Origin of the sequence: Klebsiella quasipneumoniae subsp. quasipneumoniae (genome assembly GCF_020525925.1) — a bacterium.
In the GTDB taxonomy this organism is placed as follows: Bacteria; Pseudomonadota; Gammaproteobacteria; order Enterobacterales; family Enterobacteriaceae; genus Klebsiella; species Klebsiella quasipneumoniae.
The window spans coordinates 1,813,049-1,868,878 of sequence record NZ_CP084876.1; the positions used below are offsets into that span (position 1 = coordinate 1,813,049).

Sequence of the window (55,830 nt, forward strand, 5' to 3'; positions counted from 1 at the left end):
TCGGCCCCGAGCTGGCGAAGGTAGTCGTGCGTCGACTCGCGGCCCGATACGGCCGTCACCCGGTAGCCGAGCGCTTTCAGCAGTACCACGGCGGTGCTGCCGACCCCGCCGCTGGCGCCGGTGACCAGGATATCACCGCTTTCCGGGGTGATGCCCGCGCTGACGAGGGCATCGACGCACAGCATCGCGGTGAAGCCGGCGGTGCCGATGATCATCGCCTGGCGCGCGCTGAGCGCCTCCGGCAGGGCAACCAGCCAGTCGCCTTTGACACAGGCCTCGGTGGCCAGACCGCCCCAGTGGTTTTCGCCCACGCCCCAGCCGGTGAGGATCACGGCCTGGCCGGGAACAAAGCGCGGATCGCGGCTTTCACTTACCCGGCCGGCAAAATCAATCCCCGGCACCATCGGGAACTGGCGGATGATTTTGCCTTTGCCGGTGATCGCCAGGGCATCTTTATAGTTGAGACTCGACCAGTCGATGGCGACCCGCACGTCGCCTTCGGTAAGGGCGGGCAGGTCAATCGCTTTGACGGCGGCCACGGTGCGGTTGTCAATCTGGTCCAGAACTAATGCTTTCATGACTGAGTATTCCTCGTCTGAAGGGAGTTATCGGCGCTATCGCCGTCCTGTGCAGGTGTTATTGTCATCATAGTGTGCGCAAAGAAATCCCAGTACTGGTTAAGGGGAGCGGCGGACTGGACCAGCCTGGCGCGCATCACCGCGCCTTCCCAGCCGATCCAGAACACCTGGGCCAGCGCCTCCGGTGAGGTGTCGCTGGCGATCGTCCCGGCAGCCTGCGCCTCGTGCAGGCAGCGGGCCACGCGCGCCTCCCATGCCGCCAGGATGGTCTGCAACCGCTGGGGAAATGCCTCGGGCAACAGGGGAGCTTCCTGCAGCAGGTTGCCTACCAGGCAGCCGCGACGAAACTGGTATTTCTCCATTCCCTGACCGGCATCACGCACGAAGGCCGCCATCCGTTCCAGCGGCGGCACGGCGTCGTCCAGCAGGAATTTATCTAATTTATGCGCAAAATAGTCGCCATAGGCGGCAAGCACGGCGAGGCCAAAGGCCTCCTTGCTTTTGAAACAGTGGTAAAACGACCCCTTCGGCACGGCGATGTTCTTGATCACCGCATCAATACCCGCCGCGAGATAGCCCGTTTCGGTCAGCACCTCCAGGCCCGAGCGAATCAGCGCCTGTCGCGTGTCGACAAACTGGCGATCGGCCTTTGGCGGTCGGCCGCGGCGGGGCTTCTGGTTGGCGGAGGTAGCGGGATTCATCATTTAGACCGTATGGTTTAATTGTTTGTCAGGGTACCCCCAATCCCGGTGGGGGGCAAGCCATGTAAGGCAGAGAAGGGCGGAATTTCGAGGCAGTCAGCTTATGAAGGCGACGCGGATTATCATCAATTATTAATGCGTGGTTCTCCGCGCGGCTGCTGCAGAGAATATCAATCCGCTGACCATATATCTCTCTGGTCGCCACGGAATGATAAGGATGAATGGTAGCGATTATATTGCCGGGCTGGCGATGATTGGCAGACCCTGGCGGATTGACAACACCGGCCTGATAAAACACATTGTCCCCCCTGAAGGGGCGCCGGTTGCCAGCTCAGTTTAAATAAAAACGTCGCAAGACAGGAAAGCCTGTCCTTTATTATCGGCGTCTGGATAAATAACCCGCCGCCGAAACCACACCTGCGAAAAAGGAATAACAGCCTGATGTACAGAATGAATATTGCCGTCAAAGGAGGGGATGAATGTCGCTAATCGCTATTGTGCTGGTCTTTATGATGGCCATCGTGGTGACGGTGTTCATTTCCCATCTTCTGCCCGTTAAAGTGCCGCTGCCGCTGATCCAGATCGCTGCGGGCGCCGCGCTGGCCGCCGGTGGTTTTCAGGTCGATTTCGATCCGCACATCTTTTTGCTGTTGTTTATCCCGCCGCTGCTTTTCCTTGATGGCTGGCGGATCCCGAAAGACGCGTTTTTCCGCGATATGAAGCCGATTCTGTCGCTGGCGATAGGCCTGGTGATGGTCACTATCCTCGGCATTGGCCTGTTTATTCACTGGCTTATTCCGGCGATCACCGTGGCGGCGGGGTTTGCCCTGGCGGCGATTCTGTCACCCACCGATCCGGTGGCGGTATCGGCAATGACCGCCAGCTCGCCGCTGCCTTCCCGGATGGCGCATATCCTCGAAGGGGAATCGCTGTTAAACGATGCTTCGGGCCTCGTCGCTTTTAATTTCGCCATCGCCGCGGTGCTGACCGGCAGCTTCTCCCCGGGAGAGGCGGTGATGAAGTTTTTCCTGATGGCGTTCGGGGGCATCCTCAGTGGGCTCGTGGTGGTGTGGGTCACCGGCAAATGTAATAACTTTCTGGTGCGGCGCACCCGCGAGGAGCCGGCCATCCAGATCCTGATCAGCCTGCTTATCCCCTTCGCCGCCTACCTGCTGGCCGAGGCGTTCCATGTCTCCGGCATTCTTGCCGCCGTCGCCGCAGGCATTGCGATGCACTATGAACAGCTGTCGGGGCCCCGGCTACCCGCGACGCGCATGAAAAGCAGCGCGGTGTGGTCCATGCTGCAGACTACCCTCAACGGGATGATCTTCCTGATGCTGGGCGAGCAGTTGCCCCGCATGCTCAGGACGTTGCCGGCGGTAGCCAGCCAGGCCGGCGTCCCTTCGCCCTGGTATCTGCTGCTGTACGCCGTGGCCATCACCCTCGCGCTCGGTCTGATGCGTTTCGCTTGGGTATGGCTGTCGATGACGCTGACCATTTTTCGCCGCAAACGCCGGGGCAAAGCCATCACCGTCCGTCCGCGATTCAGCATCCTCGCCGTCATGGCGCTGGCTGGGGTCAAAGGCTCCGTGACGCTCGCCGGTATTCTGACGCTGCCGGCGGTGCTGGCGGATGGTTCACCATTCCCGGGCCGCGAACTGCTGATCTTTCTCTCAATGGCGGTGATCCTGATGTCGCTGGTGGTGGCGGCTATCGGCCTGCCGTTCATGACCCGCTATCTTGCCGATGATTTACCCCATGACACCGGCAAAGACGATATTGGCGCCGTCATGACCGAAGTGGCTATCAACCGGCTGAATGCGCTACTCGACGAGCCGGTGGAAGATCCGACTGAGCAGGCTCTGCGGGCTGATGCCGGCAATATGCTGCTGGAAACCTACCAGCGACGACTGCACTATAACGACAATGACGAAGGGCAGGACGTCGGGCTGGAGCTGGCTAAGCGCGCCAGGCTGGAGAAATATATGCAAAGAGAGGTCATTATCGCCCAGCGTCAGGAGCTGTTCCGGCTGCGTCGCGCCCACAACATTAGCGATATCACCTTTTATGAGGTGCTGCGAGAGATAGACCTGAAGGAAGAGAGCTTGCGCTAGGGGCGCCATCGCCGGAGGGGGGATCCTTCGCCTTCCGGCAGCGCAGCTGGCGCGGAAAAGCAAAAAGCCTGCTCGAAAGCAGGCTTTTTAAATTTGGCTCCTCTGACTGGACTCGAACCAGTGACATACGGATTAACAGTCCGCCGTTCTACCGACTGAACTACAGAGGAATCGTGTGAACGGGGCGCATATTAACGATGCCACCCGGCCTTGTCAAAGCCTGATTCAAAGAATTGCGTTCGACTGCTGACAATTTCAGCAACCCCCGCGCATGCGCTGTTTTTTTCACCAGATTGCACCGTTGTAGTGCGAATGTACCCCTTATGGGGCATACCACAATCTGCTTACCGGGCAAATAAAAACCGGATTGCTATCACTATCCCTTATAACACCGCCTGTGGCGGGCAACGGCAGCGGAAATGAAAAGCTGGCAAGCAAATTGCAAAACCAGTTTCATCATACTTCCAGCGTTGACGCTGGCGTTCCTTACAGGAGGCAAAATGAACTTAAGACGACTGAAATATTTTGTGAAAATCGTCGATATCGGCAGTCTGACCCAGGCCGCTGAAGTCTTGCACATCGCCCAACCGGCCCTCAGCCAGCAGGTCGCGACCCTGGAAGGTGAAATGGACCAGCAGCTGCTGATACGCACCAAGCGAGGGGTCACGCCAACGGAAGCCGGTAAAATCCTTTATACCCATGCGCGGACCATCCTGCGCCAGTGTGAGCAGGCGCAGCTGGCGGTCAATAACGTCGGCCAGACGCTGCGTGGCCAGGTCTCGATCGGCCTGGCGCCGGGCACAGCGGCCTCCGCCATTACCATGCCGTTGCTGCAGACGGTGCGTAATGAACTGCCCGAGGTGATGGTCTATCTGCAGGAAAGCAGCGGCACTGCGCTGAATGACAAGCTGCTGGCGGGCCAGCTGGATATGGCGGTGCTGTATGAGCGTTCGCCGGTGGCCGGCATCGTCAGCCAGCCGCTGCTGAAAGAAGACCTCTACCTGGTCGGCACCCGCGACTGCCCGGGGCAGAGCGTGGACCTCACGGCGGTGGCGGAGATGAACCTGTTCCTGCCGCGAGATTACAGCGCGGTACGGGCGCGGGTCACCGAGGCGTTCACCCTGCGTCGTCTGTCGGCGAAAATTATCGGCGAGATCGAATCCATTACCACCCTGACCGCGGCCATCGCCAGCGGCATGGGGGCGACGGTCCTGCCGGAATCCGCTGCCCGCTCCCTGTGCGGCGCGGCGAACGGCTGGATGGCGCGGATTAGCACGCCGTCAATGAGCCTGTCGCTGTCGCTGAACATGTCGGCGCGCGGCGGTTTGTCGCCGCAGGCGCAGGCGGTGAAGGAGATCCTGCTGTCTCTGGTGAGCCGTCCGTCGCTGGAGAACCGCGAACTGCAGCTGGTTAGTTAAGCTATATTCTCTTAAGGAATAAGTTGCTGGTTTTTATTATTTGTTACCCGGGACAACAGACTTTAACAATAGCAGATACGTTAAGTCCATTGGCCCGGAGGAAAGGGTGAACTTCCAGCAACTGAAAATTATCCGTGAGGCGGCCCGTCAGGATTACAACCTGACGGAAGTCGCGAATATGCTCTATACCTCGCAGTCAGGCGTCAGCCGCCATATCCGGGAACTGGAAGAGGAGCTGGGGATTGAGATCTTTATCCGTCGCGGCAAACGCCTGTTAGGCATGACCGAGCCGGGTAAAGCGCTGTTATCCATTGCTGAGCGGATCCTCAATGAAGCCAGCAACGTCCGGCGGCTGGCGGATCTCTTTACTAACGATGCCTCCGGCGTCTTAACCATCGCCACCACCCATACCCAGGCGCGCTACAGCCTGCCGCCGGTGATTAAAGCTTTCCGCGAGCTGTTCTCCGACGTTCGCGTCGAGCTGGTGCAGGGCACCCCGCAGGAAATCGAAGCGCTGCTGCATAACGGCGGGGCGGATATCGGCATCGCCAGCGAGCGTCTGAGCAACGACCCGACGCTGGCGGCTTTCCCCTGGTTCCGCTGGCATCACAGCCTGCTGGTACCCAAAGACCATCCCCTGACCCAGGTGTCTCCTCTGACGCTGGAGGCGATTGCCCGCTGGCCGTTAATCACCTATCGCCAGGGGATCACCGGCCGTTCGCGGATCGATGAGGCCTTCAACCGCAAAGGGCTGATGCCGGATATTGTGCTGAGCGCCCAGGATTCCGATGTGATCAAGACCTACGTCGAGCTGGGGCTGGGCGTCGGGCTGGTTGCCGAGCAGTCCGGGGATGCCCGCGAAGCGGACACCTTTACGCGGCTCGATACCCGCCATCTGTTTGATGCCAATACCGTATGGCTGGGACTGAAGCGGGGTCAGCTGCAGCGTAATTACGTCTGGCGCTTTATCGAATTGTGCAATGCCGGACTGTCGCTGGATGAGATCAAGCGCCAGGCGATGGAGCCGGAAGAGGCCGCTATCGACTATCAGATTTAAGGAAATGCTGGCCAGCGGATCGGGGAGAGGAAATGCCGCTATAATTCACACACGAGAGTCGCGACTGAGGAAGGGAAAATGACGATGCGGCGTGTGACATTACTCTGTTCGGCGCTGATGCTGTTCGCCAGCCACAGCGCGCTGGCCGTCAGCTATCCGCTGCCGCCGGAGGGGAGCCGTCTGGTGGGCAGCGCTTTTACCATTGCCGTGCCGGAGAACAACACTCAACCACTGGAAAGCTTTGCCGCCCAGTACGGCCAGGGGTTGAGCAATATGCTGGAGGCGAACCCCGGCGTCGATGTCTATTTGCCGCACTCCGGTTCGACGCTGACCATTCCGCAGCAGCTGATCCTGCCTGACACCGTGCGTGAGGGGATCGTTATCAACGTCGCCGAGATGCGCCTCTATTATTACCCGCCGCTGGGCAATAGCGTGGAAGTCCTGCCAATCGGCATTGGCCAGGCGGGACGCGAAACGCCGCGTAACTGGGTGACGGCGGTAGAGCGCAAGCAGGAAGGGCCCACCTGGGTACCGACCGCCAATACCCGCCGTGAATATGCGAAAGAGGGCAAAACCCTGCCGGCGATGGTGCCGCCCGGCCCCGATAATCCGATGGGGCTGTATGCGATCTATATCGGCAGGCTGTACGCCATCCACGGCACCAATGCCAACTTTGGCATCGGGCTGCGCGTCAGCCAGGGATGCATCCGCCTGCGCAATGACGACATTAAATTCCTGTTTGATAACGTACCGGTGGGGACGCGCGTCCAGCTGATCGATCAGCCGGTGAAGTACACCGTGGAACCGGATGGCAGCCACTGGCTGGAGGTGCACGAGCCGCTGTCGCGCAACCGGGCGGAATTTGAATCCGACAGAAAAGTCCCCTTGCCGATGACCTCGGCGCTGCGCGAATTTACTCAGGGGCCGGGAGTGAGTCCTTCGCAGGCCGAGCAAACCCTGCAGCGCCGCTCCGGCATGCCGGTGAATATCAGCGCCACAGCGGCGCAGGGGAGTTTGTAGCGGGTCGTTTAGCCTGATTAACGGCTATTGTAAGAAGGCTCTTTTGCTGTCGATGCATTCAACGTTGTTGGGGATAAGGATCGGGAAACCGATCCTTAACTTATCAACAGTGGCGGTGATGGCGTGTTAATGAGGGCGCCAGGAGAGGCTCAGGCGGAGATGATAAAGTCTGCAAATATATCTATGGACTTAATATTGTTACTGAGGATCTTTTTTTTGGCTGCCATTGTCCATGAAAGCGAATATCCCCGTTATGATAGCCAATATCCAGAATATAATACTGATGAGTGCTGCAGAATCCCTATTGTCAAAACACGCCTGACCACAGTCACTACTACTGACCCCCATCGTCGTTGATAAGCGAATCAGGGGGCTGGGATGTCGTTATTTATTGTTGGCAATCGGGACATGCTGCTGCATCACTTCAACGATCCAGTCAATAAAAACGCGCAGCTTGGCGTTGACATGGCGGTTCGGTGGAAACGCCAGGTACAGAGGCATTGGGCTAATCCGCCATTGTGTAAATAACGGAATCAAAGCGCCAACGGCCTGATGCGCTGCCGCCATATAGTTGGGCAGCGCAATCACGCCTAAGCCAGCTAACCCAGCTTCGAGGTAAGCATTGCCATCATCCACGGCAAGGACGTAGTTGCCCGTGATTTCAATACGTTCATTCTCACTGCGCAGTACCAAAGGATCAATCTTACTGGTGCGTGAGGACAAGAATCCCACTATGCAATGGTCAGTATTTTGCAGCTCTCGCGGGTGTGCGGGAGCGCCAAGGCGTTCCACATAACGGGGGGCGACGTAGACGCCGATTGGCAAATCGCCGACATGGCGTGCGATTAGGGACTGGTCGGTGATTTCGCCACCGCGCAGGACGCAATCCACGTTGTCGCCGATCAGATCTACCTTCCGGTCGCTCACGCCCATGTCGAACTGGATATCAGGGTAGCGGGCGTGGAAAGCCGGTAGCGCCGGCACCAGGATGAGGCGGGCTAGCGGACTGGGCACATCCACCCGTAGCCGTCCCCTGGGCGTCATCGCCGCACTGGACAGGCTGTTTTCAGCATCCTCCATGTCCGCCAGCAGGCGGATGACGCGCTCGTAGTAGACCGCGCCATCGGGAGTCACTCCAAGCTTGCGGGTGGTGCGATGGAGCAATTTGACGCGCAGTCGCGCTTCCAGTTGCTGAATGAGTTGCGTCACCGTGGTTTTGCTCATATGAAGCGTTTGGGCAGCCTTCGTGAAGCTCCCTGCCTCCACCACCCGAGCAAAGGCGCGCATCGCATCGAAACGATCCATTTCTTATCCTGTCTTTCATCGATTGTTTGGATATTACAAACAATGAGCGACAAAGTCGCTTGTTTATCCGCCCGATCTGGCCGTTGTACAGTGTCTTTACATTCACCGGGCTGAATTCGCCCCAGCATAAAGGTACAAACATGACAGCACGCGAAGCCGTTTTTCCCCTCGGTCGGCAGGCGCTCTATGAGCGCAATCGTTATTCACCGGCCATCAAATCCAATGGTTTCTTGTTTGTTTCGGGGCAGGTGGGTAGCCACGAGGATGGTTCGCCTGAGCACTATCTGGAAGCACAGGTCAGGCTGGCGTTCAAAAATCTAAATGCTGTGCTCGCAGCGGCGGACTGCACGTTTAGGGACGTGGTTGACGTTACTCTCTTTGTCGTCGATCCTGAGTCAAATCACGACGCTATCTGGAGTATCCTGCCAGAATATTGGGGAGAAGCGCCTTACCCTACGCTGACCGGGATCGGCGTGACGTGGCTTTATGGATTTAAGTTCGAGATTAAGGTTATTGCCAGGCTACCCTAAGCGTTACGGGTCTTTCCGCCAGTTGGGCAGCCCGCGCTGTCTGTAGCGGTAACTGGCGAATCGGGATCGTCTGCTACCCAGCGCCAGACCCAGTGGGTACCGTCGGATCGAAAGTCGGTAGCCATAAGGTTGGGAGCAGCGACGCTGCTTTTCACCTGCGGGGATCGCATACGGAACGTTGGACGGTACCTACGGTACGATGCTGCTTATACCCGCTGGCGGGGGGCTCACGGAAAGCAAAAAGCCCGCTCAGGTTTCCCTGAGCGGGCTTTTTAAATTTGGCTCCTCTGACTGGACTCGAACCAGTGACATACGGATTAACAGTCCGCCGTTCTACCGACTGAACTACAGAGGAATCGTGTGAACGAGGCGCATACTACTGGCCCGGCATTTTTGTGTCAACACTAAAATTAACTTGCTGATTCAAATGGCTAAATTTAGCTCAACACGTTGTTTTAGTGAACAATGCGCCGCTCGTCTTCGTCCTGCAGGCCATTTTCACGTCTGCGCGCCAGCGGATCCTGGCGGTAAAAATGGCAAAAACGCTGCCACAGGGCCGGGAAGCGGGGCGCGAACAGTTCAGGCGCGCTGAAAAAATATTCCGAAAGGACGGCGAAGCACTCCGCGGGATCGGTGGCGGCATAGGCGTCAATGCTGGCGGCGCTTTCCCCTACCAGATCTATCTCATCCTGAATGTTGTTCATCGCCGCGTGGAGATCGTGCTCCCAGCCGGCGACTTCGCGCAGTGGGATCAGCGGCACCCCGCTGGCCCGATCGCCATTCCGCGCATCAAGCTTATGCGCCACCTCATGCACCACAAGGTTAAAGCCTGACGCATCAAAGGAGTCCTGAATATCCAGCCAGTTCAGCACTACGGGACCCTGCTGCCAGCTTTGCCCCGACTGCACCACCCGCTGGTTGTGGACCAGACCAATATCATCCTCCCATTCATCATCCACGACAAACGGGGCAGGGTAGATCAGCACTTCATGAAAACCGTCCAGCCACTCAATCCCCAGCTCAAGTACCGGCAGGCAAAAGAGCATAGCTATCCGCGCCTGGTGCAACGGAGTCAGCTCCAGCCCCTGAAGCGCCACCAGACGTTTTTGCTGTAAGAAACGGGCAGCCATCTGCGTCAGCTTGTGCTGCTCAGCGGGCGAAAGGTGGGCTAAAACCGGAATGGCAAGCGCTTGCTCCCAGGGCATCTCTGCGTTGCCGGACTCATCATCTGCTTTCCAGGGCCATTTAAACATCATATTGCTCGCAAAGTCGTCACTTGAACACGATTACCGAAACGGGAGCTATTAAAATGCCAAAGATCCTGGCATTATAGCAACCACAACAGCGGAGAGATGCCGGAGCGGCTGAACGGACCGGTCTCGAAAACCGGAGTAGGGGCAACTCTACCGGGGGTTCAAATCCCCCTCTCTCCGCCAACTATTCTTTCTCTGACCATTCCCCTTCAATAACACCGTTAGCTTCAGGTATAACGCCTGCGCTGGGGTATCGCCATCATCATCGTCCTGGTTTCAGCGTAAAGACGCGGTAGTGCGCCTTGTCCTTTTGTGGTCTTACCGCCGCAATTTGCCCGAACGAGCTTAAACGCATCATAAAGAGGGAAGGTACGCCTGGAAAGCGGCAATGTTGAAAAGAGTGATCTCAACGGAGCGGGAACAAGAAAAAGCCCGCTGAGCGCGGGCTTTGATGGGGATCAGAACTGGTAAACCAGACCGAGGGCCACGATATCATCGGTCGAGATACCGTTGTTGCGGTAGAAGCGGTCGTCTTCATCCAGCAGGTTGATTTTGTAATCCACATAGGTGGACATATTTTTATTGAAGTAGTAGGTCATGCCGATGTCGACATACTTGACCAGATCCTTGTCGCCATAGCGAGAATAGTTGTAAAGATCTTTCCCCTTCGATTGCAGATAGGCCACGGATGGACGCAGCGGTAAATTATACTCATCGAACTGGTACTGGGCGACGACTTCAAAGTTCTGCGTCTTGTTGGCAATAGCGCCGTTGCCGTAGAAGGTCATGTTGCGGGTTTCCGCATACATGGCGGCCAGATAGATGTTGTTGGCGTCATATTTTGCGCCGACGGTCCAGGCCTCGGCTTTATCACCGTTAGCGTAAATATGGCTGCTGCGTGCTGCCGCCAGCTGGTTATGGGTACGGTCGGAAGCCGAGTAGGCGGCCCCGAAGCTGATGCCCATATCAAGATCGTAGTAGCTGGAGATACCAAACCCGTCGCCATTTTCCCGCGCCAGTTTACGAGCGCCGCCGTTGTTTGTGCCTTCGCCAGAACCGGCGTTTTCATTATTCCCCTGATACTGCAGGGCGAAATGCAGGCCGTCGACGAGGCCGAAGAAATCGCTGTTACGGTAGGTGGCCACCCCGTTGGTGCGGCCGGTCATGTAAACGTCGGTCTGAGTGTAGGTATCGCCGCCGAATTCCGGCAGCATATCAGTCCAGGATTCGATGTCGTACACCACGCCGTAGTTACGGCCATAGTCCAGTGAGCCATAGTCAGCAAACTTCAGACCGGCGAAGGCCAGACGAGTCCATGAATTGGCGCCTTCTCCTTCGCTGGTGTTCGCTTTGACATTGTATTCCCACTGACCGTAGCCGGTTAACTCGGAAGCGATCTGCGTTTCGCCTTTGATGCCTAAGCGAGCATAGGTCTGGTCGCCGTCCTCGCTGGTGTCGTCAGAGAAGTAACGCAGGCCGGCGACTTTCCCATAAAGGTCCAGTTTGTTGGCGTTGTTGTTATAAATTTCTGCAGCATTAACGGCATTGACCATGAGTAATGCCGGTACCATGAGTGCCAGTACTTTTCTTTTCATTATATATTCCCTTTTAATAATAATTTCTGTGAATTATGACAATCCCTCCGGAATGCCTGTCAGATACTAACGACTAAGTTCATTTTTATTTAAAATAAAATATGTAAATAAATAATGTAAGATATTACAAAATATTTCTATGTGGTTCATTATATTAAATTTAAATGAATCTGTTTTAATGATTATTTTGTTGTATAGCAATAGGTTATGTTGCTGTGTTGCGATCGTGGTTAACTGAATGAAATTATTTGTATTAATTTACAGTGAGTTGACCATTCAGCCTTTAAATATAATTTATTAGTCAATGCCGCCGGCGGATGGAGAATTTAAATACGCGTCATGGCTGGGTGTCGTTAATGTTTAATTCCGTGGTAAAGAATAAAAAAAACATCCCTGCATATTTCCATGGACAGAATAAGTGATAAGTGGGTGCAGAAGACAAGGATGAAACTGCTGCCTGTGGCGCAGCATGGCGGTATAATGTGATGAGCGTCACGTTTTTGAGTGGCGGTAGTATGATTTGTCACGGAGAGGAATGAGATGGAAGAGCAGGCAAAACGCAGCCCGGGCGGCAAACTTGCGCTATGGGCGTTGTATGCCTTTTGCGGATATTGTGTCTGGGTCATTGTGCGTTACTGGTGGGTGGTGGGAAAAATTCACAGTGTCCCCGGCGCCAGTGCGGAGGGCGACTTTGGCACCATGGCAGGGAAATGGCTTGGCGCCCTGTTGGGAATGCTGGTGCTCGCCGGCATTGGCGCGATCCTCGGCGCTGTCGTCTGGTATACACGGCCCTCCGGAAGCGGGCGGGATCATCGGTCGTAAAGTTGCTATGCTCGAGGCTGACCTACAGATAAAGGAACGCCTATGAACCTGGTTGACTGGCAGCAGCGATTTGAGCACTGGATACTGACGCACCACGCCCGGGAGGATGCGGCGCACGATCTGTCCCATTTTCGTCGCGTCTGGGCCACCGCCACCCGGCTGGCCGCCGGGGAGGAGGAGGTCGACGGACTGGTGCTTCTCACGGCCTGCTATTTTCATGACATTGTCAGTCTGCCTAAAAATCATCCGGAGCGAAGCCGCTCCTCGATGATGGCGGCCGAGAAAACCCTGGCTATTTTGCAGTCGTCGTTTGCCGATTTTCCCGCAGACCGGTATGCGGTGGTCAGCCACGCTATTGAGGCGCACAGCTTCAGCGCGGCGATCCCGCCGCGCACGCTGGAGGCGAAAATCGTCCAGGACGCCGACCGTCTCGAGTCGCTGGGGGCGATAGGTCTGGCGCGGGTCTTCGCCGTCGCCGGCGCCCTGAACACCATTCTGTTTGATGCCGATGATCCTTTCGCCGACCGGCGAGCGCTGGATGACAGAAAATATGCCCTCGACCATTTCCAGTGCAAGCTCCTGCGCCTGCCGGAAACCATGCAGACCGCCGGAGGAAGGGCTATGGCGCAGCATAATGCGCGCTTCCTCGTCGAGTTTATGGCCAAGATCAGCGCGGAGCTGAAGGGGGAACCCCTGGCGCTGGATGAGGCGGTTTTACGCCGCTTTGCACCGCAGCCGTCAACCGACCAGTGATTTATGGTACTCTCTGCAAAAATCGTCCGCGCTGGTTGAGGATATGCCACAAAAGTTAAGCAAGGAAAACAGGTCGTTGTCATTGACGGAACAGGCCGGTGAAGAGGCTCAGGCGCTGCTGCGCCAGCTGATGACGATCTACGATGTAAAAACGCTGGTCGCCGAACTGGTGAGCGTCGGGGAGCAGCACTGGAGCGCGGCGATCCTCAAGCGCGTGGCGGCCCTCAGCCGCGCGGCAGCGCGTTTGCGTCCGCAGGAGGTCGCTCATCTGGCGACGCTGCTGCCGTCGCCGCCGGCCCATCATCCGCACTATGGATTCCGTTTTGTCGATCTGTTTGCCGGTATCGGCGGGATCCGCAGCGGTTTTGAAGCTATCGGCGGGCAGTGCGTCTTTACCAGCGAGTGGAACAAGCATGCGGTGCGCACCTATAAGGCCAACTGGTATTGTGATCCGCAGCAACACCGTTTCAATGAAGATATTCGCGATATCACCCTCAGCCATCGCCCCGACGTTAGCGATGACGAGGCGGCGCAGCATATCCGCGAGACTATCCCGCAGCATGATGTGCTGCTGGCCGGCTTTCCCTGCCAGCCTTTCTCACTCGCCGGCGTGTCGAAAAAAAATGCCATGGGTCGCGCCCACGGCTTTGCCTGCGAAACCCAGGGGACGCTGTTTTTTGATGTGGTGAGAATTATCGCCGCCCGTCAGCCGGCGATCTTTGTGCTGGAGAATGTCAAAAATCTCAAAAGCCACGATCAGGGGCGGACCTTCCGCATCATCATGCAGACGCTGGATGAGCTGGGGTATGAGGTCGCTGACGCCGGGCATAGCGGGCCGGACGATCCGAAGGTGATCGACGGGCGCCATTTCTTACCGCAGCACCGGGAGCGCATCGTGCTGGTGGGCTTCCGTCGCGATCTGCAGCTGCACGAGGGGTTTACGCTGCGCGATATCGCGGCGCTATACCCGACGGTTCGGCCAACATTTGGCGAGCTGCTGGAGCCGACGGTGGATGCCAAATTTGTCCTCACGCCGGTACTGTGGAAATATCTTTATCGATATGCCCGCAAGCATCAGGCGCGGGGCAATGGCTTTGGTTATGGCCTGGTGGACCCCGCCAATCCCCACAGCGTGGCCCGGACGCTCTCCGCCCGCTACTATAAAGATGGCGCCGAAATTCTCGTCGATCGCGGCTGGGACCGGCCGCTGGGCGAGACGCATTTTGACGATCCGCAGAATCAACAGCGGCGTCCTCGTCGGCTGACGCCGCGGGAGTGCGCCCGGTTGATGGGTTTCGAATCGCCTCAGGGGGCGCGTTTCCGCATCCCGGTGTCGGATACCCAGGCCTATCGTCAGTTCGGCAACTCGGTGGTGGTTCCGGTCTTCGCCGCGGTGGCGAAGCTCCTGGCCCCGCGCATCGCTCAGGCGGTGGCGCGTCGCGAAGCGGGTGATAACGATGGCGGATGTTCACGATAAAGCCACGCGCAGTAAAAATATGCGGGCTATCGCCACGCGCGATACGGCGATCGAGAAGCGGATAGCGGCGCTGTTGACTCAGGCGGGATTCACCTTTGTTGCCCAGGAGCGCGAGCTGCCGGGACGCCCTGATTTCGCTTTACCCGATTACCGTTGCGTCATCTTTACCCACGGCTGTTTCTGGCATCACCATGACTGTTACCTGTTTAAGGTGCCGGCCACCCGGACCGCGTTCTGGCTGGACAAGATCGCCGGCAACGTGGCGCGCGATGCCCGTGACCGGCGAAAGCTGGCCGAGCAGGGCTGGCGGGTGCTTATCGTCTGGGAATGCGCCCTGCGCGGTCGGCTGAAGCTGAATGACGAGGCGCTCACCGAGCGTCTGGAAGAGTGGATCTGCAGCGCCGGACACGATGCGCAGATCGACACCCAGGGTATCCGCGAACTGGCGCTTATTTCGACGCCTTACAAGGGGTAGCTTCGCTGCGAACCGGGAAAAGGTATTTCCCCAGCGTCACCAGCACGACGGCAAAAATAATCACCGCCAGCGCCAGCCACTCGATCAGGGACAGGCTTTCGCCACCGAATCCGGTACCAAGCAGAACTGCCACCACCGGGTTGACATAGGCGTAGCTGGTGGCCACCGCCGGGGTGACATTGCGGATCAAAAACATATAGGCGTTGATGGCAATCAGCGAGCCAAAGATAGCCAGGTAGGCCACAGCGGCGATCCCGGACCACGACGGAACACCGGTTAAGGTTTCGCCGCTTAGCCATGACGCGGCCAGCAGGACGATCCCGGCGGCGAGCATCTCGATTGCCCCCGCCATCATGCCGGTCGGCAGCTCAATCCGCGAGCCGTAAACCGAGCCGAAGGCCCAGCTCAGGGAGCCAATCAGGATCAGCAGCGCGCCCCAGGGGTTGCCGTTCAGGTTGCCTCCGCTGTTAAGCATCACAATACCCGCGAGGCCAATGGCAATCCCCAGCCATTCCAGTTTACGAGTGGCGATGCCGAAAAAGCGGCTGAAGCACAGGGTGAACAGCGGAACGGTGGCGACCATGACCGCGGCGATCCCGGAGGGAACGTGCTGATGTTCGGCCAGGGTGACAAAGCCGTTGCCGACGGCCAGCAGCAAAACCCCGATCAGCGCGGCGTTAAGCAACGGTCCGCGGGCCGGCAGTTTATGGCCGGTGGCCAACAGCCATCCCAGCAGCAGCACGCCGGCAGAGAGAAAGCGAATTCCGGCCATCATCAGCGGCGGCCAGCTGGCGACGCCGACGGCGATGGCGAAATAGGTAGAGCCCCAAATGATATACAGCGCAAACAGCGCCCCGATAAGCGGTAACAGCTGACGGGTAGACATACTTCCTCACGACGGTGCAGAGATAGAAAGGGGACATATAGTAAACGTGAAAACTATCCTGCTGGCGAGCGCTTAATTTGCGCCAGGTTGTTAAATTTATATTGACTAATTGTACCTTGGGCAGCGGCCGTTTTTTAACGCATACTCGAGGGAGACATTGATGAAAAGAGAAGGAAAATCATTTTGGCAGGAAGTAGTCTTTTAACATTACTCGATGATATCGCCACGCTGCTGGACGATATTTCCATGATGGGCAAGCTGGCGGCGAAAAAAACGGCGGGGGTGCTGGGCGACGATCTCTCCCTCAACGCCCAACAGGTGACCGGCGTGCGGGCAAATCGTGAGCTGCCTGTGGTCTGGGGCGTGGCGAAAGGGTCGTTCGTCAATAAAATCATCCTCGTGCCGCTGGCCCTGCTAATCAGCGCCTTCATTCCCTGGGCGATTACGCCGCTGCTGATGTTGGGCGGCGCGTTTCTCTGTTTTGAAGGGGTGGAAAAGGTGCTCCACAGCCTGGAAGCGCGTAAGCACAAAGAGGACCCAGCGCAACGGCAGCAGCGTCTTCAGGCGCTGGCGGATCGTGATCCGCTGGCCTTTGAGCGTGACAAAGTCAAAGGGGCGATCCGCACCGACTTTATTTTGTCCGCGGAAATTGTCGCCATCACCCTCGGCATTGTCGCGGAAGCGCCGCTGCTGAATCAGATCCTCATTCTGTCGGGGATCGCGATTCTGGTCACCGTCGGGGTCTATGGCCTGGTGGGGGTGATCGTCAAACTGGATGACATGGGCTACTGGCTGGCGGAGAAACGCAGTACCCTGGCGCAGTGGCTGGGCAAAGGGTTATTGACCGTGGCGCCCTGGCTGATGAAAGTGCTCTCTATCGTCGGAACGCTGGCCATGTTCCTCGTGGGCGGCGGGATTGTGGTTCACGGTATTGCGCCGCTACACCATGCCATTGAGCACTGGAGCGCGGGGCTGGGCGGCATGTTGGCCGCCTTGCTGCCGATGGTGGCTAATCTGGTGCTGGGTTTTATCATCGGCGCGGTGGTGCTGGCGGGCGTCAAGGCGGTCAGTCGCCTGCGTGGCGCGGTGAAGTAGTCAGGTGCGGCGCCGCATGACGGCGCCGCGTGGTCTACGCTAAAAGCGCCTCCGGTATCGACAGAGACCGGGCGTGCTGACGACGTCAGATTTGCGCAACGTACTGCGAGAGAAAGATGGAAAAGCCACTACGGTTGAAGTTGAAAAAACTCTACCACCTGACTCGCCCGGCGCATGTGGTTAACATTTGTTTTATCGTGGTGCTGTTTTTCTCCACGCTGCTGATCTGGCGCGAAATCAATGTCCTGGAAGAGGCCTACGTGGCGAACCAGCGCAATAATCTGGCTAACGTCGCGCATGAAATGGATGGCCTGCTGCAGTTCAACATCGACAGGATGATGTTTTTTCGCCACGGTATGCAGTCCGCGCTTGAACGCCCGCTCGACGTCGATGTGTTGCACGAAGCCAGCCAGCGCTATCTGAGCCAACGCCACCAGGAGACCTGGCGGGTGGCGCTCCCCAACCGCCGGACGCTGCCGGTGTTTGGCGTCTCGGAGGGCGTCGTCAGGGATCACCCGCTGCTCTTGCCGGACGATCCGCTGGTGGTCAATGAACTGATGGCGACGCTGGAGCTGGGTTATCTGTTAAACCTGACGCAGCATGACCGCGATTTTGCCGAGCGGATGCAATATATCTCCCGCAGCGGTTTTTTTACCTCGACCCTGCCGCTGCGCGATGAGTCGCAGGTGAAGACCTACTATTCGCGCGCCATCAGCGCCCTCTGGTTTACCCGGCAGACCCAGCGGAACAATCCGCACCGCGGCGTTATCTGGCAAACCTTTCCTGACGATGACCCGCAGCTGGAAGAGCAGGTGGTCACCGCCTCGATACCGCTGGATTTTGCCGGTTACTGGCGCGGCGTGCTGGCGATGGATTTCTCAGTCAGCGAAATAAAAGCATTTTTAATCAGCGCGATGCAGGGCGGGCAGGAGGGGGAATATCAGCTTTACGACAGCCATCTTAGCCTGCTGGCCTCTTCTGCGCCGGGGAATGTCCTGACGCTGCTGTCGCCGCGCGAACAGGAACTGCTCAGCCGCGCGTTTGCCCATGATAATCAGGGCGGTCTGCGTCTGCTGACGCGCTATATCAGCTGGGCCAAACTGCGCAATTTTGATGGCGTGCTGCTGCGGATCCATACTCTGCGGGAAGGCGTACGCGGCAACTTTGGCACCATCACCATCGCCCTGACCCTGATGTGGATCCTCTTCACCTTAATGCTGCTGCTCTCCTGGCTGGTGATCCGCCGTATGGTCCGCAATATGAGCGTTCTCCAGACCTCCCTGGAGTGGCAGGCCTGGCACGATGCCTTAACCCGCCTGCTCAATCGCGGGGCGCTGTTTGAGAAGGCGATGGCGGTAGCCAGCGACTGCCAGCGCAGCGGACGACCGCTGGCGGTCATCCAGCTCGATTTGGATCACTTTAAGGGCATTAACGATCGCTATGGCCATCAGGCGGGTGACAGAGTGCTGTCGATGGTGGCCAGTACGCTTGCCGGCACCGTCCGGGACGGTGATTTGCTGGGCCGCGTGGGCGGAGAGGAGTTTTGTGTCGTGCTGCCGAATACCACGCTGCAGGAAGCGGCGGCGGTAGCGGAGCGGCTACGCCTGCGTATTCATGGCCGGGAGGTCTTTTTGCATAACAACGTGACGCTGCGGGTCAGCGCGTCGTTAGGGGTGAGCGGCAGCGAAGAGCGAGGGGAGTATCACTTTGAAGCTCTGCAGTCGGTCGCCGATGGTCGACTGTATCTGGCCAAGCAAAATGGCCGCAACCAGGTCTGGTATCGCAGCGAAGCGTGAGCAAAACGTTTCGCCCGAATCAGGCAAAATGAGATTTTTCTTAAAGTGTTCGACGGGGATCGCGCTATCGAATGAAACCGGTTTGCGGCTAAGCCTTATCGCATCAGCCCTGCAGCCCTTTCTGCTGCGAAGCGCCAACTTTCTCAATATTTTGCGCCATGAATATCGCTTGTCATGCAAAATAATTGAGGATAATGTTTCAACGCATCGGATTTCCCGGTGTAACGAATTTTCAAGTGCTTCTTGCATTAGCAAGTTTGATCCCGACTCCTGCGAGTCGGGATTTTTTTCGCCCATCGCTAGCGGTTGGCTTCACTGGCGCTGAAATCATGAATATCGAGTTCAAATGCCTCCGCCAGTTCACGCCAGGTATGCGCCCCGCGGCCATCGATACTGGCGCGCTGTGGGTCATCGAGGATGCGATGGACTTCGCTTTCGCTGATCTCATTAATCGCCGCCAGCAGAGCATCAACGTTGACATCAACGTCGTTCCCGGTCTGGTCTGTCAATCGGTTCTTCATCATTACCCCCCCTCGCTGAGCGTCGCTCAAGCCTCTTTAAGTATAGTCGGTCTAAAAAAACGCCAGTCACTGCCCGCGACGCTGCGAGCGGCGTGGTTTTGTTCTACACTGGCTGGAAATAGAGAGGAGATGGATTATGCAGGTGAACGATCGTGTCACGGTGAAGACCGACGGTGGCCCACGTCGATCGGGCGTAGTGCTGGCAATTGAGTCGTTTAGTGAAGGGACGATGTATCTGGTTTCGCTGGAAGACTATCCCCTGGGGATCTGGTTTTTCAATGAAATAGGGCACCCGGATGGGATCTTCGTGGAAAAAGAAATCTCGTAAAACCGAACTGGCGGGACCACCGCCAGTTTGTTTCAGCGTAGATTCACCTGAATACCGCTGGTAATGTTTTCGGTCAGCCGAACGATGTGGTAAATCACCTGCTTATTATGCGTCTGTATTTTCTTTTTAATATTGCCTTTATGCGATGATACCGTTTTCGCTTTGATGTTCATTTGCGTTGAAATTTGCGAAGTACCATGCCCGGCCATCCACATTTGCAGCATATTTGATTCTGTTTTGCTCAGCGACAACGTCGGTAAATTTAACTGCCCCAGACTCGTGTTCTTGTATTTAAGATAATTAACCAGAATGACATCAAGGTCTTTTGGAGTGATCGATTTTGAGCTGATTAGCAGGTTCTTACGCACCCGTAGATAGCGGTCAAAATGGATGTTCGCCAGCGACATAAAAATCACAAACAACGTCGCCGGATTTTGCGTGATGATCTGGCGAATAATGCCATTACTTTCATCATCATGCACAAAGCAATCTTCATTCAGAAACACCACCGCCGGGCAACATGACGCACAATGCCTGTGCAGATCCTCAGCGCAGTTGACCTCAACGATTTCCTGTTTTTTAATTCCCCGACTGGTCAGATATCCCGTTAGTCCCAACCGGGTATAACTGCACAAATCCATAATCATCGTTGACATGACCCATCCTCAATCAACACGTAACGATATACACTTCACACTGGCTGTGCGAAGCAGTCCTTGCAGGCGGTGATAATAGTAGGTTTAAGAAAGAACCCATTAGTTCCATTAAACTATTCCGCATCTCTGTATATAATTTGCCAGGAAAACTCTTAAAGTAAAGTCAAGAACCGGTAGTGTGAGCGAATTAAAAACAAAAAGTGCCCGCGGATGCTATGGTTAGGCCCCAAAGATTCTTTTACTTTCAGAATTTCCTTATTTCAAATGAAGGCTGCGATGCCTGGCCGTGTTTTGCCCGACTTCTCCGCCTGCGGCGGGGGTGGAAGGCTTAACGCTTTAATGCCACAATACTTTTTTATCAGCTTGTGGGATGAATGATGAAACAGTTAGTTTTTGCTGGCATGGTGCTGGCGCTGGCCGGATGCGTGCAGGTTGATCGTTACGAAGACGTTGTTAAAGCGCCAGCGCCGGCAGGCCTGGACGGCTACTGGCAGACGAAAGGGCCGCAGAGTGAGATGATGAGTCCGGACGCCATCGCCAGCCTGATCGTCACCAAAGAAGGGGACACCTTCGACTGCCGCCAGTGGCAGCGTGTGATCGCCCAGCCGGGGAAACTGATGAACCGCGATAGCGATATCTACAACGTGACCGCTTCCCTGGATATCTACCCGATCGAGCGCGAGGGCAATACCCTTTCCTACGATCGTATGACGTTGACCCGCGTTGAACGTCTCACCCCGGAGTGCGAGAAGGCGTGGGCTAAAGCGCGTGCGGCCGCTCTGGTCAGCGAGCCGACCACCGCGCGCTAAGGTTCCGGCGGGCCACTGCTGGCCCGTCCGGCGTCAGATGACTACAGCACCGCTTCCAGCACCCACACGCTGACGCTTCCCCCGTTACAGGTAAAGGTTGCGCAGCCTTCGTCGTCGGTTTCGACAATCTCTTCCCGGTTGCCCAGGAAATCCCGCCAGCGTTTGTTGCCATAGTTCTCGCCCAGCGTCAGGGTCTTTTCTCCCTCATCACCATTGGACATCACCACCACGCAGCCGGGATCCTCGTCGGTGCCGCTGCGGCTGAAGGCAATGCAGTTGGGGTGATCGAACCAGAGAGTCTGCACGCCGTGGGCAAAGCGCTGACGGGCGTCGATCAGTTCGTGTAGCTGCTCGATGACGGGCATTTCTATGGCGTAGGTTTGTCCGTCGCCGCCGGTATCTTCATAGGAAGCGCCGAAGAGATCGGCATAGAAGACCGAGGGCACGCCATTTTCACGCAACAGGATCAGCGCATAGGCCAGCGGTTTAAACCATGGCTCAACCGGCGCCTCGAGCGCCTGCAGCGGCTGGGTATCATGGTTGGTGACCAGGGTGACGGCATGGAAGGGGTCGGCTTCCACCAGCGTCCCGCTGAAAATCTGGCTCATGTCGTAATCGCGCCCCTGGCGGGACGCTTCATGAAATTTCATCTGCAGCGGGGCATCGAACAGCATCGTCTTGCCCTCGACGAGGTCGATATACTGCTGGAGCTTTTCCACTTCATGGGACCAGTATTCCGCGACAATAAACAGCGGCTGCGGGGCCACCTCCTGAACATGTTCGATCCACGCTTTGTAAAACCAGGCGGGGATATGCTTCACGGCGTCAAGACGAAAACCGTCGCAGCCGGTCTGCTCCATCACCCAGCGCGCCCAGTATTTGATCTCTTCGGTGACGGCGTGATTACGAAAATCGATATTAGCGCCCATCAGGTAGTCGAAGTTGCCAAGCTCATCATCGACCTGCTCATTCCAGCCTTCGCCGGTGTAGTCGTTGACGATTTTAAATACACCGTCTTCCGTCGGATTCTCGATGTGGTCAATGCCGCTAAAACACTTGTAGTCCCAGACAAACTGCGAATACTGCCCGGCGCGCACCGGGAAGGTATAGCGAGTCCATGCCTCGCACTCTATGATCGTCTCGTCAATTTGCGTGCGATCCTGCTCATCGACGCGCTGCACGCGCAAGGCCTCTTTTTCATCGGCGCCCATTTTATGGTTCACCACCACGTCCAGCAGCACGGCGATGTCGTGCTCCTTCAGGGCGTTAACCGCCGCCAGCAGCTGGGTTTTATCGCCATATTTGGTGGCGACAGAACCTTTTTGATCAAACTCGCCGAGGTCGAAGAGATCGTAGGTGTCATAGCCGACGGAATAACCGCCCGAGGCGCCTTTGTAGGCGGGTGGCAACCAGACCATATTGATGCCGATTTCGTTAAGACTGGGGGCCAGCGCTTCGACTTCACGCCACAGTTCGCCGCCGGCGGGGTAGTACCAGTGAAAACATTGCAACAAGGTGGGGTTTTTCATCTTCCATGCTCCAGACGTCAACAGGCTGACCTTTGCAGTATGGGAGATATCCCGCAAAACGGGTGAGGAAAGCCCTGAATTTCGCTATACCCTAAAGCGGATCATATATAATAAATTTGCATAAGATGTAGCGTAACGATGTTGGTGTCGGGCCGTTAAGCGCCTTACACTACAGGAAAATCCTAATCTTTGGGGTATCTATGAAATTAGCACTTCTGGGTCGTCAGGCGCTGATGGGCGCAATGGCCGTTGTTTTGATGACTGGCGTTAGCGTGAAAACTTTTGCGGCGGAAAACCTGCTCAATCAGATTAAAGAGCGCGGCACGCTGCGCGTGGGCCTCGAAGGCACCTATCCTCCCTTTAGCTTCCAGGGTGATGACGGCAAGCTGACCGGCTTTGAAGTGGAGTTCGCCAACGAGCTGGCGAAACATCTGGGCGTGAAGGCCGACCTCAAACCGACCAAGTGGGACGGTATGCTGGCCTCGCTGGACTCCAAACGCATTGACGTGGTGATTAACCAGGTCACTATCTCCGATGAGCGTAAGAAGAAATACGATTTCTCTACCCCGTACACGATCTCCGGTGTGCAGGCGCTGGTGAAGAAAGGCAACGAAGGCGCGATTAAATCCGCGGCGGATCTGAAAGGCAAGAAAGTGGGCGTCGGGCTGGGCACTAACTATGAAGAGTGGCTGCGTCAGAACGTCCAGGGCGTGGATGTCCGCACCTATGACGACGACCCGACCAAATACCAGGATCTACGCGTAGGCCGTATTGACGCCATTCTGGTTGACCGTCTGGCGGCGCTGGATCTGGTGAAGAAAACCAACAATACGCTGGCGGTCACCGGCGAAGCGTTCTCCCGTCAGGAAGCTGGCGTTGCGCTGCGTAAAGGCAACGATGACCTGCTGAAAGCGGTAGATGGCGCGATTGCGGATATGCAAAAAGATGGCAGCCTGAAGGCGCTGTCCGAGAAATGGTTTGGCGCTGACGTGACAAAATAACGGCCAGCGGTGAAAAAAGGCGCTCCTGGAAGCGCCTTTTTTTATTTAGCGCGTAACTGTGTGCATAATGAAGCATAACTGAGTCAGGAGGGGCCATGTCACTGCAAAATTTAACCCGCTTTCCGCGTCTGGAACTGATCGGCGCGCCGACGCCGCTGGAGTATCTTCCGCGTCTGTCCGATCACCTCGGGCGCGAAATTTTTATCAAACGTGATGATACGACGCCGCTGGCGATGGGGGGCAACAAACTGCGTAAGCTGGAGTTTCTCGCCGCCGATGCGCTGCGCGAAGGGGCGGATACGTTAATCACCGCCGGCGCGATCCAGTCTAACCATGTGCGCCAGACGGCGGCGGTCGCCGCCAAACTGGGCCTGCACTGCGTAGCGCTGCTGGAAAATCCCATCGGCACCCGGGCGGAGAACTATCTGAGCAATGGCAACCGCCTGCTGCTGGATCTGTTTAATACCCAGATTGAGATGTGCGATGCCCTGACCGATCCCGCTGCCCAGCTCGACGAGCTGGCGACCCGTATCGAAGCGCAGGGGTACCGCCCGTATGTCATTCCGGTCGGCGGCTCTAACGCCCTTGGGGCGCTAGGCTATGTGGAAAGCGCGCTGGAAATCGCCCAGCAGTGCGAAGACGCAGTGGAGATTTCGTCGGTGGTGGTCGCCTCCGGGAGCGCCGGCACTCATGCCGGACTGGCAGTCGGCCTTGAACAGCTGATGCCGCAGGCGGAACTGATCGGGGTGACGGTGTCGCGCGCTGTTGCCGACCAGCTGCCGAAAGTGGTGGCGCTGCAGCAGGCCGTGGCCAACAGCCTTGAGCTGCAGGCGAAAGCCGACATCATTCTGTGGGATGATTACTTTGCACCGGGCTACGGGACGCCAAACGAGGAAGGGATGGCCGCCGTGAAGCTGCTGGCGCAACTGGAAGGTATTTTGCTTGACCCGGTCTATACCGGCAAAGCGATGGCCGGACTTATCGATGGCATTACGCAGAAGCGCTTTAAGGATGAAGGGCCGATTTTGTTCGTCCACACCGGCGGAGCGCCGGCGCTGTTTGCCTATCATCCTCACGTCTAATATAGAAACCACAGCATGCAAGAAAGTATCCAACTGGTCATCGATTCCGCGCCTTTTCTGCTGAAAGGCGCCGTCTTTACGCTGCAGCTGAGCATTGGCGGGATGTTTTTCGGCCTGGTGCTGGGCTTTATCCTGGCGCTGATGCGCATGTCGCCCCTCTGGCCGGTAAAATGGCTGGCGCGCATGTATATCTCCATTTTTCGCGGGACACCGCTTATCGCCCAGCTGTTCATGATCTACTACGGTTTGCCGCAGTTTGGCATTGAACTTGACCCGATCCCGGCGGCGATGATCGGCCTGTCGCTGAACACGGCGGCCTACGCGGCGGAAACCCTGCGCGCGGCCATCGCCTCGATTGACAAAGGGCAATGGGAAGCGGCGGCCAGTATCGGTATGACCCCGTGGCAGACAATGCGTCGGGCTATTTTACCCCAGGCGGCGCGGGTCGCTTTGCCGCCGCTCTCTAACAGTTTTATCAGCCTGGTAAAAGATACCTCGCTGGCGGCGACGATCCAGGTGCCGGAGCTGTTCCGTCAGGCGCAGCTTATCACCTCGCGTACGCTGGAGGTCTTCACCATGTATCTGGCAGCCTCTCTGATCTACTGGGTGATGGCGACGGTACTCTCCTCGCTGCAGAACTATTTTGAAAACCAGCTGAACCGCCAGGAGCGTGATCCGAAATGAGTGCGATTGAAGTAAAAAGCCTGGTGAAAAAATTCCATGGCCAGACGGTGCTCCACGGTATCGACCTGGAGGTGCAGGAAGGCGAAGTGGTGGCGATCATCGGTCCCAGCGGCTCGGGGAAGACTACCCTGCTGCGCAGCATTAATCTGCTGGAGCAACCGGAGAGCGGCACTATCCGCGTCGGCGATGTGACGATCGACGCCGGTCGCAGCCTCGGGCCGCAAAAAGGGCTTATTCGGCGGCTGCGCCAGCATGTGGGTTTTGTCTTCCAGAACTTTAACCTGTTTCCCCACCGGACGGTGCTGGAGAACATTATTGAAGGGCCGGTCATCGTAAAAGGCGAAGACAAGCAGGAGTCGATGGCGCGGGCGCGCGATCTGCTGGCGAAGGTAGGCCTCAGCGGCAAAGAGAACAGCTATCCGCGCCGCCTCTCCGGCGGTCAGCAGCAGCGGGTCGCCATTGCTCGCGCGCTGGCCATGCGTCCGGACGTGATCCTGTTTGATGAACCGACCTCGGCCCTTGATCCTGAGCTGGTAGGGGAGGTGCTCAATACCATCCGCCAGCTGGCGCAGGAGAAACGCACCATGGTTATCGTGACCCATGAAATGAGCTTCGCTCGCGACGTTGCCGATCGGGCGATTTTTATGGATCAGGGACGCATCGTTGAACAAGGCGAGGCCAAAGCGCTGTTCGCCTCGCCTCAGCAGCCGCGTACCCGCCAGTTCCTCGAAAAATTCCTGATGCAGTAGAGCAGGCGCTGGCGCGGCGGCGCTCCTTCGCGAGGGCCGCCGCGTTCAGCCCGCTTCCACGCCGGGGGAACGCCCCATCATCACGTTTTCGTGCTATTGACTCCCCTGGCCGTATACACCGCTTCCCATCCCCCCGTGTAGGGTGTAGAAAATGAAGGGAGGGCCTTAGTTTCAGCGCAGCGAGCGGAAAAAAGGCAAGCCTTCAGGCTAATAAATGCGACAGCTACGATATTTTATACATATAAATAAGATTTATGTGTTAGTTTTCTGTATTTATAATAATGATTATCAATCAGGAGTTATTTGCACAGCTATGAGGGACAATGATTTTTTCAGCTGGCGGCGGGATATGCTGCATCAATTTCAGTCCATGGCCGCCGGTGAGGAGGTTTATAATCTCCTGCAACGAGAAACAGAAACGCTGGAATATGATTACTACACGCTTTGTGTGCGTCACCCGGTGCCTTTCACTCGCCCCCGCGTCACGTTTCAGTCGACCTATCCCCGCGCATGGATGTCTCATTACCAGGCAGAGAATTATTTCACGATAGATCCCGTGTTACGCCCGGAGAATTTTATGCGTGGCCATCTGCCATGGGAAGATGGGCTGTTTCGCGATGCGCAGGCATTATGGGACGGGGCGCGCGACCATGGTTTGCAAAAAGGGGTGACACAGTGTCTGACGTTGCCGAATCATGCTCAGGGTTTTCTCTCCGTCTCCGCGAACAACCGTTTGCCGAACGCTTATCCTGATGATGAACTGGAGCTGCGCCTGCGAACGCTGACGGAGTTGAGCCTGTTGACGCTCTTGCGTCTGGAAGATGAGATGGTGATGCCGCCGGAGATGAAGTTCAGCCGGCGCGAACTGGAGATCCTCAAATGGACCGCGGAAGGAAAGACCTCGGCGGAGGTGGCGATGATTCTCTCGATTTCGGAAAATACGGTTAATTTCCATCAGAAGAATATGCAACGGAAATTTAACGCGCCGAATAAAACGCAAATTGCCTGTTACGCCGTGGCGACAGGGCTAATCTGAATGCGCCTGCCGTTCTGCGTGCCAGACGTGATACCGGCTGTCAGTCATACTTTCAGCCGGTACAAGATTACTGCCGGTATGCTTGTTTAATTTGCTTAACGGTGCTGGAGAATACGGCGGCCTGAGCCTCATCTTCCATCTGCGCGATCTGCTTTTCCATTTTAATAATCACGCGACCCGCGTCTGCCTGACCCATCGCCTGCAGCATTAGCGTCATCAGCGCTTTCAGGCAGGAGACTTCCTGCGCCAGTTCTTGATTATTTTCTGCAGTGGAAAAATCTGGTGTGCTCATCGATATCCTCGTTTGCTCGCTGCGCTATTGCGCCTGTCTGAATGTGAAGGCCGCGCAGTATACCACAAGCGACAGAAAAAAAAGGAGTGCTTAATTTCTGTTCTCTCATCTGAGTTGTGAATGATTTTATGCATCAGATAAGACGTAATAGCTGTCAGCAGCGCAATAATTTCCCCCAATTATTTAGCACGTTAATAATTGTTACATATTTTGCCTCGTATTTATGCGCTACGTAATCTGTTGTGTTTTTTGTGCCTTCTGTATGAGGATTGTTAAAAAATAAGCCTCGGGCAACTGATTGTTCGCAATGACTTTCCACTCAGTGTGCACAGACATTGCCATAAATGAGAGCCAAATCGAGGAGACGGCATTTTTTTGCCTTTTAAATTAGCAATAAAACCCGGTAATATGTGGGAGATAAAGTATCAGTAGCGTTATCCCTCATTCTGGAGATTATTCCTTTGATCAACGTTCTTCTTGTTGATGACCACGAACTGGTGCGCGCAGGGATACGACGCATTCTGGAAGATATAAAAGGGATTAAAGTCGCTGGCGAAGCCTGCTGCGGCGAAGACGCCGTCAAGTGGTGCCGGGCTAATTCCGCTGATGTCGTCCTGATGGACATGAACATGCCCGGGATCGGTGGTCTGGAAGCGACGCGCAAAATCGCGCGCTCGGTAGCGGGCACGAAAGTGATCATGTTGACCGTGCATACCGAGAATCCTTTACCTGCCAAGGTCATGCAGGCAGGGGCGGCAGGGTATCTCAGTAAGGGCGCTGCGCCACAGGAAGTGGTGAATGCGATTCGCTGCGTCGCGTCCGGGCAACGTTACATTGCCTCCGATATTGCTCAGCAAATGGCGTTAAGTCAGATTGAACCGGAAAAAACAGAATCGCCGTTTGCCAGTTTGTCTGAACGCGAATTGCAGATTATGCTGATGATCACCAAAGGTCAGAAGGTGAATGAGATCTCAGAGCAGCTGAATCTGAGTCCTAAAACGGTTAACAGCTATCGCTATCGGATGTTCAGCAAATTGAACATTCATGGCGATGTCGAGCTGACCCACCTGGCAATTCGCCATGGCCTGTGTAATGCGGAGTCGTTAGCAAGCCAGTGAGTGATGTTTTTGACGCAAAAGCTTTCCTGAAAACGGTAACCAGCCAGCCCGGTGTGTATCGGATGTATGATGCTGGCGGAACCGTCATCTATGTTGGCAAAGCCAAAGATTTGAAAAAGCGGCTCAGCAGCTACTTCCGCAGCAACCTCGCGTCGCGTAAAACGGAAGCGCTGGTGGCGCTGATCGCGCAAATCGACGTGACCGTCACCCATACCGAGACGGAAGCGCTGCTGCTTGAACACAACTATATCAAGCTGTACCAGCCGCGGTACAACGTGCTGTTGCGCGACGATAAGTCGTATCCTTTTATCTTCCTCAGCGGCGATACCCATCCGCGTCTGGCGATGCATCGTGGCGCCAAACATGCGAAGGGCGAGTATTTTGGTCCTTTTCCCAACGGCTATGCCGTGCGCGAGACCCTGGCGCTGCTGCAGAAAATCTTTCCCATCCGTCAGTGTGAAAACAGCGTTTACCGCAATCGCTCCCGTCCCTGTCTACAGTATCAGATTGGCCGCTGCCTGGGGCCGTGCGTGGCGGGGCTGGTCAGTGAAGACGAGTATGCTCAGCAGGTGGAGTATGTGCGGCTGTTTCTCGCCGGCAAAGATGATCAGGTGCTGACTCAGCTCATCGCGAGGATGGAGAAGGCGAGTCAGAACCTCGAGTTTGAAGAGGCGGCGCGCATTCGCGACCAGATTCAGGCCGTCCGCCGCGTGACGGAGAAACAGTTTGTCTCTAACACCGGCGATGATCTTGACGTGATCGGGGTTGCCTTCGATGCTGGAATGGCCTGCGTCCATGTGCTGTTTATCCGCCAGGGTAAAGTGCTGGGCAGCCGCAGCTACTTCCCGAAAGTGCCGGGCGGCACCGAGCTGGGCGAGGTCGTGGAGACCTTTGTCGGCCAGTTCTACCTGCAGGGCAGCCAGATGCGCACGCTGCCGGGAGAGATTTTGCTCGACTTCAACCTCGGGGATAAGACGCTGCTGGCCGAGTCGTTGTCGGAGCTGGCGGGGCGCCGAATTCATGTGCAGACTAAACCGCGCGGCGACCGGGCGCGTTACCTTAAGCTGGCGCGCACCAATGCCGCCACGGCGTTAACCACGAAATTGTCTCAGCAATCGACCATTCATCAGCGTCTGCAGGCGCTGGCCACCGTGCTGGAGCTGCCGGCCGTGAAGCGGATGGAGTGCTTTGATATCAGCCACACCATGGGCGAACAGACCGTCGCCTCCTGCGTGGTATTTGACAGTAATGGCCCCCTGCGCGCGGAGTACCGGCGCTACAATATCGCCGGCATCACCCCGGGCGATGACTATGCGGCGATGAATCAGGTCCTGCGCCGTCGCTATGGTAAAGCGATTGATGACAACAAGATTCCGGATGTGATCCTGATAGACGGCGGCAAGGGGCAGCTGGCGCAGGCGAAAGCGGTGTTTGCCGAGCTGGACGTCCCCTGGGATAAACATCATCCGCTGCTGCTGGGCGTGGCGAAAGGTAGCGATCGTAAAGCCGGCCTGGAAACGTTATTCTTTGAACCGGAAGGCGAGGGATTTAGCCTGCCGCCGGATTCGCCGGCCCTGCACGTGATCCAGCATATCCGCGATGAATCGCACGATCATGCGATCTCCGGACATCGCAAAAAACGGGCGAAAGTGAAGAGCACCAGCTCGCTTGAGACTATCGAGGGGGTGGGGCCGAAGCGTCGCCAGATGCTGCTGAAGTACATGGGGGGGCTGCAGGGGCTGCAGCAGGCCAGCGTCGAAGAAATTGCCAAAGTACCGGGCATCTCTCACGCTCTGGCAGAAAAGATCTTCTACTCGTTGAAACATTAGGGGCTCTGTAGCAACATAGGGCTAATTTTTACTTACAACAGATAGTTACCCGTCACTATGCAATTTAATATCCCTACGTTGCTTACTCTGTTCCGCGTCATCCTGATCCCGTTCTTTGTGCTGGCGTTTTATCTGCCCTTTAGCTGGGCGCCGTTTGCCTGCGCGCTGATTTTCTTTGTTGCCGCCGTGACCGACTGGTTTGATGGTTTCCTCGCCCGTCGCTGGAACCAGAGTACCCGGTTCGGCGCCTTCCTCGATCCGGTGGCCGATAAAGTCATGGTGGCTATCGCCATGGTGCTGGTCGCTGAGCACTATCACACCTGGTGGGTTACGCTGCCGGCGGCGACGATGATTGCCCGGGAAATTATTATCTCCGCGCTGCGCGAGTGGATGGCGGAGCTGGGTAAACGCAGCAGCGTGGCGGTCTCGTGGATTGGCAAAGTGAAAACCACCGCACAGATGACTGCCCTGGTGTGGATGCTGTGGCGTCCTTATCCGTGGGTGGAATGGGCCGGGATCGCGCTTTTCCTCGTGGCGGCGGTGCTGACGCTGTGGTCGATGCTGCAATATTTGAACGCGGCGCGCGGCGATTTGCTTGATCAGTGATCGTTTCGCCGTTATTTTCAGCAAACGATGCAAAGTTGCGAAAAATACCGTTGACTCACCGCGAGAGATAAGTAGAATGCAACGCATCGAACGGCGGCACAGTCTTCCAGACGATAACAAAATCAAGTGATTAGCAAATAACTTGATGATGCGGGAATAGCTCAGTTGGTAGAGCACGACCTTGCCAAGGTCGGGGTCGCGAGTTCGAGTCTCGTTTCCCGCTCCAGATTAACAGCATCGGCAGTAGCGGGTGCTTCAGAATTAAAGGCGCGTTAGCAAAGCGGTTATGTAGCGGATTGCAAATCCGTCTAGTCCGGTTCGACTCCGGAACGCGCCTCCACTTTATATCCCGAGCCCGGATGGTGGAATCGGTAGACACAAGGGATTTAAAATCCCTCGGCGTTCGCGCTGTGTGGGTTCAAGTCCCACTCCGGGTACCATTGGGAAATATAGAATAATCAAAGCAATAAGCAGTGTCGTGAAACCACCTACGGGTGGTTTTTTTGTTTTTAAACCCCGCTTTATCACGACATGTCATCCTGTTTTTCTTCTCCACCTTGTCCTGCACCCGAAACATTGTTACTGGCTAAGCCTGCGCCTGATGATACGGGATGCCGTTCTGACTCCGGGCAAGGAGAGGCCTGAAGTCATGGTCTGTGATCGGCACAGACCTCTGGCGTAGAGGCTTACCGTAGTGAAGCCGGTCCGGGTCGCGGCGGATAATAGGCTTAGCGGGTGGGGGATTATATGATCGGAACGATCTCGCTCCCCCAGGCCAGCAGGGGGAGGCAAGCGGGTACACAGCGAACCGGCGTTGAAACCGTCTCTATAGTTCGAGGTTGAAAGAAAGTACTTTCGATATAAATACCATCTCATCCGTAAGCGAGGGGAATTTGCCGGTAAATCTTTCTTCAGACTCAGGGGTAAAACGATATAGCGAATAATTCTCCCCGGACGCGATGCTCTCCAGCTGAAGGTGAGAGGGGTTCCGCAGTGAAAAAGCTAACAGATAAAAGTTCGTCGTGTGATGAGCAAGTTCAGCGACTAATGCCGGGGCGCCTTTGCAAGGTCGATCTCTTATCTGCAGCAAATGACAAAAAGCTTGCCATCCGCGCTTTTTAATATGTTCCTGAGTCTCTTTACTGCCCGGAGGTAATACGCATAATCGGCTGGGGTGGTGGGATCGCGATGGGTGAAGATATCATTCAGGTTATATTTTTGTTTATATTTATTGTGGTGGGCGCAGGGTTCTTTGGACTGGCGATTTAATGAGCTATATTCGTTTTTGTCTAAAAAAGTCTGAAAATCGTCCCTCAGGCAATCGATGATCATCGCCGGGCAGGAAAAAATCCAGTCAAAAGGCAGAGAGGTTTTTTTCAGATTAAATTTTTTCAGTGTCCACGACGTTAAACAATGGCTTCCTAATGACACAATGTGCTTCACAGCCCATTGTCCTTGAGTTTCAATCCCTGATACAGGATGTGGCGGGATACATACATTCTCGAATGCCATTCTGGATGGTGTTAATCGCTTGAACTCGTCACTGTTCATCAGCGATGCGTTAAGAAGTTGTGCTGATTCTGCAAGCGACTTGTCAGAAATTGCATGGTAATAATTTTTAAGACCGTCAGGATCTGCGGGGCGACCCAGTAATGTTTTATACGTAGACTTTATTAACAATATTTTGAGATATTTTTTCTGGATGTCATCTGCCATTTTTTATCCGCTTGAAGCCATAGTGTTGCTTTATTTAATTGCTGCTTAAATATATAGCCATATAAATTGCGCGGGATTATGGCAAGTTGATTTAAGATTGGCAATCCAGCAAAAAATAGCGACTGCAGGGCACGGCGTCGTTGAATATCCTCGGCAGAATCTGGTGGCTATCGATGACTGGGCTGACGGCGGCAATCTCGCGAACGGGATCACCACGTAGTGGGAAACAATCCATTGTCACCGGCAATCGCTCATTTGTCCCAGGACAAAACGATCTCTCCCTGCTACTATCGTCCGGACACTTCATCCAGCCTGCCGGAGGCATCATGTTCACAGGGCTTTGCGCATTTCCGCTGACGCCGCTGCATCAGCAAACTATCGATGAAAAAGCGTTTATTCGTCTTCTTGCTCGTCTTACCGATGCCGGCGTCGACTCCCTGGGCATCTTAGGCTCAACCGGCAGCTACGCCTATCTCAGTCGTGAACAGCGCAAGCGGGTGGTGCAGGTGGCGAAGGCGCATGCCGGGTCGACCCCGATAATGATCGGCGTCGGCGCCATCGCCACCAGCGAGGTGCTCCGGCTGGTGGAGGATGCCCAGCAGGCCGGGGCGGATGCATTGCTCCTGCCGATGATGTCCTATCAGCCGCTCTTTGCGGAGGAGATCTACGCTTTTTACGAGGAGGTCTGCCGGCATGCCTCGGTGCCGGTTTGCCTGTATGACAACCCCCGTACCACCCACGTGACGTTATCGGATGAGCTGCAGGGGCAGATTGCTGCCTTACCGGCCATCGCCTCGATAAAAATTCCCGGTCTGCCCGCGCCGCAGGCGAGCGAACGGGTGGCGGCTCTGCGTCGTCATCTGCCTGGCGGCGTGACGCTTGGCGTTAGCGGTGACGTTCGGGCGACAGCGGGCTTGCAGGCCGGCTGCGAGGTCTGGTACTCGGTCTGCGGCGGCCTCTTTCCTCGTATCTCTCTGGCGCTGGTGAAAGCCATCCGTCACGGCGATGCGGCACAGGTGGCGGCGCTGAATAAGCAACTTGCGCCCCTCTGGCGGTGCTTTGACCGCTACGGCGGCAGCCTGCGGGTGGTCGCCGCCGCTGCGGCCATTCTGGGATTGTGTGATCCTGACTCGCTTCCCCGCCCCTTGCTGCCGTTAGGGGAGGAGGCCTGTCGCGACGTGGCGGCGGCGCTGCACGGGCTGGCCTGATTGTGTCGGGTCGACGCAGGCGCAATGGGCGCTGCCGGGTGGCTTTCTGCCGGCATTTCGGCTACTGTAGGCCCGATTTTTACCATGCGAGCCTGTGAATGAATACCGGACCTTTAAACGAAAACGAACTGGAATGGCTGGACGAGACGCTGGCGAAATACGCCACCGAAGGCGCTATTCTGGATGTCTCTGAACTGGATGGCCTGTTGACGGCGATCCTCTCGGCGCCCACCGCTATCGAACCCGCCCAGTGGCTGCTGGCTATCTGGGGTGGTGCCGATAATGTGCCACGCTGGGCCAACGACCGCGAGCGCGATCGCTTTGTCAATCTGACGCTGCAGCATATGAGCGATATCGCCGAACGGCTGGAGTCTTATCCCGATCAGTTCGAACCGCTGTTCGGCACCCGTGAAGCGGAAGGTCAGGAGCTGACCATCGTTGAAGAGTGGTGTTTTGGCTATCTGCGCGGCGTGGCGCTGAGCGACTGGTCGACGCTGCCTGCTGAACTTCAGCCTGAGCTGGAGGCGATTGCGCTCCACGGTAGCGAAGAACAGTTTTCCGCGCTGGATAATCTGACGGCGGATGAATTTATCGCCAGCATCGAGCGCATCACCCCGGCGGCGCTGGCACTTTACCAGTACTGGATGGCGAATCCACAGCCGGAGGTGGTCCCGCAGCCGGTAAGAAATGAGACGAAAGTCGGACGTAACGATCCCTGTCCGTGCGGCAGCGGTAAAAAGTATAAGCAGTGTTGCTTAGCGAAATGAAAAAGGGGCCAGCTGGCCCCTTTTTTTATCCCACCGCCGGTAACAGCCCGGCGACGATGCAGAACTGGATCGCTACGATGCCGATCCCGCACAGCAGGACCAGCCACAGCGCCGGGGCGCCGCCGGCCACCCGCCAGGCGGCCTGCGGATGCAGTCGGCGGCTCTTCATGACCAGCATGGCCGGTAACATCAGGGCCAGCACGGCCAACGCCACCCCGGCGTAGCCCAGGGCCATGACGAAGCCGCGGGGATAGAACAGGGCGAACGCCAGCGGCGGCAGAAAGGTGATCATCCCGCTCTGCAGACGCCCGCTGACGCTGTTTTTGCGCTGAAACATATCGGCCAGATAATCAAACAGCCCGAGCGAGACGCCGAGGAAGGAGGTCGCCAGCGCAAGGTCGGCGAACAGGTGTACGGCCAGCTCCACGTGCGGCGACGCTACCACTTCGCGGATCGCCTCCAGCAGACCGTTCAGACCGGCATGTTGCGCCAGCAGGGCGGTAAAGGCCGGAGCGTCGATACTGCCTAGCGTCGCCAGCTGCCAGAAAATATAAGCCACCAGCGGAATAAAACTGCCGATAATAAACACCCGGCGCAGCTTACGGATATCGCCCCCCAGATAGCTGACGACGCTCGGCACGCTGCCGTGAAAGCCAAAAGAGGTAAAGATCACCGGAATGGCCGACAGTGCCAGGCCTTGCTCAACCGGCAGCGTGAGCAGGTTCACCTGATGAATGTGCGGCATCAGCAGAGCCAGCATAATCACCAGGAAGACGATTTTGGCGCTAAACAGGAAGCGATTGAACAGGTCGACCAGCGCGGTGCCAATGCACACCACCGCCCCGCCGAGCAGGGTGAAGATCAGTACGCCGGCAGCCGGCGGCAGCTGCCAGTCCAGCCACTGGTTGAGGCTGGAAGCGAGTAATTCGCCGGCGCCACTGATGTAGGCCGCCGTGAGGGCGTACAGCAGAAACAGCATGCAGAACCCGGTGATCCATTGTCCATAACGGCCCAGATAGCGCGCCGCCAGGGAACCGAGCCCCATATCGGCAGGGACATGCTGGTAGACTTCCAGCAGCAAAAGGGCGGTATAGCACATCAATGCCCACAGGGTGAAAAGTAAACCCAGCGTGACGGTAAAGCCGACGCCTGCGGCGGCCAATGGCATCGCCAACATACCTGCACCGATTGTGGTGCCGGCTACGATTAAAATACTGCCCAGAGTGCGGTTCTTCACGCTTTTCGCTATCCCTACAGCAAATCACAATAATTTATGCCGCGCAGAGTAGGGGATATTGCGTCTTTCGTCAAATCAGGGTTACAAGCTCTGTAATTAAAACTTTACAAGGTCCAAAGGATGAAAGCCTGCGCTGGCGCAAGGCGCGGGCCGTCGGTCTGGCCTAAGCTGGCGTTTTTTTCCGGAGGGGTTATGTCTTCTATTCATGGTCATGAAGTGCTGCAGATGATGCTGGCGTCGAAGGAGTGCTGGACGGTGGCTTCGCTGGAGGCGGCCATTCACCGTCGCTTTGGCGCAGAGGCGCTCTTTCACACCTGTTCGGCGGAAAATCTGAGCGCTGCGGAGCTGGTGGCGTTTTTAGAGCAGAAAGGCAAATTTATTGCCAGAGAGGCAGGATTTACCACCGCAGAAAACAAGATTTGTCAGCATTGAAAATGCCGCGACGGAAAAGCGTCGCGGCGCGGGCAATTAATTCTGCGTATCGAGGGTGGCCAGCTCTTTGTCGATAAAGTACAGACCTTCACCGCTTTTCCCGGCGAGGGTCAGTTTATCAATTACCGATTTAAATAATTTCTCTTCTTCATGCTGTTCGGCGACATACCACTGCAGGAAATTAAAGGTCGGGTAATCCTGACTGGTCATAGCCGCGTGCGCCAGTTCATTAATTTTTTGCGTGATCAGCTGCTCGTGCTCATAGGTCTGGCGGAACAGTTCATCCAGTGACGCATACTCGGCAAACGGGGAGGCGATAGCGTTGATGCGCGGCAGGCTGCCGGTGTCGGTCAGGTAGTCGAACAGGCGCTGCATATGGGTCATCTCTTCCTGGGCATGGCGACGCAGGAAGGCCGCAGCCCCTTCAAAACTATGATAACTGCACCAGGCGCTCATCTGCTGATAAAGAAGAGAAGAATAGAGTTCAAGATTCATCTGTTCATTCAGTTTGTCGATCATTTCCGTTTTCAGCATCGTCGCGCTCCTGGAATTAAAATATAGATGTTATCGGCTGCCACTATAATTTGTTATTTAATTATTTGCAAAAAGTAAATTTAAAAAGATTTTATTTAAAATGCTAATGGGAATAACACGCATTGGCAGTTTAATAATAAATGAGAATGGTTTTAATTTATTATTAGTTTTTTGCGGAGGCGAAATGACTGCCTTTGCGGATTGCGAGGCGGGGAGCGCCAGGCGGAGTCGTCCTGATGAGGGGGCGACACCCTAACCTGAGCGGCAGAGGCGGCGAAAGTGTGAAGCGCTGCGTAATTTTTAAAACAACTTTTCATAAAATTTGAAAGTTTGTTTTCCAGGTAGTAGAGTGCAGTCAACGCCAATGACATTCTGCGGGCAGGCCCGCACAGCATTCAGGAGAGTAAACCATGAAGATTGCACTGATGATGGAGAACAGCCAGGCGAACAAAAACGCCATCATCCTCAAGGAGCTTAACGCGGTTGCCGACGAAAAAGGATTTCCGGTCTATAACGTCGGTATGAGCGATGAGAACGATCATCATCTGACCTATATTCACCTCGGGATCATGGCCAGCATCCTGCTGAATTCGAAGGCGGTCGACTTCGTGGTCACCGGATGCGGTACCGGCCAGGGAGCGCTGATGTCGCTGAACATCCATCCTGGCGTGGTCTGCGGCTACTGTATCGACCCGGCGGATGCGTTCCTGTTTGCCCAGATCAACAACGGTAACGCGCTGTCGCTGCCGTTTGCCAAAGGTTTCGGCTGGGGCGCCGAGCTGAACGTGCGGTTTATCTTTGAAAAAGCCTTTACCGGTCGTAACGGCGAAGGCTATCCGCCGGAGCGCAAAGAACCGCAGGTGCGTAATGCCGGGATCCTCAACCAGGTCAAAGCGGCGGTAGTCAAAGAAAATTATCTCGATACCCTGCGCGCCATCGATCCGGAACTGGTGAAAACCGCGGTCTCTGGCCCTCGCTTCCAGCAGTGCTTCTTCGAAAACTGCCAGGATAAAGCGATCGAAGCGTTTGTCCGCCAGATCGTCGGGTAATCGTTATCAGGGCCAGCGCCGCTGGCCCTTCCAACCTCTACGATTTCTTCGCCGACACGCTGCTGCCTGCCGTTTTGGCCAGATGCAGGCTGTCGATCATCCCCACCAGACAAATCACCGCGATAAACACAAACGCCAGGCGAAAGCTGATCCCCGGTACGGCGGAAAGGTGCAGCCAGTCGCCGACCTGTTCACCCAGGCGAATGCCGATTGCCCCAAGGGTGATCCCCAGCCCCACCGCCAGCTGCGACGCGGTACTGAACAGGGTATTGGCATCGCTCATCTGCGCGGCGGGGACATCGGCAAAGGCCAGCGTGCTCACGCCCGTGAACTGGACTGAGCGAAACACCCCGCCGAGATAAAGGATCAGCATGATCGCCCAGACCGGGGTTTGCGGCGTGAGCAGCGCGCAGGCCAGCAGCGAACAGACGTTCAGCGCGCCGTTGATCAACAGCAGGCGACGAAAGCCCAGCCAGCGGATCAGCGGCGTGGTGGCGGGTTTAATCGTTAAATTGCCGACAAATACCGCCAGTACCAACAGACCAGAGTGAAAGGGATCCATGCCGAACCCCACCTGAAACAGCAGCGGCAGGAGAAAGGGGACCGCGCTGATGGAGGCCCGGAACAGCGAGCCGCCGTACATCGTCACGCGGAACGTCGGCACCTGCAACGCCGTCAGACGAACCATAGGCGCTGTCGCCCGACGGAAGTGGCGGATAGCATACGCCAGACAGCCGAAGCCAAGCGCGGCGAGGGCCAGCGTCGGCCAGATCTGCGGCTGACGATCGCCGAGCCGTTCCATCGCCGTGACCAGGCTGACCATCGCCACCGCGGTCGTGATAAACCCTGTCATATCAAAGGCGCGCCGCTCTGCTTCGCGGATATCAGGAATGATGCGCAACGACAGGATAATCGCCGCGACGCCCAGCGGGACATTGATAAAGAAGATCCAGTGCCAGCTGGCGTAGCGGGTAATAAAGCCTCCCAAAGGCGGGCCGATAATAGGGGCCACCAGCGCCGGCCAGGTGAGGGTGGCGATGGCCTTTATCAGCAGGTGTTTCGGCGTGGTGCGCAGTACCGCCAGACGACCGACGGGGACCATCAGCGCGCCGCCGATCCCCTGCAGGATACGCATGGCGACAAAGATATGCATCTCGCTGGAGAGGCCGCAAAAGATCGAGGCAAGGGTAAAAATGGCCAGGGCGAGGGTGAAGATAGCCCGGGCGCCAAAGCGATCGGCGATCCAGCCGCTGGCGGGGATCAGCACCGCGAGGGTAATCAGATAGGCGCTGATGCCGATATTCAGCTCGACGGCGGTAACGCCAAAATCTCTCGCCATGTCGGGCAGGGCGGTAGCGATCACCGTCCCGTCGAGAAACTCCATAAAAAAGGCGCCAGCCACCAGCAGCGCCGGGGCTGAAAAAGCACGTTCGTTCCCGGAAGAGATCGCGGTATTCATGTTGTCGCTGCCATCAAGGGGATCCTCGGCAAAGCGGCAGCAAAGGTGCCGCCAGCCACTCGGGTGGCGAAAAAAACCTGCCACGGCAGGTTTTATTATCGTTAACGATTTAGGGTACTATTACGCTCCTGAAAAAAGGAGTAATTAATGTCTCAACATCTTACCGAACACGACGAGCTGGTTTCCGATGTGGTTGCCTGCCAGCTGGTTATCAAGCAGATCCTCGACGTGATTGACGTCATCGCGCCGGTGGAAGTGCGTGAAAAAATGACCAGCCAGCTGAAAGCCATCGACTTCGCCAGCCACCCGGCCTCTGCCGATCCGGTGACGCTTCGCGCGGTGCAAAAAGCGATTGCCCTGATTGAGCTGAAGTTTACCCCGCAGGAAGAAACGCATTAATAACCGGCCCCGCGGGTGACCGACGGGGCCTTTTCCTTTAATGGGAAACCACGGTCTGCGTTGGCGCAGCCTCAGCGGTTTTAAACAATTTGCTGTTGCCCCAGCACTCTTCGTAGCGATGGCCAACCAGATCCTCAACGATTGCCCGCACCTCCGGCGCAATATCACTGATTTTACCGCCCGCTTTAATCCGCGCGACTTCCTGCAGGACCACCAGATGGGCTTTACGGTCCAGTTTCATCTGCTTACTGAAGACGATGGCGGCCAGGGCTAAGGCGACGACACCGACGCAGAATACCACCGCGATGGCGGTCACGGCGCTTTCCGGTTGGCTGTGCGCTTTTGACTGGAAACCGTAAAAGCTCAGGATGGCCCCCATCGAAAACACCACAATCGAGCGCAGAATTTTCCCTGAAAAGGTCATGGCGCCGGCATAGATGCCTTCCCGGCGGCGTCCGGTGTAGATCTCGTCGACATCGGCGAGGAAGGTGTAAACGGTCCAGGGAATATAGTAAACCCCGCCGGTCCCCAGGCCGAACAGCACGGTAATACCGAACATCAGCACGGTCGCCAGGCCTGACGGCAGATGGAAGAACCACAGCGAGGTATACAGCAGGACTGCGAAAATCACGATCCCCAGCGCGAGGATATAGGGTTTGCTGAAGCCCTTTTTCACACACAGGCCGATAAACAGCGCGGTGGAGATCAGCTGCAGAATCGAGTTCAGGCTGTTCAGCCCGGCCACCATTGCCGGATCGTGCTGCAGAACGAATATCACGAAATAGGTGAAGATGGAGGCAAACAGCCATTCCGCGCCAAACCCGCACAGGTACATACCGAGATGTTTGCGGAACACGCGCAGATAAAAGGTGGAACGCATGTCTTTCGCCAGCGACAGCAGGGTGCTCAGCAGCCCCTTTTTCGCGCTGGTATCCACGGCTTCCGCACGCTCGCGCTCCCAGCTGCACAGCCACAGACAGGTAATCGCGACGATCAGGATCGCGCCGTAGGTCAGGCCGGTGAGGAAGAAAGGGGTGGCGGAATCTTTGCCGTACAGCAGAATGAACTGTCCGGGAATAAATGCGGCGAGGAAGTTGGCCAGCTTGCCGAAGATGGCTTTATAGCCGGTGAGCTTTGAGCGTAGCGAGAAATCATCGGTCATCTCTGTCGCCAGCGTTTCATAGGGCACCATGATGGAGGTGTAGATGATCTCAAACACCACGTAGGTGCACAGGTAGTACCAGAAACTCAGGCCCTCTACCCACAGCAGCGGGTAGAACAGCATCAGCGGAATGCCGATCAGCAAAAAGAAGCGCCGACGGCCAAAGCGCTTGCCTAACCGCGTTTTGCCAAAGTTATCCGTCAGATAGCCCATCAGCGGGTTGCTGATGGCGTCGATGATGCTGGCGACGGAGAAGATAAATGAGGCCTCGATCAGCGTCAGGCCGCAAAAGGTCGTATAAAAATAGAGTAGCCATGCCCCGCTTATCGCCAGTGCGCCACTCCCTAACAGATTACCGCCGCCGTAGGCTAACTGATGGCGTAACAAGATCGGTCTTCCCTGCAGCCCTTCAGAGGCTGAAGCCGTGTATCGAGCCATAAAAAATAAACCTCGTGTTTTATATTTTTGAAACACTGTTTTTATATTTCTTTGTGGCTCAACAAAAAGTGACCGCGCTCACTAATCCCCCCAAAGGGGTAACGGTGACGAGGGAATGGGATCGAGTTAAAACTTTTTTATTCTTTTGAGGAATAAATGGCAGGGGAGTATAGCGATAACGGATTAATAAACAGGGCGGGGCAGCGCGAACGCGCTCCCCCCTGATCGGCCGAGAAAGGCCCGACACCTCTGATTAATGGGGTTTCTGTGACGCTCCGACGAGGGCCATCAGACGGCGATCGGTCTGTTCCATACCGATCCCGGCTTTGTCGGCATTGCGAATTTCCTCGAGCACGCTTTGCAGCAGCAGCCCATCCTGCTGCTGCTCTTCCGCCAGCCGGGTCAGAAAACGCCAGGTGTTGTCATCGCTCTGCGCTTTGGCTTCTTCGGCGAGACCGCTCAGCATACTGCTACGCTGGCGGTAATCGACCAGGGTTTGGGTAAAGAGATCTTCCAGCGAGGTACATTCGGGATTACAGGCGCGGTCGGGATTCACTATCGGCCAGCTGCCGGCTTTTTTCAGATAGTCAAATACGCGCATGGTGAGGGTGATGCTGCACTGCGCGCGGTTGCGCAAAAGTGTCGCGGCGCCGTCGAAGCGATGCCGGGCGCACCACTCGCTTAAGTTCAGGTAAACGTTAGAGGCGTGGAACTCAAGGTTCATCTGGGTGTTTAGCTTTTGTGCCATTCCTGGAACTGCCATAAAAATATCCTTATTAACCGGGAAGGGGTTACTGGTGCGCGTCAGCGGTTCCTGCGGTAAACAACAGGATAAAAGAGTGACGCGCTGCACTGTTGCAGAATAATAAAACTCTACACATTCCGTATGAGTCGGGTAATTTTTCCTCTTGCCGACAATTTTAGAATACTCGCTGAATGGAATTAAGAAAACTCTCAATATGGATAATTTACGTTTTGTTACACGATTATTCCTGAATGACGACTGGCTGGAGGTTGGCGGCGTAGACCGGGGCGCTAGCGCGGTGTGCCAGGTATAAGTTATAGGTATTTGACTACGAGATTCGTCGTATAACGCAAAGCTATAAGTTATTTCAGAGAGCAATGTTTCATGGTGATGATAATTATTTTTATTTTTTGTTGCAGGCTTTTTTATGCAGCGGGAATATCTTTTTTCAATTCGGAATAAATTACGCAAAAGATCCGTTTTATCGCGATATAAAACGGCCGATGCCGGACTGGCGACGCGCGTCTGCTGATCTTCAGCGCCGGCAGGCAGTTGACCGCCGCTGCGACCCCGTTAGCCGCTGGATATAACAGTGCCGTAACCCTCTGTTAAACACCCTCTGACATCACAGGGATAACCCTGCTGGTGGTATAGATGATCCTGCTATTCTCCGGTTAAATTGTATGACAATTATGTCTTTTTTTATGGCTTTTTTTGCTAAATCTATGTACGCAATTACTGTAATTCCGCGATGTGATAATGCTCTCGTATGGAGAAATAATTTCCGGGTATTACTACTCTAACAACGGCAGTAGGGAATGTGATTTTTCTAATGCCTTGTTTTGATGCTGATAAAAAAGTTAATTCCGATTTTTCCCTACATGAAAGCGAATTAAAGCTGGAGTTTACCATGCACAAATTTACTAAAGCGCTGGCGGCCATTGGTCTTGCAGCGGTTATGTCACAATCAGCTATGGCGGAAAACCTGAAATTGGGTTTTCTGGTGAAACAGCCGGAAGAGCCATGGTTCCAGACCGAGTGGAAATTTGCTGATAAAGCAGGAAAAGATTTAGGCTTTGACGTCATTAAAATTGCGGTGCCGGATGGTGAGAAAACCCTGAACGCCATCGATAGCCTGGCGGCCAGCGGCGCGAAGGGCTTTGTCATCTGTACCCCCGATCCTAAGCTCGGCTCGGCGATTGTCGCTAAGGCGCGCGGCTATGACATGAAGGTGATTACCGTCGATGACCAGTTCGTCAACGCCAAAGGTAAACCGATGGAGAGCGTGCCGCTGGTGATGATGGCGGCCAGCGAAATCGGCGCCCGCCAGGGGCAGGAGCTGTATAAAGAGATGCAGAAACGCGGCTGGGATGTCAAAGACACCGCGGTGATGGCCATCACCGCCGATGAGCTGGACACCGCCCGCCGTCGTACCACTGGCTCCATCGATGCCCTGAAGGCGGCCGGTTTCCCGGAAGCGCAAATCTACCGCGTTCCGACAAAATCTAACGATATCCCGGGGGCGTTTGACGCCGGTAACTCAATGCTGGTCCAGCACCCGCAGGTTAAACACTGGCTGATCGTTGGGATGAACGACAACACCGTGCTCGGCGGCGTGCGTGCCACTGAAGGCCAGGGCTTTAAAGCGCCGGATGTGATTGGCATTGGCATCAACGGCGTGGATGCCGTCAACGAACTGTCGAAGGCGCAGCCGACCGGCTTCTATGGCTCCCTGCTGCCAAGCCCGGATATTCATGGCTATAAAACCAGCGAAATGCTCTACAACTGGGTCACCAAGGGCGTTGAGCCGCCGAAGTTCACTGCGGTGACCGATGTGGTGCTGATTACCCGCGATAACTTCAAAGAAGAGCTGGCGAAAAAAGGGCTGTAACAGCCCGGTTGAACTGGCCCCCGCCGCGGCGGGGGCTGAGTGCAGAAGAGCGGAGTCGTTATGCAACAGTCTACCCCTTATCTCTCATTTCGCGGCATCACCATGACGTTCCCTGGCGTAAAGGCCTTGTCCGATATCAGTTTTGACTGCTACCCAGGACAGATCCACGCGCTGATGGGCGAAAATGGCGCAGGCAAATCGACGCTGCTGAAAATCCTCAGCGGTAACTACATCCCCACCGCGGGCCACCTGCAGATCGGCGGTCAGCAGATGGCGTTCACCAATACGATGGCGGCGCTCAACGCCGGCGTGGCGATTATCTATCAGGAACTGCATCTGATCCCGGAGATGACCGTCGCCGAAAATATCTATCTTGGCCAGCTGCCGCACAGAGGCGGTATCGTCAACCGCTCGCTGCTCAACTACGAGGCCCGCCTGCAGCTTGAGCATCTGGGGCTGGATATCGACCCGGAGACGCCGCTGAAGTATCTCTCCATTGGCCAGTGGCAGATGGTGGAGATTGCCAAAGCGCTGGCGCGTAACGCCAAAATTATCGCCTTCGATGAACCGACCAGTTCGCTCTCCGCCCGGGAGATCGACAACCTGTTTCGCGTTATCCGCGAGCTACGGGAGGAGGGGCGAGTCATCATCTATGTTTCACACCGGATGGAAGAAATTTTTGCCCTCAGCGATGCCATCACCGTCTTTAAAGATGGCCGCTACGTCTGCACCTTTGATGATATGCCGAGCGTCAGCCACGACGCGCTGGTTCAGGCGATGGTGGGACGCAATCTGGGGGATATTTACGGCTGGAAACCTCGCCCCTACGGCGAAGAGCGGCTGCGTCTGGAGGAGGTGAAGGCCCCGGGCGTGCGCACGCCGGTCAGCCTCTCGGTGCGCAGTGGCGAAATCGTCGGCCTGTTTGGGCTGGTGGGCGCCGGGCGCAGCGAACTGATGAAAGGTCTGTTCGGCGGGACGCGGATCACCAGCGGTCAGGTGTATATCGATGGCCAGCCCGTCGACATACGCAAACCGGCCCAGGCCATCCAGGCCGGGATGATGCTGTGCCCGGAAGATCGGAAAGCGGAGGGGATTATTCCGGTTCACTCCGTGCGCGACAACATCAATATCAGCGCCCGGCGCAAGCATATCCACGCCGGGTGCCTGATCAACAACGCCTGGGAGGCGGACAACGCCGATCAGCATATCCAGTCGCTGAACATTAAAACGCCGGGCCCGGAACAGCTGATCATGAACCTGTCTGGCGGCAACCAGCAGAAAGCGATCCTGGGCCGCTGGCTGTCGGAAGAGATGAAGGTGATCCTGCTCGATGAGCCCACCCGCGGTATCGATGTCGGCGCCAAACATGAAATTTACAACGTGATATATGGCCTCGCCGCCTCCGGTGTCGCCGTGGTATTTGCCTCCAGCGACCTGCCGGAAGTGCTGGGCGTCGCCGACCGCATCGTGGTGATGCGTGAAGGGCAAGTCGCCGGCGAACTGCTGCATGAAGAAGCCAATGAACAGCAGGCGTTAAGCCTTGCGATGCCAAAAGTGAGTCAGGCTGTCGCCTGAGTAAGGAGTAAATGATGTCATCAGTGACTACGTCCGGCGCTACCCGCTCTGCCTTTAGCTTTGCCCGTATCTGGGATCAGTTTGGCATGCTGGTGGTGTTTGCGGTGCTGTTTATCGGCTGCGTAATTTTTGTGCCTAACTTTGCCTCATTCGTCAATATGAAGGGGCTGGGGCTGGCGATCTCGATGTCCGGGATGGTGGCCTGCGGTATGCTCTTCTGCCTGGCCTCCGGCGATTTCGACCTGTCGGTGGCGTCGGTTATCGCCTGTGCCGGGGTCACTACCGCGGTGGTGATTAACCTGAGCGAAAGCCTGTGGCTGGGGATTGCCGCCGGTCTGCTGCTGGGGGCGATCAGTGGCCTGGTCAACGGCTTTGTCATTGCCCGGCTGAAGATCAACGCCCTGATCACCACGCTGGCCACTATGCAGATTGTCCGCGGCCTGGCCTACATTATCTCCGACGGTAAAGCGGTGGGGATCGAAGATGAACGCTTCTTCACCCTCGGTTACGCCAACTGGTTTGGTCTGCCGGCGCCGATCTGGCTGACGGTCGCCTGCCTGGTGGTTTTCGGATTATTACTAAACAAAACCACCTTTGGCCGTAATACGCTGGCTATAGGCGGCAATGAAGAGGCGGCGCGTCTGGCCGGTGTTCCTGTGGTGCGCACCAAGATTATTATCTTTGTGCTCTCCGGTCTGGTATCGGCCGCGGCGGGAATTATCCTGGCGTCGCGGATGACCAGCGGCCAGCCGATGACCTCGATTGGCTATGAGCTGATTGTTATTTCGGCCTGTGTGCTGGGCGGGGTATCGCTGAAGGGCGGGATCGGCAAGATCTCCTACGTGGTGGCCGGGATCCTGATCCTCGGGACCGTGGAGAACGCGATGAACCTGCTGAACATCTCGCCGTTCTCACAATACGTCGTGCGCGGGGTCATCCTGCTGGCGGCGGTAATTTTTGACCGCTACAAACAAAAAGCCAAACGTGCGGCCTGATTTCAGGCATAACTTTTAAGTCTACAGAGTAATTACCGCCAGCGCCCGTTTCGCTGGCGGTAACTATCAAAAATGGCGAGGTTGGTCACACTGTCTATACTTACATGGCTAACATATAATTAACAACCAGCTTCGGCTGGCCATGATAAGGAGGAAACAGGGTGGATAACCAGATATCTGTACCGCCTGCGCTAACCGGAAACTACGCTTTTTTCTTTGACCTCGACGGTACTCTTGCCGATATCCAGCCGCACCCCGATCAGGTGGTGATACCCGACAACACGCTGCAGGCGCTCAACGCGCTGGCCCGGCAGCAGGGCGGGGCGGTGGCATTGATTTCAGGGCGCTCAATGTCTGAACTTGACGCGCTAACCCATCCCTGGCGGCTACCGCTGGCCGGTGTTCACGGGGCTGAACGCCGTGATATCAATGGTAAAACCTATATTGTCTCTCTGCCGTCGGCTCTGCGCGATGAAATCGCGGCTGAGCTGACCTCGGCGTTGCAGGCGCTCCCCGGGTGCGAGCTGGAGAGTAAAGAGATGGCCTTCGCGCTCCACTACCGCCAGGCGCCGCAGCAGCAGAGCGCGGTGCTGGAGCTGGCGCAGCGCATCGTTCAGCGCTACCCGCTGCTGGCGTTACAGCTTGGCAAGTGCGTAGTGGAGATTAAACCCCGCGGTGTCAACAAAGGGGAGGCGATCACCGCCTTCATGCAGGAAGCGCCGTTTGCCGGTCGCGAACCGGTTTTTGTCGGCGATGATTTGACCGACGAAGCGGGATTCAGCGTGGTTAATCAACTGCAGGGAATGTCGATAAAAGTGGGCGCCGGGGAAACCCAGGCGCACTGGCGGTTGGCGGATGCCGCCGCCGTAAGGACGTGGTTGCAACATCTGGCGTATGACGCGCAAACCGAAAGGAGGGATGACCATGAGTCGTTTAGTCGTAGTCTCTAACCGTATCGCCTTACCGGACGATAAAAAATCGAGCGCTGGCGGTCTGGCCGTCGGCATCCTGGGGGCACTGAAAGCGGCAGGGGGTCTGTGGTTTGGCTGGAGCGGCGAAATTGGCGATGACCAGCAACCGCTGAAGCAGGTCTCCCGCGGAAATATTTCATGGGCGTCGTTCAACCTTAATGAACGTGACCATGATGAATACTACAACCAGTTCTCTAATGCCGTGCTGTGGCCGGCGTTCCATTATCGTCTTGATCTGGTCAGCTTCCAGCGCGAAGCCTGGGAGGGATATCAGCGAGTTAACGCCATGCTGGCGGACAAGCTTCTGCCGCTGATCGAGCCAGACGATACGCTGTGGATCCATGATTACCATCTGCTGCCCTTCGCCAGCGAACTGCGCAAGCGTGGGGTCAACAACCGGATCGGCTTCTTTTTGCATATTCCGTTCCCGACGCCGGAGATTTTTAACGCGCTACCGCCGCACGCTGAGCTGCTGGAGCAACTGTGCGATTACGACCTGTTGGGCTTCCAGACTGAAAGCGACAGAACCGCGTTTCTTGACAGCATTGCCATGCAGACCCGACTCTCCGACCTCGGAGACAAACGCTATCAGGCGTGGGGTAAGGCGTTCAGCACTGAGGTTTATCCGATAGGGATCGATCCGGACGAGATTACGCGCAATGCCAAAGGTCCGCTGCCGCCGAAACTGGTCCAGCTGAAAAACGAGCTCAAAAACGTGAAGAATATCTTCTCGGTGGAGCGGCTTGACTACTCGAAAGGGTTGCCGGAGCGGTTCCTCGCCTATGAGACGCTGCTCGAGAAGTATCCTCAGCATCACGGCAAGATCCGTTATACCCAGATCGCACCGACCTCCCGCGGCGATGTGCAGGCCTATCAGGATATCCGCCACCAGCTGGAAACTGCATCCGGGCGCATCAATGGCCAGTTTGGCCAGCTTGGCTGGACCCCGCTCTACTACCTGAACCAGCATTTTGATCGTAAGCTGCTGATGAAGGTCTTCCGCTACTCTGACGTCGGCCTGGTGACGCCCCTGCGCGATGGTATGAACCTGGTGGCGAAGGAATACGTGGCGGCGCAGGATCCGGATAACCCTGGCGTACTGGTCCTGTCGCAGTTTGCCGGCGCGGCGCAGGAGCTGACCAGCGCCCTGATCGTCAACCCCTACGATCGCGACGAGGTTGCCGCCGCGCTGGATCGCGCCCTTAGCATGCCGCTGGCGGAACGTATTGCCCGTCATTCTGCGATGCTGGACGTGATCAGAGAAAATGATATTCATAACTGGCAGGCGCGTTTTGTCGACGATCTGCAGCATATTTCACCGCGCAGTGAGGAGAGCCGCCTGCGGGGGAAGATAGCCACGTTCCCTAAACTGGCCTAGTTCAGGAAAAGGGCTAACCGGCGTTAGCCCTTTTCAAGGGAAACCAGCAGGACATCGACGCCGCAGCTGCCGACGATATTTTTCGCCGAGCAGGTGGCGCGCGAAAAAAGGGAATGGTTATGATTGCCGCAGATCACCAGATCGACCTGGTGCGACCGGCAGAAGTCCTTAATATGATGGCCCAGTTCGCCGCAGGCGATGGTCATTTTTTCTATCGGGTAGTCCGCGTGACGCGCCAGCTCGTTGAGAAAATCACGCGTCTCTTCCTGCATCACCTCGCGCAGATTTTCCATCATCGGCGCAGCGAACTGGTTATACAGCTCCGGATCCGTGGCGAGGGTGATAAAGCTCACTTTCGCGTTCACGGGCCGGGCAATCGACACCGCTTTTTTAATTAATACCTGACTCTCCGGCGTTGGCGCGACGGCAACCAGCAGATGTGAATAAGGCATCTGGCCTCCTTGAGATACGCGGAATAACCCTTTCTTTCCTTATTTCTTTACTCCTGTTTACCCGGCTGCGCAAGGGCCGATCCCGGGATTTGCGAGCCTCTTCGCCAGTCGGTGTTTTTCCGGCCAGATCACAATGGTGAACCTGTCTTTTGATTTAAAAGAAATGCCGTTTTATAAATGAGTGAAGTGAAGACGTCATCTCTTTGTCATTTTGCCACCGGCAGCGGTTGCGTGGCAAAAGCACAAAGGTAACGTCGTTTCGCTGCTTTTAGTGTAGCCAGGTACCCACTCCCTTCCGGTGGCAAATCCGGAAAGATTGTCGGCGTTCTCTTAAAAAAAGACACAGGATCACGGCGATGAAAACACGAAAGATTGGACTGGCTAACTACCTGGCCTACGGCGCGGGCGATTTCCTCGGCGCCGGCACCACGGCGCTAACCGCCGCATGGCTGCTCTACTTTTACACCACCTTCTGCGGACTCTCTCCGATAGAAGCCACGCTGATATTCGCTTCCGCCCGCGTACTGGATGCGGTGGTGAGCCCGCTGATGGGCTTTCTCACCGATAATTTCGGCACCACCTGGCTCGGCAAGCGCTTCGGCCGCAGAAAATTCTTTATTCTGCTCGGCATCCCATGCGTATTCAGCTACTCGGCGATGTGGGTTGGCGAGATGGGCTTCTGGTACTACCTGATCACCTATCTGCTGTTTGATATGGTCTACACCATGATTCTGGTGCCCTACGAGACGCTGGTGCCGGAGATGACCGATGACTTTAAACAGAAAACCAAATTCTCCGGCGCGCGCATCTCAATGGCGCAAATGTCGGCGATTTTAGCCTCCTTTCTGCCGGGGATCCTCCTTACCTGGCTCGGCAAAGACAATGCCAGCTCGTTCTTTTATGCCAGTCTGGTGTTCTCGGTCCTGTGCGCGGTGATGCTGACCTTCGTCTGGTGTTTCACCTGGGAGCGTCCGCGTGAGGCCTGGTCAGAGGCGGCGCTGCGGGCGGAAGCGGAAAAACAGAACTTAACCCTCGCCCAGAGCCTCAATCGCCTGGTGATTGAGCTGAGCTCCACGCTGCGGATAAAAATCTTCCGCCAGCACCTCGGCATGTATCTGGGGGGCTATATCGCCCAGGACGTTTTCAATGCCGTGTTCACCTATTACGTGGTCTTTGTTCTGATGCAGGAGGCCTCTGTCGCCTCGAATCTGCTGGGGACGATGGCGATTTTCCAGTTTATCGCCGTGATCGCCATGATCCCGCTGTGCATTCGCTTTGGCCCCGCGCCGTCGTACCGCATGGTGGTGGTCCTCTTTGGCCTGAGCTCGCTCTCCTATGCGCTGCTCTATTACGCCGGACTGAGCGACGTCTATTCGTTATTGCTGCTCATCTCTGCTGTCGCCGGACTGGGACGCGGCGGGATTAACTACGTACCGTGGAATACCTACACCTATATTGCCGACGTCGACGAAGCGATCACCGGCCAGCGCCGGGAGGGGATTTTTGCCGGCATCATGACGCTGACCCGCAAAGCCTCGCAGGCGGGGGCGGTGATGCTGGTGGGCATCATCATGCAGCTGTCGGGGTTTGTCTCCGGGCAAAAAATACAGCCTGAAGGGGTCAGCCATACCATTTTGCTGATCCTCAGCGTCGGCACGCTGGTGGTCTTAGCCTGCGGCTTCCTCGTTTCGCTGCGCTTCAAACTCAATCTGCATACCCACAGCGTCCTGCGCAGCGAAACCCTAAGAATGCGCGAAAGCGGTCACGCCCAGCCGGAACTGACCAGTGCAGAACACCGCGCGGTCGTCGAGATGCTGGCGGGGATGCCCTACGACTGCCTGTGGGGAAATAACAATATTGGCTACCTGAATCGTCATAAACCTGCTGCCCCGGCGCTCACCCAGGGCGGCGCTTTGAATTCGACATATACCCGAGGTTAACAACATGAAAGTTTGGCCGGTAAAACATAGCCCATTACTCTGTCAGCCTGAGCGTTTTATCGCCCGTAGCGAACTGCAGGCGCTCATCCGCAACGTGACGCAAAACCTGGTGAATATTAAGGATGAGAGCGGGCAATTTTTACTGCGCCTGGATGACGGGCGCGTTATTGATACCAAAGGCTGGGCCGGCTGGGAGTGGACCCACGGCGTCGGGCTGTATGGCATCTATCAGTATTATCAGCAAACCGGCGATCTCGAGATGCGCGATATTATTGACCGCTGGTTTGCCGACCGTTTCGCCGAGGGGGCAACGACCAAAAACGTCAACACCATGGCGCCGTTCCTGACCCTGGCCTGTCGCTTTGAAGAGACCGGATGTAAGGCGTATCTGCCGTGGCTGGAGAGCTGGGCGGAGTGGGCAATGTATGAGATGCCTCGTACCGAGCAGGGCGGCATGCAGCACATCACCCTGGCGGAAGAAAACCACCAGCAAATGTGGGATGACACCCTGATGATGACCGTGTTGCCGTTAGCCAAAATTGGCAAGCTGCTTCACCGTCCGCAGTATGTGGAGGAGGCGACCTATCAGTTCCTGCTCCACGTGCAGAACCTGATGGACCGGGAAACCGGGCTGTGGTTTCACGGCTGGAGCTATGACGGTCGGCATAATTTTGCCCGGGCGCGCTGGGCGCGGGGCAACAGCTGGCTCACTATGGTGATCCCGGATTTTCTTGAGTTAGTGGATCTCCCGGAAGGGAATGCGGTACGGCGCTATCTGACCGAGGTGCTGAACGCGCAAATTGCCGCCTTAGCGAAATGTCAGGACGACAGCGGCCTGTGGCATACCCTGCTGGACGACCCGCACTCTTATCCAGAGGCCTCGGCGACCGCCGGCTTTGCCTACGGCATACTCAAAGCGGTGCGCAAGCGATATGTCGGGCAGCACTATGCCGGGGTGGCTGAAAAAGCGATTCGCGGAATTGTGCAGAATATTTCGCCGCAGGGGGAGCTGCTGCAGACTTCCTTTGGCACCGGAATGGGGTCAGACCTTGATTTCTATCGCCAGATCCCGCTCACCTCGATGCCCTACGGCCAGGCGATGGCGATCCTCTGTCTGACCGAGTATCTGCGCAAGTATTTCTGAGCAGGAGACCCCGCAGGCGCGGCGCCTGAAAAAACTAACCCGGCTTTCGCCGGGTTGGTTTTACATACGCTCGACGGTTTCGATACCGAGGGTATCGAGACCCAGCTTGAGGGTTTTCGCCGTCAACAGCGCCAGCTTCAGGCGGCTGTTGCGGGTCGCTTCGCTTTCCGCGCTGAGGATCGGGCAGTGCTCGTAGAAACCGGAGAACAGGCCCGCCAGATCGTAGAGGTAGGCGCACATCACGTGCGGCGTCCCTTCGCGAGCGACCACGGAGAGGGTCTCTTCAAACTGCAGCAGGCGCGCGGCCAGCTGGGCTTCGCGATCTTCCGCAATCACCACCGGCGCGTCGGTGAGGGCGTTTTCGTCAATGCCGGCTTTGCGGAACACGGAGAGCACGCGGGTATAGGCATACTGCATATACGGCGCGGTGTTGCCTTCGAACGCCAGCATATTATCCCAGTCGAAAACGTAGTCGGTGGTGCGGTTTTTCGACAGGTCGGCGTATTTCACCGCGCCGATACCCACCACTTTCGCCAGATTTTCCAGCTCATCAGCGGACATCTCCGGGTTCTTCTCGGCCACCAGGCGACGCGCGCGCTCCAGCGCTTCGTCCAGCAGATCCGCCAGCTTCACGGTGCCGCCGGCGCGGGTTTTAAACGGCTTGCCGTCTTTACCCAGCATCATGCCGAACATATGGTGTTCCAGCGGCACGGAGTCCGGCACATAGCCTGCTTTACGCACGATGGTCCACGCCTGCATCAGGTGCTGGTGCTGACGGGAGTCGATGTAGTAGAGCACGCGGTCGGCGTGCAGTGTTTCATAGCGATACTTCGCACAGGCGATATCGGTAGTGGTATAGAGGTAGCCGCCATCCTTTTTCTGGATGATGACGCCCATCGGTTCGCCTTCTTTGTTTTTATACTCATCAAGAAACACCACGGTGGCGCCTTCGCTCTCCACGGCCAGCCCTTTGGCTTTCAGATCGGCGACGATCCCCGGCAGCATCGGGTTGTACAGGCTTTCGCCCATCACGTCATCGCGGGTCAGCGTCACATTCAGGCGATCGTAGGTGATCTGGTTCTGCGACATGGTGATGTCCACCAGCTTACGCCACATCTGCAGGAAGTACTCATCGCCGCCCTGCAGCTTAACCACGTAGCTGCGCGCGCGCTCGGCGAAGGCTTCGTCTTCGTCGTAGTGTTTTTTCGCTTCGCGATAAAAACCTTCGAGGTCGGCCAGGGCCATCTCGCCGGCGTTTTCCTGCTGCTGTTTTTCCAGATACGCGATCAGCATGCCGAACTGGGTGCCCCAGTCGCCGACGTGGTTGGCGCGGATCACCTTATGGCCCAGGAACTCCAGGGTACGGACCGAGGCATCGCCAATGATGGTCGAACGCAGATGGCCGACGTGCATCTCTTTCGCCACGTTTGGCGCCGAGTAGTCGACGACGATGGTCTGTACCTGCGGCGTGGCGACGCCCAGGCGTTCTGACTGCAGCGCGCGGTTGACGTTGTCCGCCAGGAACGCGGGGTCGAGGAAAATATTGATAAAGCCCGGCCCGGCGATTTCAACCTTGCTGGCAATGCCGTTGAGGTCAAGATGAGACAGTACCTGCTCTGCAAGTTGTCGCGGCGCCATGCCCAGCTTTTTGGCGACAGCCATCACGCCGTTGGCCTGATAGTCACCGAACTGAACTTTTGCTGACTGGCGGACCTGAGGTTCGCAATCGGCAGGCGCGCCTGCCGCGATCAGGGCCTGGCTAACTTTTTCTGAGAGAAGAGCCTGAATATTCACCGGAATACCTTACGTGTAATGCGCCAGCCCCCGAGGGAGGCGGCGCCGGAATGTGGACAAATTAGGGCGGGAGTATACTGCATTTGTCCCCGTCCGTCAGCATCGCGCGCGGCGCGGCGGCATGGGCAATCCATCGTCGGTCGGTCACGCAGCGGCAGGGTGGCGGTTGGTCCGCGGCCTAAAACACGGTAGATTAGCCTTTTTATAATTGATGAACATAAGTGACGAGCAAACCCATGGCGAACTGGCAGCAGATTGAACAACTGGCCGATATTACGGCGGATCTCCCGCGATTTTCCGATGCGCTACAGCGCTTCGCTGCGCGACTGGGACTGGAGATCGGCGGACTCGACGCCGACCATATCTCCCTGCGCTGTCATCAGAACGCCACCGCGGAGCGCTGGCGCAGTGGGTTGGCGCAGTGCGGAACCCTGCTGTCGGAGAATATGATCAACGGTCGGCCTATCTGCTTGTTTAAACTGGCGGAGCCGGTCTGCGTGGCGCACTGGCGCTTTCATATCGTTGAGCTGCCGTGGCCGGGTGAAAAGCGTTATCCCCATGAAGGCTGGGAGCATATCGAAATTGTCCTGCCCGGCGATCCGGCTACCTTAAATGCCCGCGCTCTGGCGCTGCTGGCCGATGACGGACTCAGCCAGCCGGGGATCGTCGTCAAAACCAGCTCGCCGAAAGGGGAACATGAGCGTCTGCCGAATCCCACCCTGGCGGTCACCGACGGCAGCGTGACGGTCAAATTTCACCCATGGTCTATTGAACAAATCGTCGCCAGCGAGCAAGCCGATACGTAACAGTGTGAAGCCGCGCGGCGTCTGCCGCGTGATATCATGACATGCTGAGAAGGTTGTCTGGATCAGGGAGTGAGCAATGGCGGTACTGGAAGTTTGTTGTTACAGCATGGCGTGCGCCCGGGAGGCTGAGCGCTGCGGCGCCGATCGTATTGAACTCTGCGCCGCGCCGCAGGAAGGGGGACTAACACCCTCTTACGGGGTGCTGGTCTCGGTCCGCGAGGCGATTACCCTCCCGGTGCATCCGATTATCCGCCCGCGCGGCGGCGATTTCTGCTACACCGAAGAGGAGTTCGCCGCGATGCTTGGCGATATCCGCATGGTGCGGGAGCTCGGCTTTCCCGGGCTGGTGACCGGCGTGCTGAATGCCGATGGTCAGGTCGATATCCCGCTGATGAAAAAAATAATGGCCGCGGCCGGGCCGCTGGCGGTGACCTTTCATCGCGCGTTCGATCTGTGCGCCGACCCGCGTCAGGCCTGGGAGACGCTGGGTGAGCTGGGGGTTAAACGTATCCTGACTTCCGGTCAGCAATCCTCGGCGGAGAAAGGTATTTCATTAATTACGGAACTTATTGCCGCAGGGGATACTCCAATCATTATGGCCGGTGCGGGAGTGCGCGCCGCGA

General features: G+C 56.5%; 55 protein-coding genes, 6 tRNA genes and 1 pseudogene (2 of these 62 only partly in view). 41 read left to right on the top strand and 21 right to left on the bottom strand.

Annotated elements, in window-relative coordinates; genetic code table 11:
- Positions 1-578 carry the 5' portion of an acrylyl-CoA reductase (NADPH) gene (acuI, locus tag LGM20_RS08745; RefSeq protein ID WP_044524025.1) on the bottom strand. 400 nt of this gene lie to the left of the window's left edge, so only the first 578 of its 978 coding nucleotides appear in the window; the start codon lies at positions 576-578; its stop codon lies beyond the left edge, outside the window.
- Complete coding sequence (acuR, locus tag LGM20_RS08750) at positions 575-1,279, bottom strand: acrylate utilization transcriptional regulator AcuR (RefSeq protein ID WP_044524082.1); 705 nt, start codon at positions 1,277-1,279, stop codon at positions 575-577. The genes acuI and acuR overlap by 4 nt, the downstream gene beginning before the upstream one ends.
- Positions 1,280-1,496: 217 nt before the next feature.
- On the opposite strand from acuR, the gene LGM20_RS26470 reads away from it, so the two are divergent.
- Entirely contained in the window at positions 1,497-1,619 is a 123-nt protein-coding gene (locus LGM20_RS26470; protein WP_256204754.1) for a hypothetical protein, read from the top strand.
- A gap of 139 nt (positions 1,620-1,758) precedes the next feature.
- Positions 1,759-3,393: a Na+/H+ antiporter gene (locus LGM20_RS08755; RefSeq protein ID WP_023290300.1), complete on the top strand. Its 1,635-nt coding sequence runs from the start codon at positions 1,759-1,761 to the stop codon at positions 3,391-3,393.
- 94 nt (positions 3,394-3,487) lie between these two features.
- Here the strand turns inward: LGM20_RS08755 and LGM20_RS08760 are convergent.
- Positions 3,488-3,563 (bottom strand) — tRNA-Asn (locus tag LGM20_RS08760).
- Between the two features lie 330 nt (positions 3,564-3,893).
- Here LGM20_RS08760 and nac point away from each other — a divergent pair.
- The 3 genes from nac (at position 3,894) to ldtA (ending at position 6,888) form a co-directional block, all read left to right on the top strand.
- Positions 3,894-4,811, top strand: a complete 918-nt coding sequence (gene nac / locus LGM20_RS08765) for a nitrogen assimilation transcriptional regulator NAC (protein ID WP_004203498.1) — start codon at positions 3,894-3,896, stop codon at positions 4,809-4,811.
- A gap of 106 nt (positions 4,812-4,917) precedes the next feature.
- A complete protein-coding gene (gene cbl / locus LGM20_RS08770; RefSeq protein WP_004180456.1) occupies positions 4,918-5,868 on the top strand; it encodes an HTH-type transcriptional regulator Cbl in 951 nt (316 codons plus the stop codon).
- Between the two features lie 78 nt (positions 5,869-5,946).
- Positions 5,947-6,888: a L,D-transpeptidase gene (gene ldtA, locus LGM20_RS08775; protein WP_023290298.1), complete on the top strand. Its 942-nt coding sequence runs from the start codon at positions 5,947-5,949 to the stop codon at positions 6,886-6,888.
- Between the two features lie 384 nt (positions 6,889-7,272).
- Here the strand turns inward: ldtA and LGM20_RS08780 are convergent, their stop codons facing one another.
- Positions 7,273-8,193: a LysR family transcriptional regulator gene (locus tag LGM20_RS08780; RefSeq protein ID WP_032453414.1), complete on the bottom strand. Its 921-nt coding sequence runs from the start codon at positions 8,191-8,193 to the stop codon at positions 7,273-7,275.
- 140 nt (positions 8,194-8,333) lie between these two features.
- Here LGM20_RS08780 and LGM20_RS08785 point away from each other — a divergent pair, with 140 nt between their 5' ends.
- Complete coding sequence (locus LGM20_RS08785; protein ID WP_044524022.1) at positions 8,334-8,723, top strand: RidA family protein; 390 nt, start codon at positions 8,334-8,336, stop codon at positions 8,721-8,723.
- 279 nt (positions 8,724-9,002) lie between these two features.
- Here the strand turns inward: LGM20_RS08785 and LGM20_RS08790 are convergent.
- Positions 9,003-9,078 (bottom strand) — tRNA-Asn (locus tag LGM20_RS08790).
- A 100-nt stretch (positions 9,079-9,178) separates the two neighbouring features.
- Positions 9,179-9,979 (bottom strand): DgsA anti-repressor MtfA, encoded by an 801-nt coding sequence (gene mtfA, locus LGM20_RS08795; RefSeq protein ID WP_072096628.1) that lies wholly within the window; start codon positions 9,977-9,979, stop codon positions 9,179-9,181.
- Positions 9,980-10,069: 90 nt separating this feature from the next.
- Between mtfA and LGM20_RS08800 the strand changes: the two genes are divergently transcribed.
- Positions 10,070-10,159 (top strand) — tRNA-Ser (locus LGM20_RS08800).
- 275 nt (positions 10,160-10,434) lie between these two features.
- On the opposite strand, the gene ompC is transcribed toward LGM20_RS08800, so the two are convergent.
- Positions 10,435-11,571, bottom strand: a complete 1,137-nt coding sequence (gene ompC, locus LGM20_RS08805) for a porin OmpC (protein ID WP_044524020.1) — start codon at positions 11,569-11,571, stop codon at positions 10,435-10,437.
- Positions 11,572-12,111: 540 nt separating this feature from the next.
- Between ompC and drpB the strand changes: the two genes are divergently transcribed.
- The 4 genes from drpB to LGM20_RS08825 all read left to right on the top strand — a co-directional run bounded on the left by drpB (position 12,112) and on the right by LGM20_RS08825 (position 15,098).
- Entirely contained in the window at positions 12,112-12,393 is a 282-nt protein-coding gene (gene drpB, locus LGM20_RS08810) for a cell division protein DrpB (RefSeq protein ID WP_023290293.1), read from the top strand.
- A gap of 42 nt (positions 12,394-12,435) precedes the next feature.
- The gene (locus LGM20_RS08815; RefSeq protein WP_044524018.1) at positions 12,436-13,146 is read left to right on the top strand and encodes a phosphohydrolase; all 711 of its coding nucleotides are present in this window, start codon (positions 12,436-12,438) and stop codon (positions 13,144-13,146) included.
- Between the two features lie 76 nt (positions 13,147-13,222).
- On the top strand, positions 13,223-14,623 hold the full coding sequence (locus tag LGM20_RS08820) for a DNA cytosine methyltransferase (RefSeq protein ID WP_162823515.1): 1,401 nt from the start codon (positions 13,223-13,225) through the stop codon (positions 14,621-14,623).
- A complete protein-coding gene (locus tag LGM20_RS08825) occupies positions 14,604-15,098 on the top strand; it encodes a very short patch repair endonuclease (protein WP_044524015.1) in 495 nt (164 codons plus the stop codon). The genes LGM20_RS08820 and LGM20_RS08825 overlap by 20 nt, the downstream gene beginning before the upstream one ends.
- Here LGM20_RS08825 and yedA read toward each other — a convergent pair.
- Positions 15,073-15,984 carry a drug/metabolite exporter YedA gene (yedA, locus tag LGM20_RS08830; protein ID WP_044524013.1) on the bottom strand — a complete coding sequence of 304 codons (912 nt, stop codon included), beginning with the start codon at positions 15,982-15,984 and terminating at the stop codon, positions 15,073-15,075. The genes LGM20_RS08825 and yedA overlap by 26 nt on opposite strands.
- A gap of 183 nt (positions 15,985-16,167) precedes the next feature.
- On the opposite strand from yedA, the gene LGM20_RS08835 reads away from it, so the two are divergent.
- Together LGM20_RS08835 and dgcQ are read left to right on the top strand one after the other, a co-directional pair.
- Positions 16,168-17,079 (top strand): DUF808 domain-containing protein, encoded by a 912-nt coding sequence (locus LGM20_RS08835; protein ID WP_044524012.1) that lies wholly within the window; start codon positions 16,168-16,170, stop codon positions 17,077-17,079.
- Positions 17,080-17,195: 116 nt separating this feature from the next.
- Positions 17,196-18,875, top strand: a complete 1,680-nt coding sequence (gene dgcQ, locus LGM20_RS08840) for a cellulose biosynthesis regulator diguanylate cyclase DgcQ (RefSeq protein ID WP_023290287.1) — start codon at positions 17,196-17,198, stop codon at positions 18,873-18,875.
- 299 nt (positions 18,876-19,174) lie between these two features.
- Here the strand turns inward: dgcQ and yodD are convergent, their stop codons facing one another.
- Entirely contained in the window at positions 19,175-19,396 is a 222-nt protein-coding gene (gene yodD, locus LGM20_RS08845) for a YodD family peroxide/acid resistance protein (protein ID WP_004203478.1), read from the bottom strand.
- Between the two features lie 136 nt (positions 19,397-19,532).
- Between yodD and dsrB the strand changes: the two genes are divergently transcribed.
- The gene (dsrB, locus tag LGM20_RS08850) at positions 19,533-19,724 is read left to right on the top strand and encodes a protein DsrB (RefSeq protein WP_004203477.1); all 192 of its coding nucleotides are present in this window, start codon (positions 19,533-19,535) and stop codon (positions 19,722-19,724) included.
- Positions 19,725-19,756: 32 nt separating this feature from the next.
- Here the strand turns inward: dsrB and rcsA are convergent, their stop codons facing one another.
- Positions 19,757-20,380, bottom strand: coding sequence for a transcriptional regulator RcsA (rcsA, locus tag LGM20_RS08855; RefSeq protein WP_023290286.1), 624 nt, complete (start codon positions 20,378-20,380; stop codon positions 19,757-19,759).
- 374 nt (positions 20,381-20,754) lie between these two features.
- Here rcsA and yedD point away from each other — a divergent pair, with 374 nt between their 5' ends.
- Positions 20,755-21,189, top strand: coding sequence for a lipoprotein YedD (gene yedD, locus LGM20_RS08860; protein ID WP_162823516.1), 435 nt, complete (start codon positions 20,755-20,757; stop codon positions 21,187-21,189).
- A gap of 41 nt (positions 21,190-21,230) precedes the next feature.
- Here yedD and amyA read toward each other — a convergent pair whose 3' ends face one another.
- Complete coding sequence (gene amyA / locus LGM20_RS08865) at positions 21,231-22,718, bottom strand: alpha-amylase (RefSeq protein ID WP_044524008.1); 1,488 nt, start codon at positions 22,716-22,718, stop codon at positions 21,231-21,233.
- A gap of 200 nt (positions 22,719-22,918) precedes the next feature.
- Between amyA and tcyJ the strand changes: the two genes are divergently transcribed.
- The 5 genes from tcyJ (at position 22,919) to sdiA (ending at position 27,270) form a co-directional block, all read left to right on the top strand.
- The gene (gene tcyJ / locus LGM20_RS08870; protein WP_044524006.1) at positions 22,919-23,719 is read left to right on the top strand and encodes a cystine ABC transporter substrate-binding protein; all 801 of its coding nucleotides are present in this window, start codon (positions 22,919-22,921) and stop codon (positions 23,717-23,719) included.
- A gap of 95 nt (positions 23,720-23,814) precedes the next feature.
- Positions 23,815-24,801 (top strand): D-cysteine desulfhydrase, encoded by a 987-nt coding sequence (gene dcyD, locus LGM20_RS08875; protein ID WP_044524005.1) that lies wholly within the window; start codon positions 23,815-23,817, stop codon positions 24,799-24,801.
- Positions 24,802-24,816: 15 nt separating this feature from the next.
- Positions 24,817-25,485: a cystine ABC transporter permease gene (tcyL, locus tag LGM20_RS08880; protein WP_008804215.1), complete on the top strand. Its 669-nt coding sequence runs from the start codon at positions 24,817-24,819 to the stop codon at positions 25,483-25,485.
- A complete protein-coding gene (tcyN, locus tag LGM20_RS08885) occupies positions 25,482-26,234 on the top strand; it encodes an L-cystine ABC transporter ATP-binding protein TcyN (protein ID WP_004203465.1) in 753 nt (250 codons plus the stop codon). The genes tcyL and tcyN overlap by 4 nt, the downstream gene beginning before the upstream one ends.
- Before the next feature lie 313 nt (positions 26,235-26,547).
- Positions 26,548-27,270, top strand: a complete 723-nt coding sequence (gene sdiA / locus LGM20_RS08890; RefSeq protein WP_044524003.1) for a transcriptional regulator SdiA — start codon at positions 26,548-26,550, stop codon at positions 27,268-27,270.
- A 67-nt stretch (positions 27,271-27,337) separates the two neighbouring features.
- Here the strand turns inward: sdiA and LGM20_RS08895 are convergent, their stop codons facing one another.
- The gene (locus LGM20_RS08895; protein WP_023290279.1) at positions 27,338-27,562 is read right to left on the bottom strand and encodes a DUF2594 family protein; all 225 of its coding nucleotides are present in this window, start codon (positions 27,560-27,562) and stop codon (positions 27,338-27,340) included.
- Positions 27,563-28,023: 461 nt separating this feature from the next.
- On the opposite strand from LGM20_RS08895, the gene uvrY reads away from it, so the two are divergent.
- The 6 genes from uvrY (at position 28,024) to LGM20_RS08925 (ending at position 31,555) form a co-directional block, all read left to right on the top strand.
- Positions 28,024-28,680 (top strand): UvrY/SirA/GacA family response regulator transcription factor, encoded by a 657-nt coding sequence (uvrY, locus tag LGM20_RS08900; protein WP_002911539.1) that lies wholly within the window; start codon positions 28,024-28,026, stop codon positions 28,678-28,680.
- On the top strand, positions 28,677-30,509 hold the full coding sequence (gene uvrC / locus LGM20_RS08905) for an excinuclease ABC subunit UvrC (RefSeq protein ID WP_023290278.1): 1,833 nt from the start codon (positions 28,677-28,679) through the stop codon (positions 30,507-30,509). Before uvrY ends, uvrC begins: the two co-directional genes overlap by 4 nt.
- 57 nt (positions 30,510-30,566) lie before the next feature.
- A complete protein-coding gene (gene pgsA / locus LGM20_RS08910) occupies positions 30,567-31,115 on the top strand; it encodes a CDP-diacylglycerol--glycerol-3-phosphate 3-phosphatidyltransferase (RefSeq protein WP_004141115.1) in 549 nt (182 codons plus the stop codon).
- Positions 31,116-31,265: 150 nt separating this feature from the next.
- Positions 31,266-31,341, top strand: a tRNA-Gly gene (locus tag LGM20_RS08915).
- 40 nt (positions 31,342-31,381) lie between these two features.
- Positions 31,382-31,455: transfer RNA gene (locus LGM20_RS08920), tRNA-Cys, on the top strand.
- A 13-nt stretch (positions 31,456-31,468) separates the two neighbouring features.
- Positions 31,469-31,555 (top strand) — tRNA-Leu (locus LGM20_RS08925).
- A gap of 637 nt (positions 31,556-32,192) precedes the next feature.
- Here LGM20_RS08925 and LGM20_RS08930 read toward each other — a convergent pair.
- Positions 32,193-32,831 (bottom strand): DUF1796 family putative cysteine peptidase, encoded by a 639-nt coding sequence (locus tag LGM20_RS08930; RefSeq protein ID WP_224222699.1) that lies wholly within the window; start codon positions 32,829-32,831, stop codon positions 32,193-32,195.
- 326 nt (positions 32,832-33,157) lie between these two features.
- Between LGM20_RS08930 and LGM20_RS08935 the strand changes: the two genes are divergently transcribed.
- Together LGM20_RS08935 and LGM20_RS08940 are read left to right on the top strand one after the other, a co-directional pair.
- On the top strand, positions 33,158-34,039 hold the full coding sequence (locus LGM20_RS08935; RefSeq protein WP_044524002.1) for a dihydrodipicolinate synthase family protein: 882 nt from the start codon (positions 33,158-33,160) through the stop codon (positions 34,037-34,039).
- Between the two features lie 98 nt (positions 34,040-34,137).
- Entirely contained in the window at positions 34,138-34,806 is a 669-nt protein-coding gene (locus LGM20_RS08940) for a YecA/YgfB family protein (protein ID WP_004203454.1), read from the top strand.
- A gap of 25 nt (positions 34,807-34,831) precedes the next feature.
- Here the strand turns inward: LGM20_RS08940 and tyrP are convergent, their stop codons facing one another.
- Positions 34,832-36,043, bottom strand: a complete 1,212-nt coding sequence (tyrP, locus tag LGM20_RS08945) for a tyrosine transporter TyrP (protein ID WP_032428925.1) — start codon at positions 36,041-36,043, stop codon at positions 34,832-34,834.
- Between the two features lie 192 nt (positions 36,044-36,235).
- On the opposite strand from tyrP, the gene LGM20_RS08950 reads away from it, so the two are divergent.
- The gene (locus LGM20_RS08950) at positions 36,236-36,475 is read left to right on the top strand and encodes a YecH family metal-binding protein (RefSeq protein WP_044524001.1); all 240 of its coding nucleotides are present in this window, start codon (positions 36,236-36,238) and stop codon (positions 36,473-36,475) included.
- 36 nt (positions 36,476-36,511) lie between these two features.
- Here the strand turns inward: LGM20_RS08950 and ftnA are convergent, their stop codons facing one another.
- Both ftnA and LGM20_RS08960 read right to left on the bottom strand, forming a co-directional pair.
- On the bottom strand, positions 36,512-37,009 hold the full coding sequence (gene ftnA, locus LGM20_RS08955) for a non-heme ferritin (protein WP_004203451.1): 498 nt from the start codon (positions 37,007-37,009) through the stop codon (positions 36,512-36,514).
- A gap of 57 nt (positions 37,010-37,066) precedes the next feature.
- A pseudogene (locus LGM20_RS08960) lies at positions 37,067-37,177 on the bottom strand (hypothetical protein); the annotation flags it as partial.
- Positions 37,178-37,419: 242 nt separating this feature from the next.
- On the opposite strand from LGM20_RS08960, the gene LGM20_RS08965 reads away from it, so the two are divergent.
- On the top strand, positions 37,420-38,058 hold the full coding sequence (locus LGM20_RS08965) for an RpiB/LacA/LacB family sugar-phosphate isomerase (protein ID WP_023290273.1): 639 nt from the start codon (positions 37,420-37,422) through the stop codon (positions 38,056-38,058).
- Between the two features lie 37 nt (positions 38,059-38,095).
- Here the strand turns inward: LGM20_RS08965 and LGM20_RS08970 are convergent, their stop codons facing one another.
- A complete protein-coding gene (locus LGM20_RS08970; protein ID WP_032453401.1) occupies positions 38,096-39,517 on the bottom strand; it encodes an MFS transporter in 1,422 nt (473 codons plus the stop codon).
- Between the two features lie 147 nt (positions 39,518-39,664).
- Between LGM20_RS08970 and LGM20_RS08975 the strand changes: the two genes are divergently transcribed.
- The gene (locus LGM20_RS08975) at positions 39,665-39,916 is read left to right on the top strand and encodes a DUF2766 family protein (RefSeq protein WP_004203448.1); all 252 of its coding nucleotides are present in this window, start codon (positions 39,665-39,667) and stop codon (positions 39,914-39,916) included.
- A 37-nt stretch (positions 39,917-39,953) separates the two neighbouring features.
- Here LGM20_RS08975 and LGM20_RS08980 read toward each other — a convergent pair whose 3' ends face one another.
- The gene (locus LGM20_RS08980) at positions 39,954-41,465 is read right to left on the bottom strand and encodes an MFS transporter (RefSeq protein WP_032453400.1); all 1,512 of its coding nucleotides are present in this window, start codon (positions 41,463-41,465) and stop codon (positions 39,954-39,956) included.
- 65 nt (positions 41,466-41,530) lie between these two features.
- On the opposite strand from LGM20_RS08980, the gene LGM20_RS08985 reads away from it, so the two are divergent.
- Positions 41,531-41,665 (top strand): hypothetical protein, encoded by a 135-nt coding sequence (locus LGM20_RS08985; RefSeq protein ID WP_032428923.1) that lies wholly within the window; start codon positions 41,531-41,533, stop codon positions 41,663-41,665.
- A gap of 104 nt (positions 41,666-41,769) precedes the next feature.
- On the opposite strand, the gene LGM20_RS08990 is transcribed toward LGM20_RS08985, so the two are convergent.
- The gene (locus LGM20_RS08990; protein ID WP_044523998.1) at positions 41,770-42,279 is read right to left on the bottom strand and encodes a non-heme ferritin-like protein; all 510 of its coding nucleotides are present in this window, start codon (positions 42,277-42,279) and stop codon (positions 41,770-41,772) included.
- 892 nt (positions 42,280-43,171) lie between these two features.
- Here LGM20_RS08990 and LGM20_RS08995 point away from each other — a divergent pair.
- The 5 genes from LGM20_RS08995 (at position 43,172) to otsA (ending at position 49,071) form a co-directional block, all read left to right on the top strand.
- A complete protein-coding gene (locus LGM20_RS08995; protein WP_004203441.1) occupies positions 43,172-44,152 on the top strand; it encodes an arabinose ABC transporter substrate-binding protein in 981 nt (326 codons plus the stop codon).
- Positions 44,153-44,212: 60 nt separating this feature from the next.
- Positions 44,213-45,727: an L-arabinose ABC transporter ATP-binding protein AraG gene (gene araG / locus LGM20_RS09000; protein WP_044523997.1), complete on the top strand. Its 1,515-nt coding sequence runs from the start codon at positions 44,213-44,215 to the stop codon at positions 45,725-45,727.
- Positions 45,728-45,741: 14 nt separating this feature from the next.
- On the top strand, positions 45,742-46,722 hold the full coding sequence (gene araH, locus LGM20_RS09005) for an L-arabinose ABC transporter permease AraH (RefSeq protein ID WP_023290266.1): 981 nt from the start codon (positions 45,742-45,744) through the stop codon (positions 46,720-46,722).
- Positions 46,723-46,883: 161 nt separating this feature from the next.
- Positions 46,884-47,672 carry a trehalose-phosphatase gene (otsB, locus tag LGM20_RS09010; protein ID WP_023290265.1) on the top strand — a complete coding sequence of 263 codons (789 nt, stop codon included), beginning with the start codon at positions 46,884-46,886 and terminating at the stop codon, positions 47,670-47,672.
- The gene (gene otsA / locus LGM20_RS09015) at positions 47,647-49,071 is read left to right on the top strand and encodes an alpha,alpha-trehalose-phosphate synthase (protein ID WP_032453397.1); all 1,425 of its coding nucleotides are present in this window, start codon (positions 47,647-47,649) and stop codon (positions 49,069-49,071) included. The genes otsB and otsA overlap by 26 nt, the downstream gene beginning before the upstream one ends.
- Before the next feature lie 23 nt (positions 49,072-49,094).
- On the opposite strand, the gene uspC is transcribed toward otsA, so the two are convergent.
- Complete coding sequence (gene uspC / locus LGM20_RS09020) at positions 49,095-49,523, bottom strand: universal stress protein UspC (RefSeq protein ID WP_004203433.1); 429 nt, start codon at positions 49,521-49,523, stop codon at positions 49,095-49,097.
- 356 nt (positions 49,524-49,879) lie between these two features.
- On the opposite strand from uspC, the gene LGM20_RS09025 reads away from it, so the two are divergent.
- Both LGM20_RS09025 and bglB read left to right on the top strand, forming a co-directional pair.
- On the top strand, positions 49,880-51,463 hold the full coding sequence (locus LGM20_RS09025) for an MFS transporter (protein WP_023290263.1): 1,584 nt from the start codon (positions 49,880-49,882) through the stop codon (positions 51,461-51,463).
- Positions 51,464-51,467: 4 nt separating this feature from the next.
- The gene (gene bglB, locus LGM20_RS09030) at positions 51,468-52,607 is read left to right on the top strand and encodes a beta-galactosidase BglB (protein WP_044523994.1); all 1,140 of its coding nucleotides are present in this window, start codon (positions 51,468-51,470) and stop codon (positions 52,605-52,607) included.
- Between the two features lie 60 nt (positions 52,608-52,667).
- Here bglB and argS read toward each other — a convergent pair whose 3' ends face one another.
- Entirely contained in the window at positions 52,668-54,401 is a 1,734-nt protein-coding gene (argS, locus tag LGM20_RS09035; protein WP_004203428.1) for an arginine--tRNA ligase, read from the bottom strand.
- Positions 54,402-54,637: 236 nt separating this feature from the next.
- Between argS and LGM20_RS09040 the strand changes: the two genes are divergently transcribed.
- Both LGM20_RS09040 and cutC read left to right on the top strand, forming a co-directional pair.
- The gene (locus LGM20_RS09040) at positions 54,638-55,207 is read left to right on the top strand and encodes a VOC family protein (protein ID WP_023290260.1); all 570 of its coding nucleotides are present in this window, start codon (positions 54,638-54,640) and stop codon (positions 55,205-55,207) included.
- A 76-nt stretch (positions 55,208-55,283) separates the two neighbouring features.
- On the top strand, positions 55,284-55,830 hold the 5' portion of the coding sequence (cutC, locus tag LGM20_RS09045) for a copper homeostasis protein CutC (RefSeq protein WP_044523991.1). 197 nt of this gene lie beyond the right edge of the window; the window shows 547 of its 744 coding nt (coding positions 1-547); its start codon is at positions 55,284-55,286; the stop codon falls past the right edge of the window.

Excerpts from the sequence above, each read along its gene's own strand:
- acuR (WP_044524082.1), bottom strand. The coding sequence starts at position 1,279 with ATGAATCCCGCTACCTCCGCCAACCAGAAGCCCCGCCGCGGCCGACCG.
- LGM20_RS26470 (WP_256204754.1), top strand. The coding sequence starts at position 1,497 with ATGAATGGTAGCGATTATATTGCCGGGCTGGCGATGATTGGCAGACCC.
- LGM20_RS08755 (WP_023290300.1), top strand. The coding sequence starts at position 1,759 with ATGTCGCTAATCGCTATTGTGCTGGTCTTTATGATGGCCATCGTGGTG.
- nac (WP_004203498.1), top strand. The coding sequence starts at position 3,894 with ATGAACTTAAGACGACTGAAATATTTTGTGAAAATCGTCGATATCGGC.
- ldtA (WP_023290298.1), top strand. The coding sequence starts at position 5,947 with ATGACGATGCGGCGTGTGACATTACTCTGTTCGGCGCTGATGCTGTTC.
- LGM20_RS08780 (WP_032453414.1), bottom strand. The coding sequence starts at position 8,193 with ATGGATCGTTTCGATGCGATGCGCGCCTTTGCTCGGGTGGTGGAGGCA.
- LGM20_RS08785 (WP_044524022.1), top strand. The coding sequence starts at position 8,334 with ATGACAGCACGCGAAGCCGTTTTTCCCCTCGGTCGGCAGGCGCTCTAT.
- mtfA (WP_072096628.1), bottom strand. The coding sequence starts at position 9,979 with ATGATGTTTAAATGGCCCTGGAAAGCAGATGATGAGTCCGGCAACGCA.
- ompC (WP_044524020.1), bottom strand. The coding sequence starts at position 11,571 with ATGAAAAGAAAAGTACTGGCACTCATGGTACCGGCATTACTCATGGTC.
- drpB (WP_023290293.1), top strand. The coding sequence starts at position 12,112 with ATGGAAGAGCAGGCAAAACGCAGCCCGGGCGGCAAACTTGCGCTATGG.
- LGM20_RS08815 (WP_044524018.1), top strand. The coding sequence starts at position 12,436 with ATGAACCTGGTTGACTGGCAGCAGCGATTTGAGCACTGGATACTGACG.
- LGM20_RS08825 (WP_044524015.1), top strand. The coding sequence starts at position 14,604 with ATGGCGGATGTTCACGATAAAGCCACGCGCAGTAAAAATATGCGGGCT.
- yedA (WP_044524013.1), bottom strand. The coding sequence starts at position 15,984 with ATGTCTACCCGTCAGCTGTTACCGCTTATCGGGGCGCTGTTTGCGCTG.
- dgcQ (WP_023290287.1), top strand. The coding sequence starts at position 17,196 with ATGGAAAAGCCACTACGGTTGAAGTTGAAAAAACTCTACCACCTGACT.
- yodD (WP_004203478.1), bottom strand. The coding sequence starts at position 19,396 with ATGAAGAACCGATTGACAGACCAGACCGGGAACGACGTTGATGTCAAC.
- dsrB (WP_004203477.1), top strand. The coding sequence starts at position 19,533 with ATGCAGGTGAACGATCGTGTCACGGTGAAGACCGACGGTGGCCCACGT.
- rcsA (WP_023290286.1), bottom strand. The coding sequence starts at position 20,380 with ATGTCAACGATGATTATGGATTTGTGCAGTTATACCCGGTTGGGACTA.
- yedD (WP_162823516.1), top strand. The coding sequence starts at position 20,755 with ATGATGAAACAGTTAGTTTTTGCTGGCATGGTGCTGGCGCTGGCCGGA.
- amyA (WP_044524008.1), bottom strand. The coding sequence starts at position 22,718 with ATGAAAAACCCCACCTTGTTGCAATGTTTTCACTGGTACTACCCCGCC.
- tcyJ (WP_044524006.1), top strand. The coding sequence starts at position 22,919 with ATGAAATTAGCACTTCTGGGTCGTCAGGCGCTGATGGGCGCAATGGCC.
- dcyD (WP_044524005.1), top strand. The coding sequence starts at position 23,815 with ATGTCACTGCAAAATTTAACCCGCTTTCCGCGTCTGGAACTGATCGGC.
- tcyL (WP_008804215.1), top strand. The coding sequence starts at position 24,817 with ATGCAAGAAAGTATCCAACTGGTCATCGATTCCGCGCCTTTTCTGCTG.
- tcyN (WP_004203465.1), top strand. The coding sequence starts at position 25,482 with ATGAGTGCGATTGAAGTAAAAAGCCTGGTGAAAAAATTCCATGGCCAG.
- sdiA (WP_044524003.1), top strand. The coding sequence starts at position 26,548 with ATGAGGGACAATGATTTTTTCAGCTGGCGGCGGGATATGCTGCATCAA.
- LGM20_RS08895 (WP_023290279.1), bottom strand. The coding sequence starts at position 27,562 with ATGAGCACACCAGATTTTTCCACTGCAGAAAATAATCAAGAACTGGCG.
- pgsA (WP_004141115.1), top strand. The coding sequence starts at position 30,567 with ATGCAATTTAATATCCCTACGTTGCTTACTCTGTTCCGCGTCATCCTG.
- LGM20_RS08930 (WP_224222699.1), bottom strand. The coding sequence starts at position 32,831 with ATGGCAGATGACATCCAGAAAAAATATCTCAAAATATTGTTAATAAAG.
- LGM20_RS08935 (WP_044524002.1), top strand. The coding sequence starts at position 33,158 with ATGTTCACAGGGCTTTGCGCATTTCCGCTGACGCCGCTGCATCAGCAA.
- LGM20_RS08940 (WP_004203454.1), top strand. The coding sequence starts at position 34,138 with ATGAATACCGGACCTTTAAACGAAAACGAACTGGAATGGCTGGACGAG.
- LGM20_RS08950 (WP_044524001.1), top strand. The coding sequence starts at position 36,236 with ATGTCTTCTATTCATGGTCATGAAGTGCTGCAGATGATGCTGGCGTCG.
- ftnA (WP_004203451.1), bottom strand. The coding sequence starts at position 37,009 with ATGCTGAAAACGGAAATGATCGACAAACTGAATGAACAGATGAATCTT.
- LGM20_RS08965 (WP_023290273.1), top strand. The coding sequence starts at position 37,420 with ATGAAGATTGCACTGATGATGGAGAACAGCCAGGCGAACAAAAACGCC.
- LGM20_RS08970 (WP_032453401.1), bottom strand. The coding sequence starts at position 39,517 with ATGAATACCGCGATCTCTTCCGGGAACGAACGTGCTTTTTCAGCCCCG.
- LGM20_RS08975 (WP_004203448.1), top strand. The coding sequence starts at position 39,665 with ATGTCTCAACATCTTACCGAACACGACGAGCTGGTTTCCGATGTGGTT.
- LGM20_RS08990 (WP_044523998.1), bottom strand. The coding sequence starts at position 42,279 with ATGGCAGTTCCAGGAATGGCACAAAAGCTAAACACCCAGATGAACCTT.
- LGM20_RS08995 (WP_004203441.1), top strand. The coding sequence starts at position 43,172 with ATGCACAAATTTACTAAAGCGCTGGCGGCCATTGGTCTTGCAGCGGTT.
- araG (WP_044523997.1), top strand. The coding sequence starts at position 44,213 with ATGCAACAGTCTACCCCTTATCTCTCATTTCGCGGCATCACCATGACG.
- araH (WP_023290266.1), top strand. The coding sequence starts at position 45,742 with ATGTCATCAGTGACTACGTCCGGCGCTACCCGCTCTGCCTTTAGCTTT.
- otsA (WP_032453397.1), top strand. The coding sequence starts at position 47,647 with ATGAGTCGTTTAGTCGTAGTCTCTAACCGTATCGCCTTACCGGACGAT.
- uspC (WP_004203433.1), bottom strand. The coding sequence starts at position 49,523 with ATGCCTTATTCACATCTGCTGGTTGCCGTCGCGCCAACGCCGGAGAGT.
- LGM20_RS09025 (WP_023290263.1), top strand. The coding sequence starts at position 49,880 with ATGAAAACACGAAAGATTGGACTGGCTAACTACCTGGCCTACGGCGCG.
- bglB (WP_044523994.1), top strand. The coding sequence starts at position 51,468 with ATGAAAGTTTGGCCGGTAAAACATAGCCCATTACTCTGTCAGCCTGAG.
- LGM20_RS09040 (WP_023290260.1), top strand. The coding sequence starts at position 54,638 with ATGGCGAACTGGCAGCAGATTGAACAACTGGCCGATATTACGGCGGAT.